This is a genomic window from Ruegeria sp. HKCCD6426 (genome assembly GCF_057221115.1).
In genome coordinates, this window is sequence record NZ_JBWVBF010000001.1 from 113,109 (window position 1) to 169,791 (window position 56,683).

At 57.1% G+C, this 56,683-nt stretch carries 55 protein-coding genes and 1 riboswitch (2 of these 56 only partly in view); of the genes, 34 read left to right on the forward strand and 21 right to left on the reverse strand.

The genetic code is table 11. The features are described 5' to 3' along the window. A protein-coding gene (gene irrA, locus AC2TDA_RS00550; protein WP_480847761.1) for an iron response transcriptional regulator IrrA crosses the window boundary here: on the forward strand, window positions 1-27 show its 3' end. 393 nt of this gene lie to the left of the window's left edge; the window shows 27 of its 420 coding nt (coding positions 394-420); the start codon falls outside the window, past its left edge; the stop codon is at window positions 25-27. Between the two features lie 9 nt (window positions 28-36). Here irrA and AC2TDA_RS00555 read toward each other — a convergent pair whose 3' ends face one another. Continuing rightward, window positions 37-924 (reverse strand): LysR family transcriptional regulator, encoded by an 888-nt coding sequence (locus AC2TDA_RS00555; RefSeq protein WP_480847760.1) that lies wholly within the window; start codon window positions 922-924, stop codon window positions 37-39. 85 nt (window positions 925-1,009) lie between these two features. Here AC2TDA_RS00555 and AC2TDA_RS00560 point away from each other — a divergent pair, with 85 nt between their 5' ends. Beyond that, window positions 1,010-1,807, forward strand: a complete 798-nt coding sequence (locus tag AC2TDA_RS00560; protein WP_480878271.1) for a phytanoyl-CoA dioxygenase family protein — start codon at window positions 1,010-1,012, stop codon at window positions 1,805-1,807. 64 nt (window positions 1,808-1,871) lie between these two features. Here the strand turns inward: AC2TDA_RS00560 and AC2TDA_RS00565 are convergent, their stop codons facing one another. After that, on the reverse strand, window positions 1,872-2,735 hold the full coding sequence (locus tag AC2TDA_RS00565; RefSeq protein WP_480878273.1) for a glycosyltransferase family 2 protein: 864 nt from the start codon (window positions 2,733-2,735) through the stop codon (window positions 1,872-1,874). A gap of 121 nt (window positions 2,736-2,856) precedes the next feature. Between AC2TDA_RS00565 and miaB the strand changes: the two genes are divergently transcribed. The 11 genes from miaB (at window position 2,857) to AC2TDA_RS00620 (ending at window position 14,622) form a co-directional block, all read left to right on the forward strand. After that, entirely contained in the window at window positions 2,857-4,176 is a 1,320-nt protein-coding gene (gene miaB, locus AC2TDA_RS00570) for a tRNA (N6-isopentenyl adenosine(37)-C2)-methylthiotransferase MiaB (RefSeq protein WP_480878275.1), read from the forward strand. 199 nt (window positions 4,177-4,375) lie between these two features. Then, on the forward strand, window positions 4,376-5,107 hold the full coding sequence (locus tag AC2TDA_RS00575) for an outer membrane protein (RefSeq protein ID WP_480847756.1): 732 nt from the start codon (window positions 4,376-4,378) through the stop codon (window positions 5,105-5,107). 159 nt (window positions 5,108-5,266) lie between these two features. Further along, window positions 5,267-6,289, forward strand: a complete 1,023-nt coding sequence (locus AC2TDA_RS00580; RefSeq protein WP_480847755.1) for a PhoH family protein — start codon at window positions 5,267-5,269, stop codon at window positions 6,287-6,289. 41 nt (window positions 6,290-6,330) lie between these two features. Further along, entirely contained in the window at window positions 6,331-6,825 is a 495-nt protein-coding gene (ybeY, locus tag AC2TDA_RS00585) for an rRNA maturation RNase YbeY (RefSeq protein ID WP_480878277.1), read from the forward strand. A 36-nt stretch (window positions 6,826-6,861) separates the two neighbouring features. Then, on the forward strand, window positions 6,862-7,749 hold the full coding sequence (locus AC2TDA_RS00590; RefSeq protein WP_480847753.1) for a hemolysin family protein: 888 nt from the start codon (window positions 6,862-6,864) through the stop codon (window positions 7,747-7,749). Next, a complete protein-coding gene (gene lnt / locus AC2TDA_RS00595) occupies window positions 7,746-9,251 on the forward strand; it encodes an apolipoprotein N-acyltransferase (RefSeq protein ID WP_480878279.1) in 1,506 nt (501 codons plus the stop codon). The genes AC2TDA_RS00590 and lnt overlap by 4 nt, the downstream gene beginning before the upstream one ends. 42 nt (window positions 9,252-9,293) lie before the next feature. Further along, window positions 9,294-9,342: riboswitch (SAM-SAH riboswitch) on the forward strand. A 5-nt stretch (window positions 9,343-9,347) separates the two neighbouring features. After that, the gene (gene metK, locus AC2TDA_RS00600) at window positions 9,348-10,529 is read left to right on the forward strand and encodes a methionine adenosyltransferase (RefSeq protein ID WP_480847751.1); all 1,182 of its coding nucleotides are present in this window, start codon (window positions 9,348-9,350) and stop codon (window positions 10,527-10,529) included. A gap of 137 nt (window positions 10,530-10,666) precedes the next feature. Continuing rightward, entirely contained in the window at window positions 10,667-11,380 is a 714-nt protein-coding gene (gene trmB / locus AC2TDA_RS00605; RefSeq protein WP_480878281.1) for a tRNA (guanosine(46)-N7)-methyltransferase TrmB, read from the forward strand. 89 nt (window positions 11,381-11,469) lie between these two features. After that, window positions 11,470-12,543, forward strand: coding sequence for an amidohydrolase family protein (locus tag AC2TDA_RS00610; RefSeq protein ID WP_480878283.1), 1,074 nt, complete (start codon window positions 11,470-11,472; stop codon window positions 12,541-12,543). Window positions 12,544-12,640: 97 nt separating this feature from the next. After that, window positions 12,641-13,999 carry a 3-phosphoshikimate 1-carboxyvinyltransferase gene (gene aroA / locus AC2TDA_RS00615; RefSeq protein ID WP_480878284.1) on the forward strand — a complete coding sequence of 453 codons (1,359 nt, stop codon included), beginning with the start codon at window positions 12,641-12,643 and terminating at the stop codon, window positions 13,997-13,999. Continuing rightward, the gene (locus AC2TDA_RS00620; RefSeq protein ID WP_480878286.1) at window positions 13,999-14,622 is read left to right on the forward strand and encodes a (d)CMP kinase; all 624 of its coding nucleotides are present in this window, start codon (window positions 13,999-14,001) and stop codon (window positions 14,620-14,622) included. Before aroA ends, AC2TDA_RS00620 begins: the two co-directional genes overlap by 1 nt. A gap of 30 nt (window positions 14,623-14,652) precedes the next feature. Here the strand turns inward: AC2TDA_RS00620 and AC2TDA_RS00625 are convergent, their stop codons facing one another. Further along, window positions 14,653-15,129: a YHS domain-containing (seleno)protein gene (locus AC2TDA_RS00625; protein WP_480878288.1), complete on the reverse strand. Its 477-nt coding sequence runs from the start codon at window positions 15,127-15,129 to the stop codon at window positions 14,653-14,655. Window positions 15,130-15,346: 217 nt separating this feature from the next. Here AC2TDA_RS00625 and AC2TDA_RS00630 point away from each other — a divergent pair, with 217 nt between their 5' ends. From AC2TDA_RS00630 to trpB, 7 genes are all read left to right on the forward strand, one after another. Continuing rightward, window positions 15,347-15,883, forward strand: a complete 537-nt coding sequence (locus AC2TDA_RS00630) for a hypothetical protein (protein ID WP_480878290.1) — start codon at window positions 15,347-15,349, stop codon at window positions 15,881-15,883. A 238-nt stretch (window positions 15,884-16,121) separates the two neighbouring features. Further along, window positions 16,122-17,798, forward strand: coding sequence for a 30S ribosomal protein S1 (gene rpsA / locus AC2TDA_RS00635; protein ID WP_480847744.1), 1,677 nt, complete (start codon window positions 16,122-16,124; stop codon window positions 17,796-17,798). Between the two features lie 270 nt (window positions 17,799-18,068). Beyond that, a complete protein-coding gene (gene ihfB, locus AC2TDA_RS00640; protein WP_480847743.1) occupies window positions 18,069-18,353 on the forward strand; it encodes an integration host factor subunit beta in 285 nt (94 codons plus the stop codon). Between the two features lie 7 nt (window positions 18,354-18,360). Then, complete coding sequence (locus AC2TDA_RS00645) at window positions 18,361-18,711, forward strand: lipopolysaccharide assembly protein LapA domain-containing protein (RefSeq protein ID WP_480847742.1); 351 nt, start codon at window positions 18,361-18,363, stop codon at window positions 18,709-18,711. A gap of 9 nt (window positions 18,712-18,720) precedes the next feature. Beyond that, window positions 18,721-19,365, forward strand: coding sequence for a phosphoribosylanthranilate isomerase (locus AC2TDA_RS00650; protein ID WP_480878293.1), 645 nt, complete (start codon window positions 18,721-18,723; stop codon window positions 19,363-19,365). A gap of 47 nt (window positions 19,366-19,412) precedes the next feature. Beyond that, window positions 19,413-19,748, forward strand: coding sequence for a hypothetical protein (locus AC2TDA_RS00655; protein ID WP_480847740.1), 336 nt, complete (start codon window positions 19,413-19,415; stop codon window positions 19,746-19,748). A 67-nt stretch (window positions 19,749-19,815) separates the two neighbouring features. Beyond that, window positions 19,816-21,063, forward strand: a complete 1,248-nt coding sequence (gene trpB / locus AC2TDA_RS00660) for a tryptophan synthase subunit beta (protein ID WP_480878294.1) — start codon at window positions 19,816-19,818, stop codon at window positions 21,061-21,063. Between the two features lie 307 nt (window positions 21,064-21,370). Here trpB and AC2TDA_RS00665 read toward each other — a convergent pair whose 3' ends face one another. The 8 genes from AC2TDA_RS00665 to AC2TDA_RS00700 form a co-directional block, all read right to left on the reverse strand. Then, entirely contained in the window at window positions 21,371-21,751 is a 381-nt protein-coding gene (locus AC2TDA_RS00665; RefSeq protein ID WP_480847738.1) for a DUF2237 family protein, read from the reverse strand. Between the two features lie 9 nt (window positions 21,752-21,760). Continuing rightward, window positions 21,761-22,924 carry a serine hydrolase domain-containing protein gene (locus tag AC2TDA_RS00670; protein ID WP_480878296.1) on the reverse strand — a complete coding sequence of 388 codons (1,164 nt, stop codon included), beginning with the start codon at window positions 22,922-22,924 and terminating at the stop codon, window positions 21,761-21,763. Between the two features lie 82 nt (window positions 22,925-23,006). Next, complete coding sequence (gene pth / locus AC2TDA_RS00675; protein WP_480847736.1) at window positions 23,007-23,690, reverse strand: aminoacyl-tRNA hydrolase; 684 nt, start codon at window positions 23,688-23,690, stop codon at window positions 23,007-23,009. Between the two features lie 99 nt (window positions 23,691-23,789). Next, entirely contained in the window at window positions 23,790-25,709 is a 1,920-nt protein-coding gene (locus tag AC2TDA_RS00680; protein WP_480878298.1) for a DUF3604 domain-containing protein, read from the reverse strand. Between the two features lie 159 nt (window positions 25,710-25,868). Beyond that, entirely contained in the window at window positions 25,869-26,525 is a 657-nt protein-coding gene (locus AC2TDA_RS00685; RefSeq protein WP_480847734.1) for a 50S ribosomal protein L25/general stress protein Ctc, read from the reverse strand. Window positions 26,526-26,646: 121 nt separating this feature from the next. Continuing rightward, window positions 26,647-27,813: an alpha-hydroxy acid oxidase gene (locus tag AC2TDA_RS00690; RefSeq protein ID WP_480878301.1), complete on the reverse strand. Its 1,167-nt coding sequence runs from the start codon at window positions 27,811-27,813 to the stop codon at window positions 26,647-26,649. Window positions 27,814-27,974: 161 nt separating this feature from the next. Further along, entirely contained in the window at window positions 27,975-28,766 is a 792-nt protein-coding gene (gene trpA / locus AC2TDA_RS00695) for a tryptophan synthase subunit alpha (RefSeq protein ID WP_480847732.1), read from the reverse strand. A 79-nt stretch (window positions 28,767-28,845) separates the two neighbouring features. Continuing rightward, complete coding sequence (locus AC2TDA_RS00700) at window positions 28,846-29,331, reverse strand: acyloxyacyl hydrolase (RefSeq protein ID WP_480847731.1); 486 nt, start codon at window positions 29,329-29,331, stop codon at window positions 28,846-28,848. A gap of 195 nt (window positions 29,332-29,526) precedes the next feature. On the opposite strand from AC2TDA_RS00700, the gene ychF reads away from it, so the two are divergent. Next, window positions 29,527-30,624, forward strand: coding sequence for a redox-regulated ATPase YchF (gene ychF, locus AC2TDA_RS00705; RefSeq protein WP_480847730.1), 1,098 nt, complete (start codon window positions 29,527-29,529; stop codon window positions 30,622-30,624). A 54-nt stretch (window positions 30,625-30,678) separates the two neighbouring features. On the opposite strand, the gene AC2TDA_RS00710 is transcribed toward ychF, so the two are convergent. Next, the gene (locus AC2TDA_RS00710) at window positions 30,679-31,188 is read right to left on the reverse strand and encodes an ester cyclase (RefSeq protein ID WP_480878303.1); all 510 of its coding nucleotides are present in this window, start codon (window positions 31,186-31,188) and stop codon (window positions 30,679-30,681) included. Between the two features lie 165 nt (window positions 31,189-31,353). On the opposite strand from AC2TDA_RS00710, the gene AC2TDA_RS00715 reads away from it, so the two are divergent. The 5 genes from AC2TDA_RS00715 to AC2TDA_RS00735 all read left to right on the forward strand — a co-directional run bounded on the left by AC2TDA_RS00715 (window position 31,354) and on the right by AC2TDA_RS00735 (window position 38,258). Beyond that, entirely contained in the window at window positions 31,354-32,235 is an 882-nt protein-coding gene (locus AC2TDA_RS00715; protein WP_480878305.1) for a LysR family transcriptional regulator, read from the forward strand. An 85-nt stretch (window positions 32,236-32,320) separates the two neighbouring features. After that, complete coding sequence (locus tag AC2TDA_RS00720) at window positions 32,321-34,024, forward strand: NAD(P)H-dependent oxidoreductase subunit E (protein ID WP_480878307.1); 1,704 nt, start codon at window positions 32,321-32,323, stop codon at window positions 34,022-34,024. Window positions 34,025-34,037: 13 nt separating this feature from the next. Continuing rightward, a complete protein-coding gene (gene fdhF / locus AC2TDA_RS00725) occupies window positions 34,038-36,821 on the forward strand; it encodes a formate dehydrogenase subunit alpha (protein ID WP_480878309.1) in 2,784 nt (927 codons plus the stop codon). Between the two features lie 116 nt (window positions 36,822-36,937). Continuing rightward, window positions 36,938-37,753 (forward strand): cyclase family protein, encoded by an 816-nt coding sequence (locus tag AC2TDA_RS00730; RefSeq protein WP_480878311.1) that lies wholly within the window; start codon window positions 36,938-36,940, stop codon window positions 37,751-37,753. Then, a complete protein-coding gene (locus AC2TDA_RS00735) occupies window positions 37,737-38,258 on the forward strand; it encodes a thioesterase family protein (protein WP_480878313.1) in 522 nt (173 codons plus the stop codon). Before AC2TDA_RS00730 ends, AC2TDA_RS00735 begins: the two co-directional genes overlap by 17 nt. A 23-nt stretch (window positions 38,259-38,281) precedes the next feature. On the opposite strand, the gene AC2TDA_RS00740 is transcribed toward AC2TDA_RS00735, so the two are convergent. The 3 genes from AC2TDA_RS00740 to AC2TDA_RS00750 all read right to left on the reverse strand — a co-directional run bounded on the left by AC2TDA_RS00740 (window position 38,282) and on the right by AC2TDA_RS00750 (window position 45,558). Beyond that, a complete protein-coding gene (locus AC2TDA_RS00740; RefSeq protein WP_480878315.1) occupies window positions 38,282-42,370 on the reverse strand; it encodes a translocation/assembly module TamB domain-containing protein in 4,089 nt (1,362 codons plus the stop codon). Further along, window positions 42,370-44,175 carry an autotransporter assembly complex protein TamA gene (locus AC2TDA_RS00745; RefSeq protein WP_480878955.1) on the reverse strand — a complete coding sequence of 602 codons (1,806 nt, stop codon included), beginning with the start codon at window positions 44,173-44,175 and terminating at the stop codon, window positions 42,370-42,372. Before AC2TDA_RS00745 ends, AC2TDA_RS00740 begins: the two co-directional genes overlap by 1 nt. 159 nt (window positions 44,176-44,334) lie before the next feature. Further along, window positions 44,335-45,558 carry a urate hydroxylase PuuD gene (locus tag AC2TDA_RS00750; RefSeq protein ID WP_480878317.1) on the reverse strand — a complete coding sequence of 408 codons (1,224 nt, stop codon included), beginning with the start codon at window positions 45,556-45,558 and terminating at the stop codon, window positions 44,335-44,337. 95 nt (window positions 45,559-45,653) lie between these two features. Here AC2TDA_RS00750 and AC2TDA_RS00755 point away from each other — a divergent pair, with 95 nt between their 5' ends. Then, entirely contained in the window at window positions 45,654-46,577 is a 924-nt protein-coding gene (locus tag AC2TDA_RS00755) for a LysR family transcriptional regulator (protein WP_480878319.1), read from the forward strand. On the opposite strand, the gene uraH is transcribed toward AC2TDA_RS00755, so the two are convergent. Beyond that, the gene (gene uraH / locus AC2TDA_RS00760) at window positions 46,574-46,930 is read right to left on the reverse strand and encodes a hydroxyisourate hydrolase (protein ID WP_480878322.1); all 357 of its coding nucleotides are present in this window, start codon (window positions 46,928-46,930) and stop codon (window positions 46,574-46,576) included. The genes AC2TDA_RS00755 and uraH overlap by 4 nt on opposite strands. A 164-nt stretch (window positions 46,931-47,094) precedes the next feature. Between uraH and puuE the strand changes: the two genes are divergently transcribed. Together puuE and AC2TDA_RS00770 are read left to right on the forward strand one after the other, a co-directional pair. Further along, window positions 47,095-48,513 carry an allantoinase PuuE gene (gene puuE / locus AC2TDA_RS00765; RefSeq protein WP_480878323.1) on the forward strand — a complete coding sequence of 473 codons (1,419 nt, stop codon included), beginning with the start codon at window positions 47,095-47,097 and terminating at the stop codon, window positions 48,511-48,513. Then, window positions 48,510-48,998, forward strand: coding sequence for an ureidoglycolate lyase (locus AC2TDA_RS00770; protein ID WP_480878325.1), 489 nt, complete (start codon window positions 48,510-48,512; stop codon window positions 48,996-48,998). Before puuE ends, AC2TDA_RS00770 begins: the two co-directional genes overlap by 4 nt. A gap of 21 nt (window positions 48,999-49,019) precedes the next feature. Here AC2TDA_RS00770 and AC2TDA_RS00775 read toward each other — a convergent pair whose 3' ends face one another. The 3 genes from AC2TDA_RS00775 to AC2TDA_RS00785 form a co-directional block, all read right to left on the reverse strand. After that, entirely contained in the window at window positions 49,020-50,006 is a 987-nt protein-coding gene (locus AC2TDA_RS00775; RefSeq protein ID WP_480878327.1) for a type I glyceraldehyde-3-phosphate dehydrogenase, read from the reverse strand. A gap of 51 nt (window positions 50,007-50,057) precedes the next feature. Further along, a complete protein-coding gene (locus AC2TDA_RS00780) occupies window positions 50,058-50,384 on the reverse strand; it encodes a hypothetical protein (RefSeq protein WP_480878329.1) in 327 nt (108 codons plus the stop codon). An 80-nt stretch (window positions 50,385-50,464) separates the two neighbouring features. Beyond that, the gene (locus AC2TDA_RS00785) at window positions 50,465-51,298 is read right to left on the reverse strand and encodes a bifunctional allantoicase/(S)-ureidoglycine aminohydrolase (RefSeq protein WP_480847715.1); all 834 of its coding nucleotides are present in this window, start codon (window positions 51,296-51,298) and stop codon (window positions 50,465-50,467) included. 165 nt (window positions 51,299-51,463) lie between these two features. Here AC2TDA_RS00785 and AC2TDA_RS00790 point away from each other — a divergent pair, with 165 nt between their 5' ends. Continuing rightward, window positions 51,464-51,820 carry a hypothetical protein gene (locus AC2TDA_RS00790; RefSeq protein WP_480878330.1) on the forward strand — a complete coding sequence of 119 codons (357 nt, stop codon included), beginning with the start codon at window positions 51,464-51,466 and terminating at the stop codon, window positions 51,818-51,820. Between the two features lie 17 nt (window positions 51,821-51,837). Here the strand turns inward: AC2TDA_RS00790 and AC2TDA_RS00795 are convergent, their stop codons facing one another. Further along, window positions 51,838-52,773, reverse strand: coding sequence for a 2-hydroxyacid dehydrogenase (locus tag AC2TDA_RS00795; protein WP_480878332.1), 936 nt, complete (start codon window positions 52,771-52,773; stop codon window positions 51,838-51,840). 128 nt (window positions 52,774-52,901) lie between these two features. Between AC2TDA_RS00795 and AC2TDA_RS00800 the strand changes: the two genes are divergently transcribed. The 4 genes from AC2TDA_RS00800 to AC2TDA_RS00815 all read left to right on the forward strand — a co-directional run bounded on the left by AC2TDA_RS00800 (window position 52,902) and on the right by AC2TDA_RS00815 (window position 56,591). Next, a complete protein-coding gene (locus AC2TDA_RS00800; RefSeq protein WP_480878334.1) occupies window positions 52,902-54,137 on the forward strand; it encodes an acyl-CoA dehydrogenase family protein in 1,236 nt (411 codons plus the stop codon). A 10-nt stretch (window positions 54,138-54,147) separates the two neighbouring features. Then, on the forward strand, window positions 54,148-54,948 hold the full coding sequence (locus AC2TDA_RS00805; protein WP_480878337.1) for a thioesterase family protein: 801 nt from the start codon (window positions 54,148-54,150) through the stop codon (window positions 54,946-54,948). A 75-nt stretch (window positions 54,949-55,023) separates the two neighbouring features. After that, the gene (locus AC2TDA_RS00810; protein WP_480847710.1) at window positions 55,024-55,671 is read left to right on the forward strand and encodes a DUF1007 family protein; all 648 of its coding nucleotides are present in this window, start codon (window positions 55,024-55,026) and stop codon (window positions 55,669-55,671) included. After that, window positions 55,656-56,591 carry a nickel/cobalt transporter gene (locus AC2TDA_RS00815; RefSeq protein WP_480878339.1) on the forward strand — a complete coding sequence of 312 codons (936 nt, stop codon included), beginning with the start codon at window positions 55,656-55,658 and terminating at the stop codon, window positions 56,589-56,591. The genes AC2TDA_RS00810 and AC2TDA_RS00815 overlap by 16 nt, the downstream gene beginning before the upstream one ends. On the opposite strand, the gene truA is transcribed toward AC2TDA_RS00815, so the two are convergent. Continuing rightward, window positions 56,588-56,683: the final stretch of a tRNA pseudouridine(38-40) synthase TruA gene (gene truA / locus AC2TDA_RS00820; RefSeq protein WP_480847708.1), read on the reverse strand. Its footprint extends 669 nt past the window's final position; only the last 96 of its 765 coding nucleotides appear in the window; its start codon lies beyond the right edge, outside the window; its stop codon occupies window positions 56,588-56,590. The genes AC2TDA_RS00815 and truA overlap by 4 nt on opposite strands.

Below are 56,683 nucleotides of genomic sequence, written 5' to 3' on the forward strand. Positions count from 1 at the left end.
GTGATCCGTCTGCGCAAGAAGCAATAGTCGGAATCCTTACAGACCTTCTTTCAGTACCTTTTGCGCGCCAGCGACAAAAGCACGGGTCGGGCCGGTGCCGTGCAATGCCAAAACGGCGGATTCTGCGGCATCAGGGTCGCTGATTGGAACGCTGACAAGTCGCATCCGGTCATAGCTGATATCACCGGGCGGGTTTGCATAGCTTAGCCCGATTCCTTCTCCATGGGCTGCCAGACTGCGCTGTATCTCCAGCGATGCGGCGCGATGCGAAACGATCGGATGCAATCCTTTGCGCGTAAACAACCCCAAAACATGTTGGGCCGAAAGCCCCTCCTGAGACAGAATCAACGGATGCGGTTCCAGATCCTCGAGTTTGATTTCTTCGGCAACGGCCAAAGGGTGATCCGGTGACATCAATGCGTGCGGCGTACTGTCGAAGAGTTTGTCGCGTGTAAATCCCGCGTCCATTCCCAGATCATAAGTGATTGCCAAATCGATCTGCCCGTCAACAAGACCGGTGATCAATCCTTCGAACCCGTCGACGAGGCTGCTTACCTCAGCATCCGGCAGCTGTTGGCGCAGCATATGAAGGGCAGGGGCCAGAACGAACGGTGCCAGATCCACAAAACACCCCAATCTCAGCCGGTTTGAACCCGTACGGGGCTGTTCCGATCCTTCCAACCGCGCAGCCTCTTTAAGGAGCACCTCCGCCTCTTCGACAAATGTTCGCCCCTGCGGGGTCAATGCCATCGCAGCGCCGCGGCGGCGGACAAACAGTTGATGCCCAAGATGCGATTCGACACGTGTCAGAGCGTTCGACAAAGCGGGTTGCGATACGTTCAGAACCTGAGCCGCGGCTGACAGGCTGCCATACCTTCCGATCGCACAGACATACTCATATTGCCGCAGAGAAATATATAACATGAAGTTAATACTAACTTTGAAAGATATGATTTGAACAGACGTACTTTTCATGCACAGATCAGTCAACTTTTCCACGGAGACCGACATGCCCCATCCCCTCGTTACCCAAGAGATGATCGATATCTATCAGGCAGATGGAGTCGTTCTGATCAAAGGCCTGTTTGCTGATCATGTTGAAACCCTTCGGGATGGGGTGGCAGCAAATATGGCCGAGCCCGGTCCATACGCATCAGAGAACAAGAAAGACGGAGAGACTGGTCGTTTTTTTGACGACTACTGCAACTGGACGCGCATTCCGCAGTTCCGCGAGGTGATAGAAGCGTCTCCGGCTGCTGAGGTGGCCGCAGATTTGATGCAGTCGCGGACCGTTCAGATGTTCCATGATCATGTGCTGGTCAAAGAACCGGGAACATCAATGGCAACGCCGTGGCATCAGGACGGGCCATATTACTTCGTTGAAGGTCAGCAGACGATCAGCTTCTGGTCACCGCTGGATCCGGTGAAACAGGCAACATTGCGCTGTGTTGCCGGATCACATCGGTGGGAAAAAGAGGTTCTGCCCACGCGTTGGGTCTCTGAGGAGGGGTTTTTTGCCGATGAAGGGCAATACATCCCGGTTCCCGATCCGGATGCCGAAGGAATGAAGGTTGTGGAGTTCGAGATGGAGCCCGGCGATGCCGTGGCCTTTAACTATCGTACTCTTCACGGGGCGCGCGGCAATCAGTCCGACAGCCGACGCCGGGCATTCTCTCTGCGTCTTGTTGGAGATGATGCGCGATATGTCGAACGAGCGGGGAGGACTTCTCCGCCGTTCCCAGGTCATGACATGGAGCCGGGGCAGCGCCTGCGCGAAGACTGGTTCCCTCTGCTGTTGAGGCGCTAATCGGGTCTCGGCCGCTGTCGCGGCCAGCAGCCCGCGCATAAGCTATTGGACTGCAGACCGGCGGTCAGAACCACTGCCCGGGCTCCATTAGTCCAAGGTCAAGCAATTGGCGCGAGGACCACTGAAACTCGATCGAATTGCGCCAGCGAAAGCTGGGAATGTCGAACGTTGACCCGGCATTTGTCTTCAGGGCTTTGGCTGCGCGAAACGAGCAGATTGCAGCAGTCAGATTGTGGTGCCACGGGCAGGCGTAGGTGTTGTACTCTGCCACGTTGAATGAGTGATTCAGCCGCAACGACAGACCTTTCTTTGCCTTGAATAGGGCAATGCGATCGATGCGGCGACGCTCATAAGGAATGTGATCCTCGAACCGCCACCGCAGACCGCCGGACATGTCCAGTTGCCGCTCCAGCGGGTGCCCAGTCGTGTCATGGCGGGCGTGTGCGTAATAGCCCTTGCCGTCCAGCATAGCCCCCTCGGCGTTAACCCCATTGGGAAAAGCGGCTAGATCATCAGCATACAGGTCGACGACGTGCGTCAGCATCGCAGCGCGCCGTTCCTCGGTATGAAACGCAAGCATTTCGCTAATCGTGCGCGTTTCACAAAAGGGAAAGAACAGGTACTCGGCGTTGTAACAGTAATACATCCACAGCCCTGGTGCTGCCTGAATGATCCGGTTGATCGTATCGAACACAATATTTCGGGGGGCGCAGGTCAGTGTGACGCGATGAATTTCATCGTTGATATCCGTTTCGATGTCAAAATCCTGCGGCATGAAGGCGATCACCGATTTGAACCCAAGGTTCAGGTGGTGGCGCAGCGTGCCGTTCAGTTCGACGTCGTCTTCGGCGAAAATCAGCGCGACAGGCCCCTTTGCAAGGGCTGCCTGGCCTGATTTCAGAAAATGCTCAGAGGATTCGTAGTGCATTGCCTGTTTCGGTTCCGCTTTGCTGGAATTACAGGCCAAATTCGGGTAATTGCGCCAGCATTGCAAGCGGCGTTCTAAGCATATAAATGACGCCGATCCAGCGACTGCAAAGGCCCGTCTCATGTCCGAACCGAAAAAGCTGTTTATCAAGACCTATGGCTGTCAGATGAATGTCTATGACAGTGAGCGTATGTCAGAGACGCTGGGCGGTCAGGGCTATGTCGAGACCAAGTCTCCTGATGACGCGGACATGATCCTGTTGAACACCTGTCATATCCGGGAGAAGGCGGCCGAGAAGGTTTATTCCGAGCTGGGACGGTTCAAGGGTTTGAAGGCCGAAAAGCCGGACCTGAAGATCGGTGTTGCGGGCTGTGTCGCGCAGGCCGAGGGCGAAGAGATCATGCGCCGTCAGCCGCTGGTCGATTTGGTCGTGGGTCCGCAAAGCTATCACCGTCTGCCCGAGATGGAAGCGAAGACGCGCCAAGGCGAAAAAGCGCTGGATACGGACTTCCCCGAAGAGGACAAGTTCGAGAAGCTAAAAAACCGGCCAAAGGCCAAGCGCGGGCCGACCGCGTTTCTGACGGTACAGGAAGGCTGCGACAAGTTCTGCGCCTTTTGCGTGGTTCCTTACACACGCGGCGCCGAGGTCAGCCGTCCGGCGGATCGTATTTTACGCGAGACACGGGATCTGGTCGAACGTGGCGTGCGTGAAATCACTTTGCTGGGCCAGAACGTCAATGCCTATCACGGTGCAGGGCCGGACGGGGACATGTCTCTGGCAGGTTTGATTTGGGAACTGAACAAAGTTGATGGGTTGGAGCGCATCCGTTTTACCACGTCGCACCCAAATGACATGGGCGATGATCTGATCGAAGCACACGGGACCTGCGACAAGCTGATGCCGTATCTGCACCTGCCGGTTCAATCGGGCTCGGACAAAATTCTGAAACGGATGAATCGCAGCCATACTGCCGAAAGCTATCTGCGCCTGATCGAACGAATTCGCGCGGCACGGCCGGATATTCTGATGTCCGGTGACTTTATCGTCGGTTTCCCTGAGGAAACGGAAGAGGATTTTCAGGCTACGCTGGATTTGGTGGAAGAGGTGAAATACGGCTATGCCTATTCCTTCAAATACTCTACCCGCCCGGGAACGCCTGCGGCAGAACGACCACAGGTCGAGGCCGAAGTGGCGGATGAGCGCCTGCAGCGGCTGCAGGCCATGATCACGCGTCATCAGCGCGATATCCAAGATTCCATGGTCGGTCGCACCGTGAACGTTCTTTTCGAAAAAGCCGGCCGCCTTCCGCAGCAGATGGTCGGAAAATCCGAATACCTTCACGCAGTTCACGTCACAGACGCGGATATTGCGGTTGGAGATTTGCGGCAGGTGAAAATCACTGGATCGGGCGCAAACTCACTGGCTGGTGAACTGATCTGAGTAGATGCGTGAAAGGCATAACTGACGGGTTTTCCAGAAATTAACCCTTGATTTATGACTTGGAACTATGTTCCGAGGTAAGCCAGATTTGTCACGGAGTGCACTCTGCTCTCGTGAGGAAACTGCCAGATCTGCGGTTTTGAGATCTGTGCCATGGAGGGCGCGAGTAGTGAGTCGGACGTGTTTTCAGGGGTCGTGTTTGTCCCGTACCTTCTCTGCGTTGGTGTTTGCGGCGTTCAGTGCCGCGCCGACTTTGGCAGGGGATATTAACGGAACTTTAACTGAACCCGAAATCATCGCTCCACAGCAGTTATCTCGTGATGCCAGCGCGTTTTATTTGGGCGTGAGTGGCGGATATGGATCGGGCGGATCCGATCAATTCGGTCTCAGAACTTCGGGCGGGCTTTTTCCGGTTGGTAATCTTGAGCCCGCGGGTGGCTATGGCGGGTTCCGTGGCGGCTGGCGTGGCATTCTGCCTGCGCGTGGCGGGCGGGATTATGTCTATGGGCTTGAGATCGGTTATGATTTCGGAACCCTCGAAGACAGCGCCTCGACACAGATCGGCGGAACAACGGTCGCGGCCGAGTCTTCGATCTCCGATGTGTTCTCTGTGCGGCTTCGCAACGGCCTGAGCAATCGCAGCCGCACGATCCTCTATTTCGTGACCTTAGGGTATGTCAGCGGCGATATCACAACCTCAAGTGCTTTGACTTCAAGTGGCCCGACCCAACGGTTTCAGGACCAGGAACGGCGCAACGGAATTTCGGCAAGCCTGGGTGCCGAGCACCAGCTGACCGAGCACTGGTCGATCACCGGTGAAATCGAATACATGCAGTTCGATTCGAAGGTCGTGGATCTGGGGTCGGGGTTTTCCACCAAATCGACGCCCAGCTTCCGTGGGATCAGGTTCGGGTTGAACTATACGTTCTGATCGCGCCCTTTTTGCACGCATTTCCCTTCAGCAATTGCAGTGATTTGACCTGACTCGTCGGCGCTTTTGTCATCTGGTCGGGAAAAATTGAATCTGCGCCTTGCGTCGATCCGGATTTGTTGTCACGCTCAGGGTGAAACGCCAAGACAGGAGAACGGATTGGCCATCGGTGCCCTTACCCCACCGCAAGATGACATGCCCCAGCGTGAGGCGCTTGTTGAATTCCCAGACAACCGATTGTTGATTGATCTATGCGGCGAATATGATCGCAATCTCGCTGAGATCGAACAAAAACTAACCGTCCAGATTGTGCGACGGGGCAATCAGATTGTTGTCATGGGCGAAGAGGATGCGCAAAAGCAGGCTGTCGAAGTCTTGCAGGCGCTCTACACGCGTTTGGAAGGCGGGCGTGAGGTGGAAGCCGCGGATGTCGACCGAGAGCTCCGTATGGGCAACTCGGAAGTCGGGACAGGCAGTCGCGATGGCGACCAGCTGGAAATGTTCAAAGGCGGCACGGTTGAAATCAAGACCCGCAAGAAACTGGTTGAGCCGCGCACGGACGCACAAAAAGCATATGTGCAGTCGCTGTTTCAAAATGAACTGGCCTTTGGCATCGGTCCGGCAGGTACCGGCAAGACCTATCTGGCAGTTGCCGCTGGTGTTTCGATGTTCATTGGCGGCCATGTGGATCGTATCATCCTGAGCCGCCCAGCAGTCGAGGCCGGAGAAAAGCTGGGGTACCTGCCGGGCGACATGAAGGACAAGGTCGATCCTTACATGCAGCCGCTGTATGACGCGCTGAACGATTTTCTGCCAGGCAAGCAACTCGCCAAGCTGATCGAGGAAAAGCGAATCGAAATTGCTCCGCTGGCCTTTATGCGTGGCCGCACTTTGGCCAACGCTTTCGTTGTGTTGGACGAGGCGCAAAACGCCACCACCATGCAAATGAAGATGTTCCTGACCCGTCTGGGCGAGGGCAGCCGCATGGTCATTACCGGCGACCGGTCTCAGGTGGACCTGCCACGCGGCGTGCAGTCGGGGCTGAAGGATGCGGAAAGGTTGCTGAAGACGATTCCCAATATCGGCTTCAACTATTTCACGTCAAAAGACGTCGTACGCCATCCGCTTGTCGCCGCCATCATTGAGGCGTATGAGGCCGATGCGGGCCGCGAAACAGGTTGAGTTGCCGAGGTCCCGCGTGTGGGACCTTGGTATTTGACGTCATGAACCTTGAGATAACCATTGAGGATGACCGTTGGCGAGAGCTGACGGTGTTGGCGCGCGCGGCAATAACGGCTGTCGTCGATTATTGCGGTCTGGATGCAGAAATCTGCGAGGTCAGTTTGCTGGGGTGCGATGATGCTCGGATTGCCGAGCTGAATGCCGAGTTTCGGGAAAAGCCCGTTCCCACCAATGTCCTGAGCTGGCCAGCAGTGGACCTGTCTCCGGAAGAAGCCGGTCAAATGCCGGCGCCTGCGGAGCCAGATTTCACGGGCGAGATTGCGCTGGGTGACATAGCGATTTCCTACGACACCTGCGCTCGGGAAGCTGCCGAGGCCGGTAAAACTATGGCTGACCACGTCACTCATCTGATTGTTCACGGAATGTTGCATTTGCTGGGTTACGATCACGTTCGTGACCGGGACGCCACTTTAATGGAGGCCGTAGAGGTCGAGATACTTGGCAAAATGGGTAAAGATGACCCATATAATGCTTAATGTGGGCCATATGGCTCGATCAACTGGAACAGAGTAATGGGCGATATAGACGGCAGTTCTAGGGCGGCGCAGCGCGCGCAACCTCAGGACAGCAGCACTGAAGCAGAAGAAAAAGGCGGATTCTTCTCGCGTATCCTTGATGCGTTTTCCCCGCCGGGAGACGAAGAGCCGAGCTCCGTCAACGGGCACGATACGATCAGTCCGCAATCTCGGGGCATGATCAACTTGCGCCGGATGCGGGTCGAAGACGTGGCGATCCCGACAGCGGAAATCATCTCGGTCCCGTTGACAATCTCCAAGGACGAACTGGCCACTGTGTTTCGTGACAGCGGACTGTCACGGATACCGGTTTTTGACGGAACGCTGGATTCCCCGTTAGGCTTTGTTCATCTCAAAGACTTTGCACTGACCCATGGTTTCAACGGAGACTCGACCGAATTCAAACTGGGTTCGATGCTGCGTACTTTGTTGTTTGTACCGCCGTCGATGCCGATTGGAGTTCTTCTGACCAAGATGCAAACCGAACGTCGCCACATGGCACTTGTGATCGATGAGTACGGCGGCGTCGACGGTTTGCTGACGATTGAGGACCTTATCGAACAGGTCGTAGGTGAAATCGCGGACGAACACGACGCGGACGAGGATCAACTGTGGGTGCAGGAGAAACCGGGTTGCTACGTAGTGCAGGCCCGCGTGCCGCTCGAGGAATTCGAGGCCGAAATTGGTCGATCGCTGACCAGTCACGAGGATGTGGACGAAGAAGAGATCGACACGCTGGGAGGATTGGTCTTCATGCTCTCCGGCCGGGTCCCCGCCCGGGGTGAGGTTGTGCTGCATCCCGAAGGCCCCGAATTTGAAGTGATCGACGCCGATCCGCGCCGTATCAAGCGTCTGCGTGTCATGTTGCCGGATATCGTTACATGAACCCAGCGCAGGGTTGGCCTTTCTGGCTGAGGCTTGTGATTGCAGCGACGCTGGGCGTGCTCGGTGCGTATGGATTGGCGCCTTTCGGCTATTGGGGCGCAACACTGGTGGCGTTTGTTCTGATTGCGCCGTTATTCCTCACTTGTGAAACGCGTCGTCGCGCCGCTTGGCTGGGCTGGGTGTTTGCAACCGGGTATTTTGCAAACGCACTTAGCTGGATTGTCGAACCGTTTTTGGTTGACGCTGAACGCCATGCCTGGATGGCTCCATTTGCGTTGATCTTATTGGCTGGTGGGCTTGCACTGTTCTGGGGGCTGGCGTTCTGGGCCGCCAGAAGGCCAGGTGCCGGACCGGTTCAGCAGGCCGTGTTTCTGGCAGTATGCTTGTCGCTGGCTGAATTTGGTCGGGGATATCTGCTAACCGGGTTTCCTTGGGCCGGAGTCGCTCAAGTTTGGGTCAATTCGCCGGTCGCTCAGATTCTGTCGCTGGTGGGACCATATGGCTTGGGCGCACTGACCTTTGCCGCGACCTTTCCCTTGGGCGCAGCAATCGTTGAACACCGCTCCTTGCGAGGGTTAGCAATGCCAGTGGCTATCACGATTGGCCTGGCCGCCCTTGCAATGGTCCATGGGACTACGCGTCCGATCATTGCTGAGACAGAGCACGTCGTCCGGCTTGTTCAGCCTAACGCACCCCAGCATCAGAAATGGGATCCGGACTACGCGCCGCTGTTCTTCGCCCGCCAGATTGAATTTACTGCGGTCAATCCCCGACCAGATCTGATCGTGTGGCCCGAGACCGCGGTGCCCGCCTGGTTAGGGAATGCGCAGCCTTACCTTACTGCAATTTCCGACGCCGCTCAGGGAACACCGGTTTTCTTGGGCATCCAGCGGGCCGAGGGGGCACAGATTTACAACTCGATGATCTATCTGGACACTCAGGGGCAGCAGGCCGGTCTCTATGACAAGCATCATCTGGCGCCATTTGGGGAATACGTGCCCTTTGGCAACCTGATGGCACGGTTTGGAGTCGCGGGTCTGGCGTCAACCACTGGTAACGGGTTCAGCGCAGGCTCTGGTGCAGCCGTGATGGAAGCGGGCAATCTGGGCACAGCCCTGCCACTGATTTGCTATGAGGCCGTGTTCACGCAAGACGTTCATTCAGCTCCGGCACGCGCCGATTTTCTGCTGCAGATCACAAACGATGCCTGGTTCGGAACACAATCTGGTCCGTATCAGCATTTGGCCCAGGCTCAAATGCGCGCGATTGAGCAGGGACTTCCGATGATGCGGGCGGCCAACACAGGTGTTTCCGCGATGATTGATCCGCTGGGACGGATCACCGATGCACTACCGCTGGGCCAGGCAGGGTACATCGACGCAATTCTACCGCAACCTTTGTCGCCGACTTTTTATTCGCGAATTGGGGATAATCCGACCCTCATCGCGCTATTGGTCTTTTTATTGCTACTTTGGCGCAACGCCCGGCGGGTTCACGCGTAATTTCCAATTGACCCTGTTTTACTGCAGGCGTATCCCCTCGGATGCCTGTCACAACGGCTTCCTGGCGTGACGGGGAAATCTCAATGGAGCACTTTCATGTCCCGACAGAATTATACTTTTACTTCGGAATCCGTTTCCGAGGGGCACCCAGACAAGGTTTGCGACCGAATCTCGGACGCCGTTCTCGACGCCTTTCTGAACGAAGAACCCGAGGCGCGCGTGGCGTGCGAAACATTTGCCACTACCGACCGTGTCGTTATTGGCGGCGAAGTTGGCCTGTCGGATCAGGACAAGTTGCACGACTATATGGGCCGCATTGATGAGATCGCTCGTGCCTGTATCAAGGATATCGGCTACGAGCAGGACAAGTTTCACCACGAGACGGTCGAGGTGACGAACCTGTTGCATGAGCAGTCCGCTCATATTGCGCAGGGCGTGGATGCCGCTGACAACAAGGATGAAGGTGCCGGTGATCAGGGCATCATGTTCGGCTATGCGACGACGGAAACGCCGGCATTGATGCCTGCGCCGATCCAGTATTCACACGCCATCCTGCGGCGCCTGGCCGAAGTCCGCAAGAACGGCACCGAGTCCGTGTTGGGACCGGACGCGAAATCACAGTTGTCGGTGGTCTATCGAGACGGCAAGCCAGTGGGTGTAGATTCGATCGTTTTGTCGACGCAACATCTGGACGAGTCGCTGACTTCGGATGACATTCGTCAGATTGTCGAGCCCTATATCCGTGAAACCCTGCCTGAGGGCTGGCTGTCGGCTGAGACCGAGTGGCACGTAAACCCAACCGGCAAGTTCGTGATCGGCGGGCCGGACGGTGACGCGGGTCTGACCGGACGCAAGATCATTGTGGATACCTACGGAGGTGCCGCGCCTCATGGCGGTGGCGCGTTCTCGGGTAAAGATCCGACCAAAGTGGACCGCTCGGCTGCCTATGCCGCACGTTATTTGGCCAAGAACGTCGTGGCCGCGGGCATGGCTGAACGCTGCACGATTCAGCTGAGCTATGCGATTGGTGTCTCCAAGCCACTTTCGATTTATGCCGAAACCCACGGAACGGGTCAGGTTGCAGATACAGAAATCGAAAAGGCCGTAGCTCAGGTGATGGACCTGACCCCGCGCGGAATCCGGCAGCATCTGGAGTTGAACAAACCCATCTACCAGCGTACTGCGGCCTATGGTCATTTTGGCCGAAACCCCGAGGCTGATGGCGGGTTCAGCTGGGAACGTACAGATCTGACTGACGCGCTGAAGCAGGCAGTCTGACCAGTTGTTATACAAAGGCGCGCCCTCAAAGGCGCGCTTTTTCTATTTGGATGCGCCTCAGCGATTTGGGGGCAGTCTATCAGACCTGCGACAGCCACCTCTTGCAACGATCCAAGCTGCGCAGTATGGGCACCGCCATGAGCACCGAGACCCCACAACGCCCCCGCAGAAACTTCTATGGCCGCTTCAAGGGCAAAACCCTGAAGTCCAGTCAAAAGACTTATCTGTCGGAAGACCTAACCGCTTTGTCGCCCGGCGCGGTCGATTGGGAAACCAATCCCCAACGCACTCCGCTCGATCTGGATGGGCTATTTGGCGGCAAACCGGTCTGGCTTGAGGTTGGTTTTGGCGGCGGCGAGCATCTGGTGCATCAGGCAAAGAATAATCCGGATATTGGTATCATAGGGGCAGAGCCGTATATCAACGGAGTTGCCATGCTGTTGGGCAAGATCCGCCGGGCAGGCGTTGAAAACCTTGCTGTCCATCCCGGTGACGCCCGTGACCTCTTCGACGTTCTGCACGAGGCCAGCATCGCGCGCGCTTTTCTGCTTTACCCCGATCCGTGGCCAAAGACGCGACATCATCGCCGCCGTTTCGTCACACCTGAACATCTTGAACCGCTGGCCAGGTCGCTGAAGCCTGGCGCGATATTCCGGGTGGCGACTGATATACCGGACTATGTTCGCCAAACCCTGGAGGAAGTACCGCGTGCCGGTTTCGAATGGTTGGCCGAAGGTCCTGCCGATTGGCAAGAGCCGTGGGACGACTGGATTTCGACCCGGTACGAACAAAAAGCACTGCGCGAAGGTAGAACGCCCCATTACCTGACCTTCCGCCGGACCGAGAACTGATCCTGACCAGATTTCTGCAATCCTGAATGCTATGCTAGGTTAAGCGCGCCACATGCGCTTTGTTAGTACAAGTATTTTCAGGATCTCACATGTCCGAAATTCAGATCACAAATTGCCACACCCATTTGTTCCACGCGCGCCATGTTCCCGAGGACTATCCTTATCCGGCGCTGAAACCATTCAAGAAAATGCCTTGGCTACTGAAAGCGTTGGCATTTGGCGCGCGCCTGATCGGGCAGCATCCCGTCGCGGAGAAACTGGACCGGCTGTACCGTTTTCAACAGGAGACCGCTGAAGACAATCAGCGGGAAATCCTCGAAAATATGAGGCGGCACTACCCGGGCAATACTCGTTTTGTCGTGCTGCCGATGGAGTTATCGGCGTTTGGATTTGGTGCTCCATCAGTGCCGCTGCGCGCGCAACATGACGAGTTGGCGAAGCTCGCCGGAGATTCAGAGATTGGCAGGTCCGTTATCCCATTTGCAACGATTGACCCTCGGGCGGATCCCGAGGCGAAAGAGCTATGGCGGGCAATTGATGGCCTTAAGTTTCGTGGACTTAAGCTTTACCCGCGACTGGGTTTTGCCCCGGATGATCCTGTACTGATGCAACATGTGTATCCTCGCTTGGCCGAAAAGAATTTGCCTGTGATGTCCCATTGTTCGCGGGGTGGCGTTCAGGGGAGATACCTGTCGGATTACTGGGCGGATCGATACACAGAGCCCGACGCCTTTATCCCTGTCATGCGTGCACATCCCGCGCTTCGGATTTGTCTCGCGCATTTCGGAGGGCAACGCGACTGGGAGGCTTATGCCAACCCGGACCGGCAGAACCCTCTGGACGATGCATTCAACCGAAACTGGCAGGTGGCGATCCGGCGTATTATCGGCAGTGGAGATTACCCAGGGCTGTGGACCGACATCTCTTACACCCTGTTCCAGTTCGAGGATTACGCCCCGTTTCTGAGAATTTTCCTGACCGGTGACGACGAAGAAAGCGCGCGACTGAGGTCTCGGGTTCTGTTTGGGTCGGATTACTATATGACCCGACAGGAAAAGCTGTCGGAAAAAGCTGTGTGCATTCGACTTCGAAACGCGCTGGGCGAAGAAGTGTTCCGGCAGATCGCCGAAGAGAACCCGGCCAAATGGCTGGGAGAGGCCTAACAGACTGCTTCGCGCCCATACACCGCATCATTGTCGCTGGACCAAGTGGTCCCAATTCGCTAATCGGCCTAGGACTGATAGCGCAAAAGGAGCCCCCATGTCCGGACACGGCACGCCCATCCCGATGACCTCGCATCCCTGCGGCCCGCTGAACGGTACGGCTGAGGTGCCCGGCGACAAGTCGATCTCGCACCGTTCACTGATCCTGGGCGCGCTGACCGTGGGCGAAACCAGTATTTCCGGCCTGCTTGAGGGCGAGGACGTTCTGGACACAGCCAAGGCGATGCGCGCCTTTGGGGCCGAGGTCACGGATCACGGCAACGGCGATTGGACAGTGCATGGTGTCGGCGTCGGTGGGTTCGCCGAGCCGGATCAGGTGATAGACTGCGGCAACTCGGGTACCGGCGTGCGGTTGATCATGGGGGCGATGGCGACCTCTCCGATCACGGCGACCTTCACCGGTGATGCGAGCCTGAGCAAACGCCCCATGGCGCGGGTCACCGATCCGCTGGCACTTTTTGGAACGCAATCCATCGGACGCTCGGGAGGGCGCTTGCCGATGACCATAGTAGGTGCCGCTAACCCGGTTCCGGTGCGCTACGAAGTACCGGTACCCTCGGCGCAAGTGAAATCAGCCGTGCTGCTGGCCGGACTGAACGCTCCAGGCAAAACCGTGGTGATCGAGAAAGAGGCCACACGCGATCACACTGAACGGATGCTGGCCGGGTTTGGAGCAGACATCACGGTCGAGGACACCGATGAAGGGCGTGTGATCACGCTGACCGGTCGACCCGAGTTTAAGCCGCAAGTGATTGCGGTGCCACGCGACCCGTCGAGCGCAGCGTTTCCGGTCTGCGCGGCGCTGATCACACCGGGATCGGATGTGTTGGTGCCAGGTATCGGGCTAAACCCAACGCGAGCGGGCCTGTTTACAACGCTGCGCGAAATGGGGGCAGACCTGACCTATGAAAACGAACGCGAAGAGGGAGGCGAACCCGTCGCTGACCTGCGCGCACGATATTCGCCGAACATGAAAGGGATCACCGTGCCGTCGGAACGTGCGGCTTCGATGATCGACGAATACCCCGTCCTGTCAGCGGTGGCGGCAAATGCAATCGGGACAACCATGATGGGCGGCGTCAAAGAACTGCGCGTTAAGGAAAGCGACCGGATCGATGCCATGGCCCGCGGCCTGCGCAGCAATGGCGTGACGGTAAACGAGGGTGAAGAATGGTGGTCGGTCGAGGGGCTAGGCATCGGCAATGTCCCGGGTGGCGGAATCTGCGAGAGCTTTCTGGATCACCGCATTGCAATGTCTTTCATGATTTTGGGTATGGGCGCAAAGAATGCTGTGACCGTGGATGACGCAGGACCTATTGCGACATCCTTCCCGATTTTCGAGCCATTGATGGAGCGGTTGGGGGCTAAGTTGGCTCGCAAGAACCGGCAGATCTAATGGAAGCCCGCAGTTTCACGGTTGCCATTGATGGGCCTGCTGCGGCAGGCAAGGGGACGATTTCCAAGGCGGTCGCCGGGAAATTCGGTTTTGCACATCTCGATACCGGTCTGCTGTATCGCGCGGTTGGACGGCGAATGCTGGGCGGTCTGGATGCTGTGGCGGCGGCACAGGCCCTTACGGCAGAAGAACTGGAGCAGGGTGACCTCCGCACGGCTGAGATAGCGCAAGCGGCATCTAAAGTCGCAGTCATTCCCAAGGTGCGTGCCGCGCTGGTTGATTTCCAAAGGGCCTTTGCTCGGCGTTCTGGTGGAGCGGTTCTGGACGGTCGCGACATCGGAACCGTGATTTGCCCGCAAGCGGATGTGAAGTTGTTCGTCACAGCCAGTGCCGAAGTTCGGGCGGAACGGCGTTTTCTGGAGCTCAGCGCCAAGGGCTCGGACCTTTCCCGGGAACAGGTTCTCGCCGACGTGTGCGAGCGCGATATACGTGATGCAGAACGCAGCACGGCGCCAATGAAGCCTGCCGAAGATGCGGTTGTTCTGGACACGTCTGACCTGAGTATTGACGAGGCTTTGGCGCAGGCTATTGCTGTGATCTCTCAAAAAATGTCTGCGGCGTAGGGCCGCCGCAGACTGTCAATGCCGGTAAAATTACAGCTCGCCAACCGCGATGCTTTTGATATTGGCCCACTGATCGTCGGCGGTTTTGGCTGTTCCGGTCACATCTTCCAGAAAGCTGGCGCGGGTCGCCGCATTCAGGAACAGATACAGCTTTCCATCAGCGACCAGATACTGATCCGGGTCACCATCGAACTTCTTGCCGACGGACACACCGAAGGAGCAGAACCCGCCATGCTGAGGCAGATACGCTGACGGGTTGGTCTCGAACGTCTCGAGGTTTTCGGCGCTGGTGAAGTAGTAGGATGCGCCGTCATAGGTAGCCGAATGGTTGGCAAACCCTTCGACCGGGTTACCGCTGGTGACCAGAGCAACCAGATCCACACCGTGCACCGCCAGCGGGGCGCCGGCGGCGGCGATGCCTTTGGATACGTTAATCTCGTCGACTGCAAAGGCCGGAGCGGTCAGAGCCAGAGTTGCCGCAAGGGCGGTGAAAACAAGGGACTTCATAGTGTTTTTCCTTCCTAGTTTGGAAACGGGCCGACATGGTGTCAACCGATGTGACAAAGCTAGACAGAGTTTCCCGGACGTTTAATCGCAGTTAGGTCAGCAAACATTGCAGATAGTTCGTAAGTACGTACCTTTGATCCAATGTGTTCACACAGCTTTGTTTAGTCAGCCCAGACGTGCAGCCCTATGGTGAAAGAGTGTTTGCAGGAGTGACCTCATGATCCGACTAGCCATTTTTCTGATTTTCACGGCGGGGAGCTTGGCCGCTCAGGAAAGTCAGCCTCAGGCGCATGACAATGAACCGCCAATGACCTATGAGCGTTTGGGCAAGATTGTTTTCGCGCTGGACCCCGAGGCGCAGCCGCGCGGACCAGGGTTTCAACTGACGGTCTCGGATGTTCCGGTTCTGGTGATTACAGACACGAATGCTGACCGGATGCGTGCCATGGTTCCAATCCGCAGTGCATCCGAGCTGTCTCAGGACGATTTGAAAAGAATGATGCAAGCCAATTTCGACACTGCATTAGACGCCAGATATGCAATAGCCAATGGAACGCTTTGGGCAGCTTTTATCCATCCGCTCTCACCACTGGAAAAGGACCAGCTGATCTCTGGGCTTGCTCAGACCGTGAACATCGCCAAGACCTACGGGACGCTGTATTCTGGCGGTGCGGCCCAATTCGGTAGTGGGGACAGCAACGATCTGCAGCGCAAATTGATTGAAGAGCTTTTAAAAAAGGGTGAAGAAATCTGAGTTCGGCAGAATTCTGCAGCGCCGGTTTTCGCCTTGGACTTGCAGCGTCTTGCCTTAGCCGCTATAGAGCGCCCGTCGACAAGGCGATTTGAGCCATAAAACAATGAGACGAGCAGGGTCGGAACCAACCGGCCCTCTTTGTTTTGTGCACTAAGTCAGATCGTCTGACCAATCCATTAAGACCGGCGGAGACAACCGCTCGGCCAGTAAAAACGTATGTAAAGGAAAACACTGCCAGATGGCTGATACAACCATGGAGGAATTCGAAGCCCTCCTGAACGAAAGCTTCGAAATGGACACGCCCGAAGAGGGTTCTGTTGTCAAAGGCAAGGTTCTGGCGATCGAAGCCGGCCAGGCCATCATCGACGTTGGCTACAAAATGGAAGGCCGCGTTGATCTGAAAGAATTCGCAAACCCCGGCGAAGCCCCTGAAATCGCTGTTGGTGACGAGGTAGAAGTCTACCTGCGCGCCGCAGAAAACGCCCGTGGCGAAGCCGTCATCTCGCGCGAGATGGCCCGCCGTGAAGAGGCATGGGATCGTCTGGAAAAAGCATATGCCGACGACCAGCGCGTCGAAGGTGCAATCTTTGGTCGCGTCAAAGGTGGCTTCACCGTCGATCTGGGTGGCGCAGTTGCGTTCCTGCCCGGCTCGCAGGTTGACGTTCGCCCCGTGCGCGACGCTGGCCCGCTGATGGGTCTGAAGCAGCCGTTCCAGATTCTGAAAATGGACCGCCGCCGTGGCAACATCGTTGTTTCGCGTCGCGCCATCCTGGAAGAATCACGTGCCGAACAGCGTGCCGAAGTCATCGGCAACCTGTCCGAAGGTCAAACCGTCGAGGGTGTCGTCAAGAACATCACCGAATACGGTGCATTTGTTGACTTGGGCGGCGTTGACGGCCTGCTGCACGTCACCGACATGGCTTGGCGTCGTGTGAACCACCCGTCCGAGATCCTGACGATCGGCGAAACCATCAAGGTTCAGGTCATCAAGATCAACAAAGAGACCCACCGCATCAGCCTGGGCATGAAGCAGCTGCAGGACGATCCGTGGGATCTGGTTGCTGCCAAGTACCCGCTGGGCTCGGTCCATCAGGGTCGCGTCACCAACATCACCGACTACGGCGCATTCGTCGAGCTGGAAGCCGGTGTCGAAGGTCTGGTGCACGTATCCGAGATGTCTTGGACCAAGAAAAACGTCCACCCCGGCAAGATCGTTTCGACCAGCCAGGAAGTCGACGTCATGGTTCTGGAAATCGACGGCGCCAAGCGCCGCGTGTCTCTGGGCCTGAAACAGACTCAGCGCAACCCGTGGGAAGTGTTTGCAGAAACACACCCCGAGGGCACCGAGGTCGAAGGCGAAGTCAAGAACATCACCGAATTCGGTCTGTTCATTGGCCTCGAAGGCGACATCGACGGCATGGTTCACCTGTCGGACCTTTCCTGGGACGAGCGTGGCGAGGATGCCATCCAGAACTACCACAAGAACGACGTGGTACAGGCTGTCGTCTCTGAAGTGGATGTCGAGAAAGAGCGTATCTCGCTGTCGATCAAAGCCCTGGGCGGTGACAAGTTCGCCGAAGCCGTGGGCGGCGTGAAGCGTGGCTCGGTCATCACCGTTGGAGTCACTGCAATCGAGGATGGCGGCATCGAGGTGGAATACGAAGGCATGAAGTCCTTCATCCGCCGCTCTGACCTGTCGCGTGACCGTGCCGAACAGCGCCCCGAGCGTTTCTCGGTCGGTGACAAGGTCGACGTGCGCGTCACCAACGTCGACAGTAAGACCCGCCGTCTGGGTCTGTCGATCAAAGCCCGCGAGATCGCCGAAGAGAAAGAGGCCGTGGAACAGTACGGTTCTTCCGACTCGGGCGCATCGTTGGGCGATATCCTGGGTGCAGCGCTGAAGTCCGGCGACTGATCCCAGGGGTATCCCGAACGTGATTTGCGGCCTCGCGCGAAAGCGCGGGGCCGTTTTTGTTGCGAATCAATGTGTTCTAATTTCCTGGGTTAATTTTGCTATTGCTCGCGCAATAGGTGTGAATTTCCGCCTGACAAGCGAAAAATCGCGTGAGTTTCCTGCAAAATGAAGCCTTTGCACGCAGAGTATACGTTCCCCCGTTCCGGGTTTTTTCCTATACTGTCCAGAACAATAGGCTTGGTTAACCGGTCACCTGGGAGGGTAACACGCATGATCCGTTCAGAATTGATTCAGAAAATCGCCGACGAAAATCCACATCTATACCAGCGAGATGTCGAACGGATCGTGAATACCGTATTCGAGGAAGTGACCGATGCCATGTCGCGCGGTGACCGTGTCGAGCTGCGCGGGTTCGGGGCGTTTTCCGTCAAAAAGCGCGATGCGCGCGTTGGTCGCAACCCTCGTACAGGAGAGACTGTACAGGTCGATGAAAAATGTGTGCCGTTCTTCAAAACTGGCAAGTTGCTAAGGGACCGTTTGAACGGTAAAGCCTGACCCCATGATGCGTTATCTTCGATATGGTTTTCTGGCGATTCTTGGGATCATTCTGGTGTCGATCTCGCTGGCCAACCGACAGATGGTTGAGCTGAGGCTGATGCCGGATGCTCTGTCCGAATTGCTGAGCTTCAACTTGTCTACCACTTTGCCTTTGTTTGTTGTGGTTCTGGGTGGCGTTGTGGCTGGTCTGGTGATTGGTTTCTTGTGGGAATGGCTGCGTGAGCACAAGCATCGCAGGGACGCCACCGTCAAGAAAAGCGAAGTGCGCAAGCTTGAGCGTGAGGTCAAAAAGCTCAAGCGAAAGCAGAACGAAGGTCAGGACGACGTTCTGGCGCTGCTGGACGAGGCCAGCTGAGGTCATTCGATGTCTACTGATGTAAATGTCAAAATTTGCGGTCTGACCGCGCAAGAAGATGTGCGCGCGGCCGTTGACGCTGGCGCGCGCTATATTGGGTTCAACTTTTTTCCTAAGTCACCGCGCTACGCGTCGATTGCGCAAGCGGCAGCTCTGGCCGGTGAGGTGCCCGCTGGTGTGGCCAAAGTGGCGCTGGCCGTGAATTTTTCAGACGCGCAATTTGATGAAATTGTTGCTGGTGTCCCCTTGGACATGCTGCAACTTCACGGAGCGGAAAGCCCCGAACGGGTTGCCGAGTTGAAGCAGCGCTATGGGCTGCCAGTCATCAAGGCGATCGGGGTGGCCGAAGCCCAGGATTTAGCCGCGATCGACGTATATTCAGAGACCGCTGATCTGCTGCTGATCGATGCCAAGCCCCCGAAAAACTCGGAATTGCCGGGTGGAAACGGATTGCCTTTCGACTGGCGATTGCTGGCGGGGCGTAAGTACTGGCGCACGCCGTGGATGCTGTCGGGCGGGCTTAATCCGGGCAACGTGGCCGAGGCCATTCGGATGACCGGCGCAAACCAAATCGATGTCGCATCCGGGGTCGAAAGTGCGCCGGGCGTCAAGGACCCGAGCCTAATCAAAGCATTTATCGACGCCGCCCGGTGATCTGATCGGGCACTGACCGCGTATCTCTCTTTGTGGAGGACGCGAATATGCTGGCTGCGATTGGTGGAATTACCCTAAAACGCTGGTATCACGCGCCGGAGTTTTTCTGGCGTGCGGGGCAGGCATTGCGTCAGGCTCAGGGCGATCCGTTGTGTTTTCACACTGAAGTTTTCCCGCATCAGGGACTCTATTTCTCGCTCACCGTATGGCACGATGTCGAGGCGATGTTGACCTTTGCCCAATCCGGCCCCCATCGCCGCGTGATGCAAGTGGCGTCCCGGTTGGCAGAAACAAATCATTTCTGCCAATTCACCTGCATCGCCGTTCCGACCCGTGCTCAGGCACTGGACGTTTGGAAGCAGCAATCCCAGGCGGCGGAATAGTACGTTTTGCGATGGCAAATCCCGTCATCACCTCCTATGAACAACGGGTACGACGAGGGAGACATCCATGGCCAACGATCTTTTCAATTCCTTCATGTCCGGCCCCGATGAACAGGGCCGCTTTGGCATTTTTGGCGGGCGATTTGTCAGCGAAACGCTGATGCCGCTGATCCTATCGCTGGCAGAGGAATATGACAGGGCCAAGGACGACCCAACCTTCTGGGCCGAAATGGATGATCTGTGGACAAACTATGTGGGCCGGCCCTCGCCGCTGTATTATGCGGAACGCCTGACCGAGCATTTGGGCGGTGCAAAAATCTATCTAAAGCGCGATGAACTGAACCACACGGGCGCGCACAAAATTAACAACGTGCTGGGTCAGATCATTCTGGCGCGGCGCATGGGTAAAACCCGGATCATCGCGGAAACCGGGGCAGGGCAGCATGGCGTGGCCACGGCCACTGTCTGCGCCAAGTTTGGCCTAAAATGTATCGTCTATATGGGTGCGCATGATGTTCAGCGTCAGGCACCGAACGTGTTTCGTATGCGCCTGCTAGGGGCAGAAGTGATTCCGGTGACCTCGGGCCGCGGCACGCTGAAGGATGCGATGAACGATGCTCTGCGCGATTGGGTGACCAATGTGCGCGACACGTTTTACTGCATCGGCACTGTGGCAGGCCCGCACCCATATCCGGCGATGGTTCGCGACTTCCAGTCGATCATCGGTAAGGAAGCCAAAGAGCAGATGCAAAAGGCAGAAGGCCGCCTGCCGGATACGATTATTGCCGCCATCGGCGGTGGATCGAACGCTATGGGCCTGTTCTATCCGTTCCTTGACGATAAATCCGTCAACATCATCGGTGTCGAGGCCGGGGGCAAAGGCGTAAATGAAAAGATGGAGCATTGCGCTTCGCTGACTGGTGGGCGCCCGGGTGTGCTGCATGGCAACCGGACGTATTTGTTGCAGGACGACGATGGCCAGATCCTGGAAGGATATTCCATATCGGCGGGGCTGGATTATCCCGGAATCGGGCCTGAGCATTCCTGGTTGAATGATGTTGGCCGCGCCCAATACGTCTCGATCACCGACAAAGAGGCACTGGAGGCGTTCCAGCTGTGTTGTGCGACCGAAGGCATCATTCCCGCGTTGGAACCCTGCCACGCACTGGCCCATGTCATGAAAATTGCCCCGGACCTGCCCAAAGATCACCTGATCTGCATGAACATGTGTGGACGCGGCGATAAGGATGTTCAGACCGTCGCAAAGTACCTGAATTTTGACATGTCAGACACCGAAGGCCGCTCAGCCGACTGATCCCTTCGTCTGGCGGGGTTAAGAACCTTGTGTCAGGTTGCCGGGTTTGCGCAACCTGGCCAATTCAGATGACGCCGGACGATTTGGTCGGAAAAACGATGCTGTCGCGCCTAAATGGGCGGACAAGATGTGATTGCCCAGGTATTTTGGCGCCTATCCGGATTTCCTGGCGGCAACCCAAATGGGCCGTTGGGCGTGACTGCGTTGGATACCCGCTGCGGTGCTGGCCCATTTTCCGAGGCCTGATCTGTGGTTCAATCTGCGGATCACCGTTGCACACGGCGCGCGGGTACTGGGTTCCGGCAATCTATGCTTGGTGCCTTGATCGGTGAATGTTCAGAATTTCTAGCGGCACAATGTCCAGAGCCCGCTGATGTGTCGCCTCCAGATTAACCTTGGGTGCACAACCTTCGTCATGAGCCTGTAGAAATCGTGCTGCACACAGGCACCAGCTGTCCCCGGCACTGAGGCCGGGAAAATTGAACTCGGGGTGGGGTGTGCTCAGGTCATTACCAACGTATTTGGAAAACGCGAGAAACTCGGCGGTCATGATTGCACAGACCGTATGGCTGCCTTGGTCTTCTGCGCAGGTGTTGCAGGCCCCGTCGCGAAAGAACCCTGTTAGCGGCTTGCGCGAACAAGGGGCCAAAACTCCGCCAAGCACATTGATGCTATCCTGTTTCTGCATAGGGGCATCTTACAGGTTTTGTGCGATCTTGCGGAACATTTCGACATTCTGGTCACTGACGCCGGGTTCGCGGAATTTTCGGTCGGCCCCGGTGGTGACGATCAGCACGCCGCGTGGCTGGTCAAAATAGATGTATTGGCCATAAATTCCACGCGCGAAGAACTCACCTTCATGTGCGCCGATGGGAATCCACCATTGGTAGCCATACCCGGTTTCGCCGGGTGCGGTAGGGGCGCTGGGCCATGTGGCTTCCGCGATCCAATCTGCCGGGACTATCTGGTTACCGTCTCGTACTCCATTTTGCAGGATCATCTGCCCGAAACGGGCGAAATCGCGGGCGGTAAAGTTCAGGCCCGCCAAAACAAAAGCGACGCCGGCCCCATCGGTGATGTAATATCCGTCGCGTTCCAACCCCAGCGGTTGCACGATCTTTTCAGTCATCAGATCGGCCACGTTCCGCCCGGTTGCGCCTCGGATCACCATTCCGATCACATGCGTGTCGATTGACACGTATTGCCAGACATCTCCCGGAGCGGTGAAACTGTCATGCAGCGAGGCCGCGAAATCGTCCAGCTCCCCGCCCAGTGCAATTGCGCGGCCCATCCGGTTGATGTCCGAGTCGTAGTCCAGATAGTCTTCGTCAAACGTGACACCACTGGCCATGTTCAAAACATTACGGATCGTTGCGGCTTCGTAAGCGCTGCCCGCGAGCTTCGGCGCGTAGTTTATCACCGGATCGTCCAGTGACTCGATCGCGCCCTCGTCCATGAGAATGCCGAACAGGGCGGACAAGTAGCTTTTGGCAACCGACCATGAAATCCGCCGGTCGTCCGGGCCGGTGCCCAGGTAGTATTCTTCGAACCGAATCTGCCCGTCTTGCAACACCAGCAAAGAGGTCACGGCACGTTCGTCAATCCATGCGTCCGTACCCTCTGGCAGGTCAAATCCGGGGCCATAAGGAAGCTCCCAAGTTGGGCCATTGCCACGAGGCAAGTCGACAGTCAGGAACGCGTCATTCATATGCGAAAAGTTGTGAACTATCTTTTCTGCGGTGAACAAAGAGTTCACGGCCATCAAACGGGTAATCTCTTCGCGCTTCCAGACTCCGACGACCACAGCGGCCAGAGCCAAAGCCAGCACGATGCGCAATAGCCATTTGAACACGATTTTCATCCGTCGCCTCCCTTTAGCCTGCTTCATTGGAGCGCGGCGCGATCTGGTTCGCAATCAAAACGTTACGGCATCCGACTGAGAACTACCTGAATTTGTCCAGCAACTTTTGCATCGCCGAACGTTCGTCGGTTGCGAGTTCCGGTGTCTCTGCGGGTTTGGGTTTCGCGTCGGAGGGCAAAGGAGTCTTCGAAGACCGGGCCGGTGCCGTGCGCAGTGCGACGGCGTTCATGAACTTGCCACTTTCATCTTCAGCCAGATATTTGGCGCCATCCGAGACACCGCGCAGGACGTCCTCCAACCAATCAGCGTCGGCTTTGGCAAAATCGCTCAGCACGTAGGGAGAGACCATCTCTTTGCGGCCCGGATGCCCGATCCCCAAACGCACCCGGTCATAGGCGGCACCGATATGATCGTGGATCGAACGCAAACCGTTATGGCCCGCATGTCCGCCGCCAGCCTTAGCACGCACTTTTCCGGGAGCGAGATCCAATTCGTCGTGGAACACCGTCACGTCCGTTGAATCCAGCTTGTAGAACCGCATAGCTTCGCCGACGGACTGGCCCGAGCGGTTCATGAAGGTCTGGGGTTTCATCAGAAGGATCTTCTGTGAACCCAGGCGGCCTTCGGTAATCTCGGCCTGAAACTTGGATCGCCAAGGGCCAAAGTCATGATCTTCGGCAATCCTATCTACAGCCATGAAGCCAATGTTATGTCGGTTCCGGGCGTATTTCTGCCCCGGATTACCCAATCCGACAAAAAGTTTCATAGCAGCGCTCCGCGTGTCTTTATTCGCCTCGCCCTGTCATGCCCGGAAATGGATGGGAAATCCAGTCGAGCCCTACAACAATTGCTCCGCCGAAAGAAGTCAGTTCTCCGGCGTGTACCAGATAGGTGAGGTGTAGGCCCGCTCGGTCGTCGTCATTGGCACCTCTGCGTCCATTTGAACACCGAATCTCCTGGCCTCATATGCGGTCCAGCGAGGTGTCGGGATTTCGATCACCCGGACATAATAGAATGCCCTTAGAGACGGATCGAAATCAGGATCCTGCCAATAGGTGATCAATTCCGGTGCGCCGATCGTGTTCGTCCAGGTCGCATTCTCAACATCCACTGTGTTGCCGACAGGCGGTACCTTGCCATCCGACCCGGGTGTTCGGTCGCCGCCCCATGCAACGTCGTAAACTTTTTCACCTCGCGTGCCGTCTGCATTCAGCCAACCTTTGATGACCTGCACTCGGTCTAGGTTTCCGCTATATGGATCTTTCAATGCGGCGATCAGGAAGTTTGGGGCGCCGTCACCGGTTCTGGCGGGCAGGTCTGCTCCCATCGGGACGCCTTTGGCATAGCCGATATCGGCTGGCAGTCGTGAAAGAGCATCCTCTTCCGCGAAACCCCACCCTCCGAAAAATCGCACCATCATGCGAGAACCAGTCGTGCCGTAGACCTCACGCCGTTCCAGCGCGTCGAAGATCGCCTGGCGTGTGTTTTCGATCGCCCAAGCAGCGGCATACCCACCAGAGGCCTGTTTCCAGCCGTAGATAGAAAACTCCGGCTCAGGAGCTTCGATCACTATGTGTTCCCAACGGTGCGGTTCGGGTTCTACACCAGAATGTTTGCCAAAAAAGTTATCCTCTTCCACTGCTGTCATGCCGGTGTGGCCATCGGTTGAACCGATTTGGCCAAACTTGTATGGGTTGATACCCAGTTGCTCTTCAAGCATCAGACCGGTTTTGTAGGCCTCGCGGGAATACTCGTATTGCAGCATGTCTTCAGTCTTGGCTTCGGTCCCATTCAGGTTCGACGCATCCCACGTATCGAAATCGGCAAACTCGTCATCCGGGCTTAGAAACGGGTGCGCTTCGCTGTCGCCTTTGATCTGCGTCGTCTCAATGACTGGCTCGAACCGGGCGCGTAGTTGCGCGTTTTCTTCGGTCAGAGGGGTGCCATCGAAATTTGAGATCGAAAAAAGACGTCCGTTGGAAAGGTTCCCATTATGCGGAATCGCCAATACGTCGCCACCAGTCCGGTCTTCGTATTCGGCCAGATGTGCCCAAAGGTCTTCGGGATTTTTGCTGTCGAATTGAGAAAACGGCAGCACTTGATTGGCCATATCCGAACCGTCACGAAAGATGACATTGCGATGGATATTGTCGCCGCCTTCGGACGTCCACTCGTATCCGATTAGAGCAGTAAAAACCCCCGGCTCGTTGTATCTATCTGCAAGAGCAGTGTATTCTTGCCAAGCGTCCTTAATGGCCTTGGGGTTATCAATTGGGGGTTCGTCGTCAGACAGCGATGCGACGATTTCCATCGCCGTCGCAAAGACCAGATCGTTGTCGTTACTGGTCAGTGCATCGTACCAAACCTTGCCCTGCGGTGAGGACAGAACGTTCTGATCGCCGCCGAGAAGTTGAGGCATCAACCCGTACATTTCGGCATGGTCTGAGATGACCAGCCAATCCAATGGTCGGGACAGTTTCGCCTGCAGTCCATGGGTCGTTGTGACCTCATGGCCGCGCGCGAACAAGTAAGCGTCTTCCTGGCTCAAACGTGTCATCGTACCAGCATCGACAGAGACTTCGGTATGCAGGTGCGTGTCGCCCCAAAGCGGCTGAGTTGGAAAGTTGCGCCCCGCATAGGGCGAAAAATGATCAGAAGTAAACCGATCGGCCACATCGTCTTTGCTTGGCAGCGTGTCCTGTACCTGCGCGAACGCCGCGCATCCGCAAACAACTCCGCCGATCGTTGAAATCAAAGTTGCTGTGAACTTGAATCGATTTGTCATGATCGCAGGCTCCAAAGAAATGATTGGTGGAAAAGTGGCTAAAAAACAGGGCCACTATCGGCGAGCCTAACACAGTATGGGATCAAATTCCAAAATTCGAAAATGAAAACGGGGCTCCAATGGAACCCCGTTTCTAAATCCGGATGAATTGAACCGGTTTTATTCTTCTTCTTCCTTGCCGACGACTTCAACCTCGTCAGCGGCCACTTCGGCCTCGTCGCCTTCGTCTTCGTCATCCGTTGCCAATCCGGTCGGAGCCGAGATGTTCGCAATAACGAAATCACGATCGATAGTCGGCTTGGTGCCGGCCGGCAGATCAACAGACGAAATCGTCGCAACGTCGTTGATGTTCATGCCGGTCAGATCAACGGTGATCTTCTCAGGAATGTCACCCGCGGTGCAGACCAGTTCAACTTCCGGACGGACAACGGTCAGAACGCCACCCTTCTTGATGCCGGGTGCTTCTTCTTCGTTGACAAACTCAACCGGGATGAACAGCGCGATCTTGGTGGTCCGGCGCAGGCGCATCAGGTCCAGGTGGGTCGGCAGGTCTTTGACCACATCACGCTGAACGTCGCGGCAGATGACGCGGACGTCTTCCTGGCCTTCAACCTTCAGGTTCCACAGGGTCGACTTGAACCGGCCAGCTTTCAGGCGTTTGAACAGTTCGTTGAACGGGATCTGGATTGCCAGCGGGTCTTTGTCGCCGCCAAACACAACGCCCGGAACCATGCCTTCGCGGCGTGCTTTACGAGCGGCGCCCTTGCCTGTCCCCGTCCGTTCCAGAGCTACGAGATCAGGAATCTCACCAGCCATGATATATCTCCAATGTTAGGGCGGGCATCCTCCAAGGCTGTATACCCGCGTGAAGCCGCGTCCTTAGCTTGTTTCAGCGCAATTGGAAAGGGGTTTTTATACCCTTGAAATGGAACGCGTATCAATCCTGCCAGCGGCCGCCAAAATCCTCGGGCACAAGCAGATTATGCCGCCCCAAAGCGGCAACATTCTTTTCGCCGCACAGCGCCATAGTTGTGTCGAGTTCCTTCTGAATGACCTCAAGTGCAGATGTTACGCCTTTCTGCCCCATAGCACCCAGACCATAGATGTAGGCGCGGCCGATAAAGGTGCCCTTGGCGCCCAGAGCCAGAGCCTTGAGAACGTCTTGCCCGGACCGGATACCGCTGTCCAGATGCACTTCGACGTCACTTCCAACAGCGTCCATAATTTCCGGCAACACGCGGATAGAACTGAGCGCGCCATCCAGCTGGCGCCCCCCGTGGTTTGAGACGACGATGGCATCGGCCCCCAGTTTTGCAGCCATTTTGGCGTCGTCGGCATCCAGAATGCCCTTGAGGATCACTTTGCCGCCCCATTGCTCCATCAGTTTTTCGACCTTCTTCCAGTCCAGGCTGGGGTCGAACTGTTCCGCGGTCCAGGTGCCCAGTGAAGAAGTGTCTGTAATGGTATCAACATGGCCAACGATATTGCCGAACTCGCGTCGTTTTGCCCCCAGCATTTCTATGCCCCAGGACCATTTAGTCATCAGGTTTGCAATTGTCTTGGCGGTCAGTTTTGGCGGCGCCGACAAGCCGTTCTTGAGGTCCTTGTGCCGTTGACCCAATATTTGCAGATCCAACGTGATCACCAGCGCGGAACACTTCGCGTCTTTGGCGCGTTGGATCAGGCGGCCCACGTAGTCCTCATCCTTCATGGTATACAGCTGGAACCAAAATGGCTTGGTCGTGGCTTCTGCAACATCTTCGATGGAGTTGATCGACATGGTCGACAGTGTGAACGGCACACCGAATTCTTCGGCCGCTTTGGCGGCTTTGATCTCGCCGTCAGCATGCTGCATTCCGGTCAATCCAACCGGTGCAAGCGCCACTGGCATAGCGACATCCTGTTCGATCATCTGTGACGCAGTTGTACGCCCTGACATATCCACCGCAACCCGCTGGCGCAGGCGGATATCCTCGAAATCAGAGGTGTTTTCCCGAAACGTTTGCTCGGTCCAGCTGCCACTTTCGGCATAGTCGAAGAACATCCGGGGCACTCGGCGTTCGTAAATCCGTTTGAGGTCTTGAATATTGGTGATGACGGGCATGAGTCGCGGCCTTCTCAGGATTGGTTAAGTTTCTTTACCAATTTTTTCGACCAACCGCAACTTAGCGCAGATGCGGTCGGTTGCCGCGTTAATGCGAACACAAAAAAGCGGCTGACCAAGGCCAGCCGCGATGATCCAGTTCCCCCGGACTTCAGCGATGATCAGGCTGCGTGGGCCCCGTCCGCCAGTGTTTTGACAAAATCGAGAACCTCACTCACAGGTTTGCCGGCGCCGATCTGACTAACGATGGCCGAGCCTACCACGGCACCATCCGCGACACTGGCGATGGTCCGGGACTTTTCGGGCGTGTTTATGCCAAATCCGACAATTACGGGTAAATCGGTGGCGGCCTTGATCCGCGAAACTTCGGGGCCGACATCCGTCGCCTGAGCCTCGGCAGCGCCGGTGATACCGGTGATCGAGACATAGTAGACAAAGCCTGATGTGTTCTGCAGCACGCGGGGCAGGCGGTTATCGTCCGTAGTGGGCGTGGCCAGCCGAATGAAGTTTAATCCAGCGGCCTGTGCTGGCAAGCACAGTTCGTCATCTTCTTCGGGGGGAAGGTCGACCACGATCAAACCATCGATCCCGGCCTCCTTGGCATCGACAAGGAATTTATCGACGCCCCGGCTATAAATGGGATTGTAATACCCCATTAGAACAATTGGCGTTGTGTTGTCTGTTTCGCGGAACGCGCGCGCCAGGTCCAGAGTGCGTTGCAGTGTCATGCCCGAGTCCAGTGCCCGTTGTCCCGCGGCCTGAATGGTCGGTCCATCGGCCATGGGATCGGTAAACGGCAAACCCAGCTCGATCACGTCGACACCGGCCTCTGGCAGGCCCTTTACGACTTCAAGCGAAGTTTCGAAATCGGGATCTCCGGCCATGATATAGGCGACAAAGGCCTTTTTGCCCTCATTCTTAAGGGCGGCGAACTTGGCGTCGATACGGGTCATCAGATGTCCTTGCACTCGGGTTTGGACCTGATGTGCAGAAACTTTGCGTGAAAATCAATCCCACAGCATAGGCGAAGGTTTAGAATGCGAAGTGATATCTCAAGAGCAATGAGTTTACGCCTGGATTTTCTTCCTGCGTGCTGGCATTGGATTTATGAGTGACGGCCATGGAGATTTTGTTGCCGTTGTTTAGTGTATAACCTAGGCCTAAAAGGCTGCGGATCTGAAAGCTGCCGCCCAGATCGTTCAGTTCGTCGGCCTCGCTGAAATATCCGGGCATGACGCTGCCCTCGATAAACCAGCGGTTGGAAAACGCGTAGATCCCGATCAGGCCGGCTCCGATGTGGGTGTCGCCTTCCGTGTCCACGGACAGGGCAGCCCCCCATGTTGCGCTGAATCTGGTGGCCTCATGAAACGGCTTATGCTGGTATTCCAGTGAAAAGATCGCCTGATCGTCGGATTGGCTGTCAGAAAAGTCGGCGTAACCCGCACCAAAAACCAGAGATTGAGCATGCGCGGATGTGGAGGCCGCCACAAGTGCAGCCGTAACGATGAGAGATTTCATTTTCTTCACTACTTAATTGCTCTTAACCTTTACGTGGGAAGCTTAGGGTGCAGTTTACAATCCGCGCAAGTTCACGAGATTCCAACATTTTTGTGATGTTGCAAAAATGGACATCCCCGATGTTCCTTCTGTCTTGCTTGCGTATCAACGCGGACCTGCATAGAAGCAGCGCTCGAATGGTATCAGGAGGCCGTCATGGGCTTTAAAATGGGAATCGTGGGTTTGCCGAATGTGGGCAAATCGACCCTCTTCAATGCGCTGACCAAAACCGCGGCTGCGCAGGCGGCAAATTTTCCGTTCTGCACGATCGAACCCAATGTGGGTGATGTCGCGGTTCCTGATGACCGGCTAGACAAACTGGCGGCGATTGCCAGCTCGAAACAGATCATCCCGACACGCATGACCTTTGTAGATATCGCTGGTCTGGTGAAGGGTGCATCTAAAGGTGAAGGGCTGGGCAACCAGTTTCTGGCCAATATCCGTGAGACCGATGCCATCGCCCATGTGCTGCGTTGTTTCGAAGACGGTGATGTGACCCACGTGGACGGTCGCGTCGATCCCGTTGCCGACGCCGATACCATCGAGACCGAGCTGATGCTGGCCGATTTGGAAAGCATCGAAAAGCGCCGTGCCAATCTGGTGCGCAAGCTCAAGGGCAATGATAAAGAGGCGCAGCAGCAGGAACGCCTTTTGGCAACTGCACAGGCTATGCTTGAAAATGGCAAGCCCGCACGTCTGGTTGAGGTGTCGGACGAAGACGCCAAGGCATGGAAGATGTTGCAACTGCTGACCACAAAGCCGGTTCTCTACGTCTGCAACGTGTCCGAGGAAGAAGCCGCCGAAGGCAACGAATATTCCGCCCGCGTGGCCGAAATGGCCGCGGCTCAGGGTAATGCTCATGTGATCATCAGCGCTAAGATCGAAGAAGAGATCAGCCTGCTGGAAGATGACGAGGCGCAGATGTTCCTCGAAGAGATGGGGCTGGAAGAGCCCGGCCTCGACCGTCTGATCCGCGCTGGATACGACCTGCTCAAGCTGGAAACCTACTTCACCGTCGGCCCGAAAGAGGCCCGTGCGTGGACCATCCGGACAGGCACCGCCGCGCCACAGGCCGCAGGTGTGATTCATGGCGATTTCGAAAAGGGATTCATCCGGGCCGAAACCATCGCCTATGCCGATTTCATCGCCGCTAATGGTGAACAGGGGGCGAAAGAGGCAGGCAAGATGCGGGCTGAGGGCAAGGGGTACATCGTCAAGGATGGCGATGTGCTGCACTTTCTGTTCAATACCTGAGAAATGCGGGAGTGCCCGGTTTATTCGGGATCGGGCACAACAAACCCGGTGGCTCTAGTTGCCGATCCCAAGCTGCTGTCGCAGTGTGAAGAAATCCCAGACGACCCAGCTTTCCGCTATCTTACCATTGGCGATCCGGTCAATCTGAACCCCGGTCCAATCAACCGAACGGCCAGAAGCGGGCAGTCCAAGATAAGAACCGTTTTGGGTCCCGAAAAAACGCCAGTGGGTGGACACGCGGTCGCCTTCGGCGGTCTGCCCAAAAATCTCGACCTTGAGGTCGGAGAAAGCCCTATGATTGTCCTCAACGATGCCGACCCAAGTGGTCAGGTTTATGCTCCCTGTGTCGCCGTTCGCCAAAGGTGCTTGATGGTTCTGATAGCCATCGGCGAAAATTGACTCGTTAATGGCGGTACCCGCAGCCCACATTTCAACAGCCTGCCGGGAAAGGTTCTTAGCTACAGAAATTTCATTCTCTTGTGCCACGGCACCTCCTCCTGACGAAAAAGCAAACAACGCCAGCACGCTGATACGTACAACCAAGCCGAAACGTTCACTGACCATTGACGTCCTCCGCCCATCATGTCGACTCCGGTTCACGATAGCGCGCTCTAAGTAAAAGAAGAAAGTGCAATTCAAGACTCAGCGCGATAACCGGGCCACAACTAGCCTTTCACCGCGACGCAAACGCGCTACTGTGCGTCGGGCCAGACTTTGGGACACCGCCGCATGATCGAAATCCGCGACCTGCAACTGCTCAGCGCCTTGGCGCGGCATCGTCATTTTGCCAAGGCCGCCGAGGAATGCGGGATTTCTCAGCCCGCGTTCTCCATGCGCATTCGGAATCTTGAAGACAGGTTGGGGGTCTCTATCGTCCGTCGGGCCAACCGGTTTCAAGGGTTGACCGAAGAAGGCGAGATGATGGTCCGCCGTGCCCGTCGTATCCTTGATGATGCCAAGGCGTTGGAGCAGCAGGTCCTCGCGGCGCGAGGCGAGATTACGGGAACATTGATTTTGGGTGTTATCCCAACCGCGATTGCCTTTACCGGGCGGCTGATCAAACACTTGCAGCAAGCCCATCCGCGTATTCTGACACGTATCGAAACGATGTCGGCATCGGCCATTCAGCACCGGTTGGATGAAGGCAGCCTGGATGCGGGTATTACCTACGGAGACAGCATCGGCACGGACTTGCGGCTGGTGCAGCCGCTATATGAAGAGGCATACGTGCTGCTCATCCCGTCTCATATGACAGACAAAACCGGATCGATACCCTGGGCTCGCGTAGCCGAGTTTCCTCTCAGCTTGCTTGAGCCACAGATGCAGAACCGGCGCATCTTGGACAGGATATTCGCCGAACAGGGCCTGCACCCGCACGTCGTGGCCGAAACAAGCGGCTTTACCGCCTCGATGGTCATGGCGCGCGAGGGGTTGGCGGCTACAGTCGTTCCCCGCGTTCTGGTGCGGGCGCTGGGTGACCTCAAGGGGACGAAGGTGCTGCCTCTGGTTGATCCCGTTGTCAGTAAGCCGATTTGTTTGGCGACTTTGTTGCGTGATCCGGAATTGCCCACTGTCGAAGCGTTGCGGGCTGTTGTGACGTCTTTGCGGTGATAAGTTGTCGTTATCGTGCGATTGGATTTGGCGATTTGACGATATGATACTCTGATGAGACACGGAGCCTCAATCGGAGGGCATCATGGCACCATTAGACACCAAGCCATCAGGCGCACCCAAGGGCGTCTGGAAGTCAGGTAAAGGCAAAGGGCGGCACACGCCCAAAGGCCGTCAGTTCACGGATGAGGCGCAGGCTGAGATTCATCGCCTGCTGGGCGACCGCCCGCGCCGCCGCGACCTGCTGATCGAATTCCTGCATTTGATTCAGGACGAACACGGCCATATCAGCGCCGACCATATTGCCGCGCTGGCGGTCGAGATGCGGATCGGACAGGCCGAGATTTATGAAACAGCGACCTTCTATGCCCATTTCGATGTGGTGAAAGAAGGCGAGACGCCTCCGCCCGCGCTGACCATCCGTGTCTGTGATTCCCTGTCCTGCGAAATGGCCGGTGCCCAGCAGTTGCAGAAGGCGCTGGAAGACGGTCTGGACCCGGCTGAGGTCCGCGTTGTCCGCGCGCCCTGTATGGGCCGCTGTGACACCGCTCCGGTACTTGAGATTGGCCACAACCATATCGACCACGCGACCCCTGAAAAGGTGCAGGCCGCGATTGCTGCCGATGACACCCATGCACATCTGCCTGATTACGAAGCCTTCGCGGCCTATGAGGCAAACGGTGGCTACGCCAAGCTGAAAGAGCTGCGCGGCGGCGGCGATTGGGAGAAGGTGCAGGAAGATGTCCTGTCCTCAGGTTTGCGTGGTCTGGGCGGGGCAGGCTTCCCGTCCGGCAAGAAATGGGGCTTTGTTCGGATGAACGAAGGTCCGCGCTACTTGGCCGTAAACGGGGATGAAGGCGAACCCGGCACGTTCAAGGACCGCTATTACCTGGAGCGCACGCCGCATGTCTTCCTCGAAGGCATGCTGATTGCCGCATGGGCGGTCGAGGCCGAGACCTGCTTCATCTACATGCGTGACGAATACCCGGCGGTTCTGGAAATCCTGGCGACAGAGATTGCTGCGCTGGAAGACGCCGGAATCGTCGAGAAAGGTTATATCGACCTGCGCAGGGGTGCCGGTGCTTACATCTGCGGTGAAGAATCCGCGATGATCGAGTCGATTGAGGGCAAGAAGGGCCTGCCGCGCCACCGTCCTCCGTTCGTGGCGCAGGTTGGGGTCTTTAACCGCCCGACTTTGGTGCACAATGTCGAGACGCTCTATTGGGTCACCAAAGTCTGCCGCGAGGGGCCAGAGTGCCTCAACAGCACCGAAAAGAACGGCCGTAAGGGTCTGCGCAGCTATTCGGTCTCGGGCCGTGTGGCGAAGCCGGGCGTCTATCTGCTGCCCGCTGGCTCGACCATTCTAGACGTGATCGAAGCGGCTGGTGGCATGGCCGAAGGCCAGATCTTCAAGGCCTATCAGCCGGGCGGTCCATCCTCGGGCCTGCTGCCTGCGTCGATGGATGACATCCCGCTGGATTTCGACACGTTGCAACCGCATGGCACCTTTATCGGCTCTGCCGCCGTGGTGGTTCTGTCCGATCAGGACACCGCCCGCGACGCGGCGCTGAACATGCTGCGCTTCTTCGAGGACGAAAGCTGTGGTCAGTGCACGCCGTGCCGTGCGGGTTGCGAAAAGGCGGTCAAACTGATGCAGGCCGACAAGTGGGATCAGGACCTGCTGGAAGATCTGTGTCAGGTCATGGGCGACGCGTCGATTTGCGGTCTGGGGCAGGCGGCCCCGAACCCGATCCGTTTGGTCATGAAACATTTCGCTGACGAAATCTGAGGGAGACAGAGCCATGCTTGATGCAAGCCCAACCAAGACCGTCACCTTCAACCTGAACGGCGATGACGTCACCGTGCCCGAAGGCACCACGATCTGGGACGCGGCCAATGGCCAGGGCCTGATCATCCCACACCTGTGCCACAAACCGGCGCCGGGTTACACACCGGACGGCAACTGCCGCGCCTGTATGGTCGAAGTGGATGGCGAGCGCGCATTGGTCGCCTCCTGCGTCCGTCCAGCGGCGGAAGGTATGGTGGTCAAGACCGACACCGACCGGGCCGAGAAATCCCGCGCCATGGTGATGGAGCTGCTGGTCGCGGACCAACCCGAAGTAGCACACGACAAATCCAGCCATTTCTGGGACATGGCCAAGCTGAACGATGTCAGCGGCAGCCGCTTCCCTGCGAAAGAGGCCGAGAAAATCCCGCTGCTGGATGACAGCCACATAGCGATGCGCGTAAACCTTGACGCCTGCATCAACTGCAACCTCTGCGTCCGGGCCTGCCGGGATGTGCAGGTGAACGATGTGATTGGCATGGCCGGCCGCGGGCATACTGCGCAAGTGGTGTTTGATCAGAACGATCCGATGGGCGATTCAACCTGTGTGGCCTGTGGTGAATGTGTTCAGGCGTGCCCAACGGGCGCGCTGATGCCTGCCACAGTGCTGGACGACAAGCAACAGGGCGACAGCAAGGACTATGACAGCGAAACCGAAAGCGTCTGCCCGTTCTGCGGTGTTGGGTGTAAAGTCACGCTCAAGGTCAAGGACGGCAAGGTCAAGTATGTCGAGGGCATCAACGGCCCCGCCAACGAAGGCCGCCTGTGCGTCAAAGGCCGCTTTGGTTTCGACTACATCCACCACCCGCACCGCCTGACCAAGCCGCTGATCCGGCGCGAAGATGCACCTGCCAAGGGGCTGAACGTCGATCCCGGCAACATCAGCACCCATTTCCGCGAAGCGACCTGGGAAGAGGCGATGGATCTGGCCGCCACGAAACTGAAGGCGCTGCGCAGGGATGACCCACGCAATGTTGCAGGCTTTGGCTCGGCCAAATGCACCAACGAAGAAGCCTATCTGTTCCAGAAGTTCATCCGTCAGGGCTTCAAGCACAACAACGTCGACCACTGCACCCGCCTGTGTCATGCGTCGTCGGTGGCTGCGCTGATCGAGAACGTGGGCTCGGGCGCCGTGACCGCGACTTTCAACGAGATCGAAAATGCGGATGTGGCGATCATCATCGGCTCGAACCCGATCGAGAACCACCCCGTTGCAGCGACCTATTTCAAGCAGTTCACCAAGCGTGGTGGCAAACTGATCGTGATGGATCCGCGTGGCGTTGGCATGCGCAAGTTTGCCGATGAAATGCTGCAATTCCGTCCGGGTGCCGACGTTTCGATGCTCAACGCGATCATGAACGTGATCGTCGAGGAAGAGCTGTATGACAGCCAGTATATCCATCGGTGGACCGAGAACTGGGAAGCCGAGAAAGAGCACCTGCGCGCTTTCACACCCGAGAAGATGTCCGAGATTTGCGGCATTGAACCGGATCAGCTACGCCGCGTAGCCCGCACCTTTGCGCAAGCCAAGGCCGGTTTGATCTTCTGGGGCATGGGCGTGTCGCAGCACATCCACGGCACCGACAACTCGCGCTGCCTGATCTCGCTGGCTCTGATGACCGGTAATGTGGGCAAACCGGGCGCAGGTCTGCACCCGTTGCGGGGCCAGAACAACGTTCAGGGCGCGTCTGACGCGGGCCTCATCCCGATGTTCCTGCCGGATTATCAGTCGGTGACCGATGACGGCATCCGTGCGAAGTTCAACGACGTGTGGGATTCCGAGGACTTCTCGAACGAGAAGGGCCTGACGGTTACTGAAATCATTGATCAGGCCTACGCCGGCAATATCAAGGGCATGTACATCCAGGGTGAGAACCCGGCCATGTCCGACCCGGACGTTGGCCATGCGCGCGAAGCGCTGGCCAAGCTGGAACTGATGATCGTGCAGGACATCTTCCTGACCGAGACGGCGAACTATGCCGACATCATCCTGCCGGCCTCGGCGCTGTATGAAAAGAACGGTACGGTGTCGAACACCAACCGTCAGGTACAGCGTGTGCGGCCAGCCGTGACCCCTCCAGGGGAGGCGCGTGAGGACTGGAAGATCACCGTTGAACTGGCGCAGCGGATCGGGCTGAACTGGGATTACACAGATGTGTCTCAGATCTTTAACGAAATGAAGCTGACGATGAACTCGCTCAACAACATCACGTGGGAGCGTCTGGAGACCGAGACAATCACCTACCCGTCGCTAAGCGAAACCGACCCCGGTCAGGCGATCGTGTTTGGCGATGGATTCCCGCGTGCTGATGGCAGGGCCAGGTTCACCCCAGCCAGCGTCATCCCGCCGGATGAAGCGCCGGATGACGAATACCCGATGATCGCTACAACGGGGCGTCAGCTGGAACATTGGCACACTGGGTCAATGACCCGCCGGTCCAACGTTCTGGACGCGGTGGAACCCGAGGCCAACTGCTCGATGAACCCTCGTACGCTTAAGCTGATGGGGATCGAACCGGGTGAGATGATCCGTCTGACCACCCGCCGCGGGACCATCGAGATCATGGTACGGGCCGACCGGGCCATCGCCGAGGATATGGTGTTCATCCCATTTGCCTACGTCGAAGCGGCGGCGAATATCCTGACCAACTCGGCCATCGACCCCTACGGTAAAATCCCCGAGTTCAAATTCTCAGCGATCCGGGTCGAAAAAATCGAGGGCGCCGTCGCGGCGGAATAATTGTACTACCACTCACACAGCAGGATTAGGCGGCCCAGAAGGGTCGCCTTTTTCAATTCTTGACAGCGGGTTGCGTGCGGCCAACCCTAAGGCGGTTGCTAAGCACGGAGGTGTTCATGGCGCGCCGTTTTGTCGATTTATCCGTTCCGTTGGAAACCGGCATCGTGTCGGATCCGCCGATCATGCTGCCCGAAATCGAATATCTTACCCACGATCAGACCGCCGAGCAGGTTATGGCCTTCTTTCCCGGTTTGAAGAAAGAAGACCTGCCCGGTGGCGAAGGCTGGGCTATCGAACGGCTGCAGATTGCAACGCATAACGGCACCCATCTAGATGCGCCATACCACCATCATTCCACAATGAACAAAGGCGAACGGGCGATTACAATCGACGAGGTACCTCTGGAATGGTGCATGAACCCCGGCGTTAAACTGGATTTCCGTCATTTCGAAGATGGGTATGTTGTCACCGCGGCGGATCTCGAGGCCGAATTCAAACGCATCGGTCATGAGTTGCGGCCGCTCGACATCGTCGTGGTCAATACCGCTGCTGGAACGCGTTACGGTGAGCCCGACTATTTGATGAAGGGATGCGGGATCGGGCGTGAGGCGACGCTGTATCTCACGGAACGCGGAGTTCGCGTGACCGGTACGGACGCCTGGAGCTGGGATGCTCCGTTTCCCCTGACAGCACAGGAATATGCCGAGACGCGCGATCCGTCGATCATCTGGGAAGGGCACCGTGCCTCGATGGACATCGGCTACTGCCATATCGAGAAGCTAACAAATCTTGAAATCCTGCCACCCACCGGATTCGAGATTTCCTGCTTCCCATTCAAGATCAAGGGTGCATCTGCTGGCTTCGTTCGGGCCGTTGCGATTTTCGATGATCAAAACGAACCAATAGGGACAAAGGATGCAGGACAATTCTAAGCCCATTGGAGGTCATGATGGCCCGTACGCCGCACCGGTTGAGGTCAGAGGTTTCACGGTGCAGCCAGAATGGATCGATTATAACGGCCACATGAATGTTGGATTTTATGGTGTCGTTTTCGATATGGCCTTCGAGAAGGTATTGGCCGATCAACTGGGTCTGGGGGAAGCGCAGGTGCAGGCATTGGGGCAGGGGCCGTATGTCCTACAGTCGCATCTGCATTTTTTAAATGAGATCAGGGCTGACGGAGATTTTCATTTCCACTTCCGCATGTTGGACGCTGATCAAAAGCGCGGCCACTATTTCGCACAGTTGCTTTCCTCCGCGAGTAATCAAGTATGCGCGACGCAGGAAGTAATCTTCATGAATGTCAGCCATGCCACCGGGCGTTCAACCGCTTATTCCGGATGGGCGGTCGAGCGTTTGGCGCAAATGGTCGAGGATCATAAATACCTGGAAGCTGCACCCCAGATCGGCCAAACAATCGGTATTCGACGAAAGTAAGAACCGTCGCGCTGTTCCGACGCTTAATAGTCTCGCTCGAAAAACAGGCCGATACCGGTTTCCCCGCGGCCATCCACTGTGCCCTTAACGGTGAAATTGTCGGTAACATCCAGATTTAGGTTCACCTCGGTATCACCTTCCGTGTTGACGGTGAAATCCGTATAGAGGTTATCGCTCAGGTAAGCGCCCGCGCCCAACCGGCCCGCTCCGCCTTCCGAGGTGCCGATGTCGACGTTGTCCAGCCCGGTGGCCTCGCGTACGCCCTTGGTTGAATCGCCGCCTGCGCCGCTTAGCTGCGCCAGCGATGCCGCCATCTGGGCTATGACAAAGGGCGACAGCTCGGAAAAGCGGTTGCCGAACAGGAGTATGGCCAGAGCTTCTTCGGTTGGGCGTTCAGGTTCGGAAAAAACTTCAACTTTGGGCGAATCCAGCGGTCCGGCGATTTCAATCGTTGCTGTTCCATCTGATGTACTGGTTGAGGATTCGAACTCGATATAGGGCGTCAGGTCCCCTTGTAGCGTCACCAGTCCTTTGGTCAGCGCCAAGCGACGACCAAGTATGTCGATGTTACCGCGAATAAGCTCGATCTGGCCGGACGGAACAACCGAAGCCGTTGTTCCGCCTATCTGGATACGGCCGCCCAGTTCCGCATTCACACCGCGCCCTCTCACAAAGACCGCCTTGGGTGCTAGCAGTCCGATGTCCAGCGAGATGCGCGAGTTGTTTTTGCTTTTCTCTTCGGTTTCGACCAGTTGCGCACGCTCGCGGGTTACAAAGCTGGCGTTGCTTTCGTTCACATGCACAATCGGCGGAATAGGCGCCGCGCCAACAGCCCCCCCCGCCGCGGCGAGATTGATATTAGTCTCTCCGAAATTGATCTGACCGGCCAACGCGCTGTTGCCTGCGAGCGCTCCGCTCAGCGCGATCTGGCCATTTAACGTTGTATCATAAAGCAGGTCATCGGTTAGGACGAGGTCGTTGAGCGCAGTGGTGATCTGGGCATTGAACGGTGGTGTCAGGTCGACCGGTCCACTGACAGTGAAACCACCCCCTGCGCGTAGCCCGCCCTTCAATGAAATCGTGGCCCGGCTTTGTGCGATGTTGACCGATCCTTCGATCCCTTTGATTGTCTGTGTCACGCTGGGTACCGCTACGGTCGTGCCCGAGGTTGAAATGGTACCACTCAGCGCGTCAAGAGACGGGGCGCCCTTCAGGACAAGGTCGAATTTCGCTGTGCCGTCGATATTGTTGGGCGAAATGAAAGCGTTGATGATCCCGATATTCACGCCACCTTGCATGGTCAGGTCCGCTGTGCTGCTACCTTCGTCGAATGTTCCGGCTACGGTGGTATTGATCTGGGCCGGACCATCCGCTTTTGCATCAATTGTCCAGACGCCTGCATCTCTGCGGGCGGAACCGTTGGCTGATACTGTGCCGGGGAACTCGGGCACGAACCGCTCAATTCGGTTAAAACGGCCTTCGAAATCCAAATCTGCCGACCCGTTGGATTCGACTGTGCCGGTCAGATTGGCATAAGAACTGTCGGGGCCTTGCAGACGAGCAGAGCCTTCCAATCCCGACCCAGTTGGCGCGACATTCCCATCGAGCTTCATCGCGCCGGAGAGAGTAGGAGAAAGGCGCCCCAAATTGTCCAGTTCGGCCGAAAAATCCAACCCGCCTGCGTCGCGGTCCAGTTGACCTGACGCCGTGGCAGTCAGCGCAGTGCCGTTCAGGCGGAACGTGCGGATGTTCAGACCCTGATCGTCGTTCACCGCATCAACGGCCAGAGTCGTGCGTCCTTGGATTAGCTCGTCCACCAGTTCAATGCCAGTTGCGATGTCGTCGGCAGAGACATTGCCCTTTATATCGAAGAGCTTGCTTCCTTGAGCAGCTTTTCCGGTCACGTTTGCGGTGACGGACCCGGCCAGATCGCGCTGTGCAATTCCCGAAAACAGCGACAGGTCAGGTGCGTTCGCTCGGGCCTGACCGTCGACGCTCAGGTCGCCGGTCAGATCGTCGATAGTCGCTGCAACCTGTGCGTTCAGGGCGTTGCCGTTCACCGTGGCGTTGCGGATGGTGATTTGATCACCGGTTCGGGCACCGTCAAGTTCAATTGCGACGCGGCCTGCCAGCAACGGATCGAATTTGGCCAGCCCGGTCTGGATATTGTCCCCGGTGACACTGGCAGTGCCATCGAATTCCAGCGATTGGACCGATCCTTTGCCTTTCAATTGTGCCTGAACTGCCCCGCTTAGGTTCTGTTGGGCCAGACCTGAAAAAATCGACAGGTCACGCGCATCGACACTGGCCTGACCGTCTATGGTCAGGTTGCCGCTAGGGGTCGTAACGTCACCGCTTGCCTGTGCGGTAAGCTCTTCGGACGTGATCGAAAAATCGCGGATTGTGATGCCGTCCGAGTCGCGCTTGCCGTCCAACGAGATTTCGGTTTCACCGTCGATCACCGGGTCGATGTCATTGCGACCCGTCGAGAGGTTGCTACCGTTCACCACCGCTTTCCCGTCGAAACTACCTTCGAGCGGCGAACCGGAGCCTTGAATACTGACCGAAGCCTTGCCACCCAGATCTAGCTTGGCCAATTCCGAAAACCGCGAGAGTTCCGAGGCCTGGAGCGAAGCCGACCCGTCAACCTTCAATCCGGTGGCCAGGCCGTTGATCAGTGCATCAGCAGCAAGCGTGTAATCGCTGCCAACCAGCTCAAAGCCGGAAAGTTGCAGCGATTGGTCAGCCCCGTAGTCGAATTGACCGTCCAGCGTCACACGGTCCCCTATTGCGGCATTCAGTGCCGGGTCGGACATATCTATGCCGTCCAGCGCAGCTTGCAGATCTCCGTCGATGTTCAGGCCACTGCTTTGGTCCAGTGTGCCCTGACCGGTGATCCGCGCGTGGTTCAGGTTCAATTGCTCGGCCACGACGCTGTTGGCCGTCAGGCTTAGGTCCCACAGGTTGCCGTTCTTGGCGTCGAACAACGCAGAGATCTGTGCCGCGCCGATGGAAGTCTCGCCACCACTGACCGGTAGAACGACGCTGTCGCCATCCGGGGGTGTGATACGGCCTTGCAGAGCCATTAGTTGCAGTTTTCCGCCCGGCGCGAGGCTGAGCTGGCTTTCCAACTTCAGCGCTTGAGAGGTGATTTCGATGTCGGAGATGTCCAATCCGCCATCGGAATGCGTCTGTCCGTCAACGAACAGCTTTGTATCCGTACCAAAGAACATATCCATGCTCTCGGCCAAAAACGGTGTCAGATCGCCGCCGAGATCTGCAGTGAACGCGATGCCGTCGCTTGCGCTGGCAGCTGCCGTCGGGGCGGCCCGCAACCGAATCTGACCTGTCACACGCGGCTGATCATCACTGCTCAGCCCGATATCGGCAGTGAAATCCGTGATGGGACCGGATCCTTTTGCCGCCAATCCGATTGGGGGGGCGTCGGGGATGTTCAGGGCCGTCGCAATCAGCCCGCCAGAAGCTTCGGCCACGGTCAGGTCGAGGTCGATCTGGCGACTTTCGTTGTTGAATCCGGCGGTCAAATCAATTGTGTCTCCCGCGCGGTCCAGCCTGTCGATATCCAGTGTTGTTTCCAGCGCTCCGTCGGCAAGGGACAGGTTTCCGTTTACCTGTAACTCGGCAGCGACACCGATAAGAGGTTCGCCCAGCGATAGATCGTCGATACGGAGCTCGCCGATCTCGATCGCGACCGGCAGTTCAGGCAACTGAAAGGGCTGCGTTTCAGCGGAAGGCGGCGGCGTGTCCTTGGTTGTCGTTCCCGGCGTGCGCGCGATGTCGATTTCCTGAGCCGTGAGGGCGTTGACCGAGAACCGTCCGCGGATCAGGGCCAGCCTGTTCCAGTCCAGTTCCGCATTCTTGATGGTCAGCCAAATGCCCTCGTCATCTGCAACGGTGATCTCTTGAATTGTGGCGCGTGAACTCAGTGCGCCCTGCAGGCCAATGACACGGACATTCTGATCGTCACCCGACAGGGTATCCTGCAGGAAACGTTCGATCATGCTGCCACCGTCTTCGTCCTGCGCCACAAGCGGTACAGGTACGGCGATTGCCACCGAAGTGAGCAACAAAGGATATACAGCGCGACGCATCAAAAGGCCTGTCCGATACCGATATAGAACTGTAACCCATCACCGGTACTACCTTGAACCGGGAAAGCCAGATCAAACCGCAAGGGGCCAAAACCACCCAGATCATAGCGGATGCCCACACCGGCCCCCGCGTGATATTCGGCCCCGCTGCCGATAAATGACGATGTGTCTACAGTTCCGTAATCATAAAATCCCACAAGAGAAATCGCATCGGTAACGCGGCCACGGACTTCGCCAGACAAGCCAATAAACGACTTGCCGCCCGCCACACCGGTTCCGACCGGAATGCCGAGGCTTTCAAAGGGTTGACCACGTACTGTACCAGCGCCGCCCGAGAAAAACAGAAAGTCCGGTGTGACGCTATCGGCTGGAGGCCCGATGACCGAGCCAACTTGCGCCCGGCCTGCCAGAACCAGTCGACCACCGGTACCCAGATCGTTGTAAACCCGACCGTCAACAAACAACCGGATGCCGGTGTCAGTCCCGGAAAGCCCGACGAACGGCATCGCTTGGGAATCCAGATAAAACCCTCGTGTGGCGCTTATTTTGCTGTCACGTTCATCCCATTCCGAACGCAACGGGATAATAAAATACCTGAACTTTCGTCCAGAGCCATAGGCGTCATCAGCGTCCGAATACTGAAAACCCGCTGAAGCCTCGGCATAGAGCCGGTCAGAGAATGTGCGCCGGGCACCATAAGCAAGCGACGCCACACTTACATTGTAGTTTTCGGTGTTGCGCCGTTCCAGCAAGGCGTTCCAGAACGTGCTGTCATCCGGGCCCAGCCTGTCGGGTTGATCAAGACGTAACCCGATGCGGCCATCAAGGTCCTCGGACCCGCCAATATTGCGGAGGGCGGCCTCGAATCGCAATCGCTCGGCCCGACGGAAAACATTTCGATGCGTCCATGTGGCGGTCACATCCACCCCATCGCGCGAGGCAATCTCGACGCCGAAAGTCAGGCGACGTGGGGGCAAATCTTCGAAGGTCGCGTCGAAGTCCAGTGTTCCGTCAGGGTTTGGTGTCTCCCGTTCCCGGATCGAGACAGTGCTGAATGTGCCCGTACGTCGCAGCCGCGTGCCTACCTTTTGCAGCTCCTGCGGGGAGTAGACTTCTCCAGACGGGAAGCCTGCGATCTTTTCAATGGACCGGTGGCGCACTTTGCTGTCGCCCTGAATGATCATCTTGCCAAATGTCAGACGTGGGCCCGGAGCCAGATCGATTTCGGCATCAAGCCGAGCTTGCGCATGGCGGGCAATGATCTTTTGGTCTTCGACTTCCGCCTTGGCATGGCCGAAATCTTTCCATCCCTGCACCCCGGCAGAGGTGGCTTGTTGAACCGCGCCTGTGGTTGCCAGTTTGCCGGTGGCGAACTCTTCCGGCAATTCAGTGCCCGGCGCCAGCGGTTGCACGACGGCTGTCCCAAAGCGGTAGGTTGGTCCGGGTGTAATGGAAATTACCGCACTTTTGAACTGAGTCGGAGCGTCGAGCGAACTGATTTTTGCGGCTTCTTGCCCGTCCAGCTTGATGCTGACGACCGGACTGAAATAGCCCTCGTCATACATGATCTGTACGATAGTCCGATAATCGGAAAGCGCTGCGGACAATATTTCGAGTGAGGTATCAAGCCCACGCGAGTCTGCGGTGTAGACCGACGAAGTTTCCTCTAACCGGTCAACCAATTCCGTCGAGGCGCCAGGGGCCGAAAGTGTGATTTCCAGTGCAGTGGCAACATTCGGGACAAATGTGACTGCTGCTCCAAGCAGCCAGTATCCCAGAACACCTCGCGGCCTGTTCCCTGTCATCGCGTAGTCCCAACTGCCCCAAGTCGAAATCTTTTTTGCCGCAATGAACTTGGTAGCGGCGTGTTTCATTCATCTTAGAACATCTGTTGGCATTCAGGGGAAGTACTTATCGGTCAGAGCAAAGTGATTTGTCTGCTATGTGATCCGCTGGGTCCGGTTTTACAGGCCGACACCCTGGACCCAGCGAATGATGGCTTCGCGGTCCTCTGGTTCCATATAGGTCACATTTGCAGGTGGCATGGCGTGCGTGACGCCTGCCTGAAGGTAGATTTGCTTGGCGTTGCGGGCGATATCGCCTTTGGTTTCCAGCAGAACGCCCTTGGGCGCCCAGAGAATTCCTTCCCAAACCGGTTCACGCGCGTGGCACATGGAGCAGCGGCCCAAGACAATGTCATGTGCTTCTTCAAACCCGTCCGCGGCCGCAAATTTCTGTTCGTAAGGTGTAAGGGGCTGAAGCTCGGCCTCTTCCAAGGGCTTGTACATTGGGGCAGTCGACAACCACATGATAGCAATGAACAGCAGGGCAGTGACCAGCCAGGTCCAGGTCGGGTTGCCTGCACGGGCGTGGCGCGTGTTGAAATAGTGCCGGATGGTCACGCCCATCAGGAATACAAGCGCCGCGATGATCCAGTTGTATTCGGTCGCAAAGGCCAGTGGGTAGTGGTTCGAAAGCATCAGGAACACGACCGGTAAGGTCAGATAGTTGTTGTGGGTCGAGCGCAGCTTGGCGATCTTGCCGTATTTTGGATCGGGCGTGCGCCCGGCCTTGAGGTCATCCACAACGATGCGCTGGTTCGGCATGATGATGAAGAACACATTTGCCGTCATGATCGTGGCCGTGAATGCGCCCAGATGCAGCATCATCGCGCGGCCGGTGAATATTTGGTTATAGCCCCAGCCCATGATCACCAGAAGCACGAATAGCAGCACCATCAGCAGGGTCGGGCGCTCACCCAAACCGGATTTGCACAGGAAATCGTAAACCAGCCAGCCGATGGTCAACGACGCAGCCGAAATCAGAATGCCCTGCCACAGCGCCAGATCGGCTTTCTGCGCGTCGATCAGATACAGCTCTCCGCCGACCCAATAGACGATCATCAGCAACGCAGCGCCGCTGAGCCAAGTGGCATAACTTTCCCATTTGAACCAGGTCAGATGGTCCGGCATCCGCTCAGGGGCCACCAGGTATTTCTGGATGTGATAGAAGCCTCCGCCGTGTACCTGCCACTCTTCGCCGTCGGCAGGGCCGGGGATGTCGCGGTTCAAACCAAGGTCCAACGCGATGAAATAAAAGGATGATCCAATCCAGGCGATAGCTGTGATCACGTGCAGCCAACGCACGGCAAATGCCATCCAATCCCAGAACACGGCGAAGTCGTACATAGAAAGCTCTCCGATTGCTTGCCGTCACACTAGGCAAACGGGCTTTTCTTCGGTATTCCCGTATATTGTCAAACTGTATCAAAAAAAACGATAAGATGTCCTATCTCGACAATATCCGCACCTTCGTCAGAGTTTACGATCTGGGCAGCATGTCCGCCGCAGGTCGGGATCTGCGCATCTCGCCCGCGGTGACGTCGGCGCGGATTTCTCAGCTCGAGGATCATCTGGGCGTGCGCCTGTTTCAGCGCACGACTCGAAACCTGAGCCCGACGGAACAGGGCCGGGCTTTCTATCCCGGTGCAGTTTCGGTGCTGGATGCGGTGGATGAAGCCGAGGCGAAAGTCATACACTTGACCGAAGCACCGCGTGGGTCGCTATTTGTCGCTGCACCGCTAGGGGTGGGGCGTCGATTGCTTGCCCCGCATGTGCCTGATTTTCTGTCGGAATACCCCGAAATCGATGTACGCTTGCGGTTGACCGATCGGTCTGTCGACCTCACGACCGAGGGGTTGGATCTGGCGTTTTTCATCGGCCAACCTGAAGACAGCACCCTGCGCATCCGTAAAATCGCAGATTGCCAGCGAGTGCTCTGTGCTGCGCCCGATTATGTGAAAAAGCATGGGATGCCGGAAACCGGTGCAGACCTGATCTCGGCTGGGCATGAATGCCTGAATTTGCGTTTTCCGGGTGCAACCGAGTTTCAGTGGCAGTTGGAAACGCCCGAGGGCCCCAAGCGTTTCGCTGTGTCGGGGCGGTTTGAATGTGACGATGGCGATGTGCTGACCGATTGGGCCTTGTCCGGCCAAGGCATCGCCATGAAGCCCATGTTCGAGGTGTCCGAGCATCTGAAAACAGGAAAACTTGTTGCGGTAGCAACGGAATCCCCGCCGGTTTCAGTGCAAATGGCATGCCTCTACACCCACCGCCGCCATCAGGACCCCAAGGTGCGTTTGTTCATGGACTTCATGATTTCGCGCATCAGCAAAGTTGTGAAAAGCGTCGAAGCCAAAGCTGGTTAGCTGCCGCGATACGTTGAATACCCATAGGGGGATAACAGCAGCGGCACATGATAGTGGGCGTCAGGGTCGGACATACCAAACCGGATCGGTACCTCGTCCAGGAAGAGTGGATCGTCCCCGTCCTGACCGGTTGCGCGCAGATAGTCCCCGGCAAAGAAGATCAACTCGTACGTGCCGGTTTTGAAGACTTCCAGCGGCAAGATCGGGCTGTCAGTGCGACCGTCAGCGTTGGTCTCCATCTCTATCAGCTTCCGGTGAGAATCTCCGGACACCTCATATAGCACGATTTTCAGCCCCTGGGCCGGACAGCCGCGCGCCGTATCCAGAACATGGGTCGTCAGATAGCCTGCCACGGTCATCTCCTTTGATTTGCTTTTTTGGTTTGCCACAGTCTGGAACAAACATCAAAACAGAGGAAATGCCGAAAGAACCGGAAACACCGTTCGGATTGATTTGATAATCAAACGTGTGTTTCTAATGTAAGGCTGTCGAAACCCAAACCGGAATGGAAGACAACATGCAGCCCTCTCGATATCCTCGTGACATGATCGGATACGGCGCCAACCCGCCCGACGCACAATGGCCGGGGGGCGCAAAGCTGGCCGTTCAGATTGTGCTGAACTACGAAGAGGGGGGCGAAAACTGCGTTCTTCATGGTGATGCCGCATCCGAAGCATTCTTGTCTGAAATCGTGGGCGTGGCGCAATGGCCCGGCCAGCGCCATTGGAACATGGAATCGATCTATGAATATGGCTCACGCGCCGGGTTCTGGCGGTTGCACCGGCTGATGAAAGACCTTCCGGTCACCGTTTATGGTGTTGCAACGGCTTTGGCGCGCTCACCGGATCAGGTGGCCGCGATGAAATCCGCCGGGTGGGAGATCGCCAGCCACGGTCTGAAATGGGTCGAATACAAGGACATGCCCGAAGAGGAAGAGCGCGCCCAGATCGACGAAGCGGTTCGCCTGCATACCGAGGTTGTGGGCGAACGGCCCCGAGGTTGGTATACGGGGCGCTGTTCGGAAAACACGGTCCGACTGGTGGCTGAGGAAGGGGGGTTCTCCTACGTCGCTGACACTTATGCCGACGATTTACCCTATTGGATGCGGATCGGCGCGCGGGATCAGCTGATTGTTCCATATACATTGGATTGCAATGACATGCGCTTTGCCACGCCTCAGGGGTTCAATTCCGGCGACCAGTTCTTTGCGTATCTGAAAGATAGTTTCGATGCGCTTTATGCGGAAGGCGAGGCTGGAGCCCCCAAAATGCTATCTATCGGTCTGCACTGCCGTTTGATCGGGCGACCGGGCCGCGTGATGGCTCTGAAGCGTTTTCTGGACTATGCGCAAGGGTTCTCCGACGTCTGGTTTGCCACGCGATTGGAAATCGCCCAGCACTGGGCAGCAACGCATCCCGCCGCGACACGGGCAAGACCATCGCAAATGGATAAGGATGCCTTTGTTTCTACCTATGGCGGGGTTTTCGAACATTCGGCCTGGATTGCCGAGCGTGCATTCAACCTTGAGTTAGGACCGGCGCATGATACTGCCGGCGGGCTTCACAATGCCCTAACCCGAATGTTCCGCACTGCGTCCGAGGACGAGCGGTTGGGCGTACTGACCGCACACCCCGACCTTGCCGGCAAGTTGGCGCAAGCTAAACGGTTGACGCAGGAAAGCACGTCCGAGCAGGCTTCGGCCGGTCTGGATGCTCTGACAGATGACGAAAGAGAGACGTTCACGAAACTGAATACGCAATATGTGGAAAAATTTGGTTTCCCTTTCATTATCGCCGTTCGGGACCATGACAAAGCTTCGATCCTGCAAGCCTTTGAACGACGGATTGATCAGGATCGTGAGACGGAATTCGCCGAGGCCTGCCGCCAGGTCGAACGTATTGCTGAGTTTCGGTTGAGAGACTTGTTGCCGTCATGACGCGGCGGGTCGTGATTGAGCTGATTTCCGCGGAAGCATTTGCGCCATTTGGGGATCTTGTCGAGGTGTCTGGCGCGCCGGACAAGATTATCAATCAAGGGTTATGCGGGCGGTATCATGACCGGGCTACGCTGGATTTTGGCGATGGTCGCGCCGGGATCAGCCTGTTCGATGCCAACCCTCGCGCGCTACCCTATCACCTCGACATGGTCGAGCGACACCCGGACGGCAGCCAAGCCTTTATCCCGATGACGCATCAGGCGTTTCTTGTCATTGTTGCGCCGGATGACGGAGGGAAGCCGGGTCAGCCACGCGCCTTTGTGACCCAACCGGGGCAGGCAGTGAATTATCATCGTGGAACATGGCATGGTGTCCTGACGCCGCTGCATGGACCAGGGTTGTTTGCGGTTGTTGATCGGATCGGTGGCGGCGCCAATCTGGAGGAGCATTGGTTTGATGTGCCTTACGAGGTCGTTGCGAGCTGAGGCTAGGTTTCTCCCGGTCGGTCAGCTATTGGCCATCAGCTGGGCAACATCCAGCATGCGAGCAGAGAAGCCCCACTCATTGTCGTACCACCCAAAGATTCGAACTTGATTCTCTCCGACCATGCGTGTTTCGGGGCCGGCGATGACAAGGGATTCCGGACGTGTGCGCAGATCAGAGGATACCAGCGGCAGATCGGTCCATCCCAGAACAGGTGATTGGTCGATGGTTTTGCGTAGGGCTGACAGCAAGGCCGCAGGCGCCATACTGCGTTCAAGCGTCACCACGAGATCCACCGCCGAAACGCTGGCTGTAGGGACACGGACAGCCGCACCCGAGATGCGCCCTGCAAGGTGGGGCAGGATCTCGTCAATCAGATGCGTGGCGCTGGAGGTCGTGGGCACCATAGACAGTGCACCGGCCCGCGAACGGGCCAGATCACCGCGTGGTGCGTCGACCATCGGTTGGCTGTTGGTATAGCAATGGATGGTCGTCATGTGGGCGGTGGCGACGCCGCCGATCTGGTCCAGAACCGAGACCAGCGAAGCCAATCCGTTGGTGGTGCAGGATGCGTTTGATACGATCCGTGCATTGCCCAGTTTATCTTCGTTTGCGCCCAGAACGACAGTGACTTCGGCCGCTGGGGACGGGCCTGAAATCAGGATTTTGCCAGCGCCAGCCGTCAGCCCCTGACTGGCCACATCCGATGTTCGCGCGATTCCAGTGCAATCCAACAGGACGTCAACATCTGAAAGATCAACACGCGTCAAATCCTGACTGTGAGTCATTGGAAAGCTGCGCTCGCCGACCTCCAACGCCTCGTTTCCCTGCACTACATCACCGGGGTAGGGGCCAAAGGTGCTGTCGTATTTGAAAAGATAGGCGCAGGTCTCCAGCGGCGCGATATCGTTGATCAGCACCACTTCGATATCCGTGTCCTGAGGCAAGGCCAGAACCTGCCGAAGGATCGTGCGGCCTATACGGCCGAATCCGTTGATCGCGAGTTTCATGTGCAAGCTATGGCAGGCTGCACCGCTGACCTCAATGCCAGTTGACCAGACTTATGAACCGCAGCTGACTTGCGAGAAAAACTGGCCGGAAATGTTCTGGTACATGCTGGAAAAGATCACTTTGCACCCGGTTGCTTTCTGAATCGCAGCGATAGCCTGCACGGTGCGCAAGCGCGGCGGTGGACCAAACGGGTTCAGGTTGTTGTTATCACGCGTCGCCCTGTACACGACCGGTTCGTCCGATACCTGAGTTATCGCCCAGGTGCGGCTGAGGACGTTGACGGTTTTGGTTTCTTCCTTGGCTACAACGGGTGCCGCGACAATGGCTGTCAGACCAATCGCGGTTGCCAGAGCCAGAGGTGCTAAGCGCAGTCGCATCAAAAATCTCCAGTGCTGAAAATCTGATCTGATTTCAACAGATTCAGCCGCTTCTGTGAAGCCCTGATGCGACTTACCCCTTAACGCCCCGAAAGTGACAGCGGCATGTGGCGGTTCACATCCTTGTACAGAAGGTAGCGGAATCGTTCGGGTCCTCCTGCATAGCACGCCTGCGGGCAGAAGGCGCGTAGCCACATGTAATCGCCGGCCTCAACTTCGACCCAGTCCTGATTGAGACGGTAGACAGCCTTCCCTTCGAGTACGTAAAGGCCATGTTCCATCACGTGGGTCTCGGCAAACGGGATCACACCGCCGGGTTCGAACGTGACTATGTTCACGTGCATGTCGTGGCGAAGGTCCTGCGGATCGGCAAATCGGGTGGTGGCCCAGCGTCCTTCTGTACCCGGCATCGGCGTCGGGGCGATATCGCGTTCGTTTGTGATGATGGGGTCAGGTACTGACAGGCCGGGGACAGCTTCGTAGGCCTTTCGGACCCAATGAAAACGGGTGACTGCATCGGCACGGTTACGCAGGGTCCAATCACTGCCCGGCGGGATGTAGGCATACCCGCCCTCTGCCATAATGTGCTCTTCGCCGTTCAATGTCAGCGTGACGACACCTTCGACTACAAAGATAACGCCCTGCGCCTTTGGGTCGGTCTCCGGCGTGTTGCTGCCACCGCCGGGCTGAACTTCCATGATGTACTGGGAAAAAGTCTCAGCAAATCCACTGAGCGGACGGGACAGAACCCAGAGCCGTGTGCCTTCCCAAAAGGGCAGGAGGCTGGTGACGATGTCGCGCATCGTGCCTTTGGGGATGACCGCGTAGGCTTCGGTAAACATGGCGCGGTCGGTCAAAAGCTGGGTTTGATCAGGGTGTCCGCCGCTGGGCGCATAATAAGTGGGGTGTACCATCATAGCCTCGGAATTCTGTTTCGGGCACTATGGAGGGATCGCGGCGCCGGGCCTAGCATCGGCATCACGATAGGTTTGTTCGGGATTATTTGAAGGTGGGCTTGGCCCCCCTCGTCGCGCGGTATATCCTTGGTTGCAAATTGATTTCTGAATAGCGAGGCAAAGATGAAGGCCCGGAACATTATTACAATGGCGACACTGGCGGTGTTTGCAGCCGCGGGTACGGTTCAAGCTAAGTCGCTTTCGCGAATCATCGCGGAAATGGGGTTGAGCCCGGCAGATTTCGAAGTGGTAAACGCGACTTCGAACGCTATGCTTTCGAGCGGCACCCCAAGCGTTGGAAAAGAGCGTAGCTGGGTCAACGAGGATACCGGCTCGAAAGGAACGATCCGAGTGCAGAATGTGCAGAACAATTGCGTTATTCTGCAGCATTTCGTTCAACCTGCCGGGGCTGATGCGTCCCGCGAGATCAGAACGCGGCGCTGTAAGGATGCAAGTGGTAACTGGTTGTTGGCCCCGTAACCGCGCCAGAGTCCTGATCAGTACCCGCGCGCCCTGTCCACTTCGTGCAGCAAAGGGGCGCCGGCCATCAGGTTCTGAAAGTTGTGGGCAACGTCTGACAGAGCATCACCGAGATACCAGCCGGACACGTGGGGCGTGATCGTGACGCCCGGATGGAGCCAGAGAGGACTGTTTGAGGGTAAGGGCTCCTGACTGGTTACATCCAGAACTGCATGACCGGGGGTACCAATGTCCAGCGCCGCAACAAGCGCACCTTCGTCAATCAGATCTCCGCGCCCAGCATTCAGCAGCTGGCTACCAGGTTTCATCCCCGCCAGCATGTCAGAGTCAAACATTCCGATCGTGTCCGGCGTCGAAGGCAGTATTGCACAGACATGATCGCATTCGCCTAATATTTCCGGCAGGGCATCCAAGCCGTGGAGACACGTGACTCCGTCTATCTGTTTTGGCGAACGGCTCCACCCCAGAACCTTGAAGCCCACGGCGTGCATCATACGAGCCGTACGACCACCGATGTGGCCCAAGCCTAGGACACCGACAACGGTTTCAGGCGAAAATATAGGCGCTTTGGGTGCCCATTCAGCCCGTTTTTGAGCGGCTTCATGAAACGTCATTTGGCGTTGGGTGCGCAGGACATAAGCAAGGAACCACTCGGCGATGCCTTGCGCTGGTGCATCGGGCTTCAGGCGGGTGATGCGCATGTTGTCGGGCAGAGCAGGGTTGCCGAGAATTGTCTCGACGCCGGCACCCAGCTTCTGCACAAGTTTCAGATTGGGAAGCTTCGTCAGGTGATCGTCACGCAGACCAACAACCGCGACCATTGTGATCTCATCGGCATTGCCAATTGTATCGGCCGTCCGCACGTCCAGATCGGGGGCCGTTTTGCGAATATCACGGGCGATGTCTGCATCGCTCATCCAGTCGGACAATCCGGCGTCAATCAACAAAGCCATCTTTTGGCTCCTTCTTTTCAAAATGGGCAGAGTGACGTTCCGTCACCCAACTGGACAGTGTGCGGGCAGCTAAGCCATCCTTTTGCCAAAGGTAAAGCCCACCAAGGGCCTCCGAGGAGGATTTCGCGATGACCATGACATTCGGACTGCGCGAGGAAAACCGCGCTTTGCTGCAACGCGTGGCGGATATGATCCGTGCAGAGATCATGCCTTTGGAGCAGGAATACCAGGCCGAGGTCAACAAGGGTGACCGCTGGCAGTACACTCAGCGGCAGACCGAGATCCTCGAAGGGCTCAAGTCCAAGGCCAAGACCGCCGGGCTTTGGAACTTTTGGCTGACGGACAGCGATAAAGGATACGGCCTGTCCACAGTCGAATACGCCTACTTCGCCGAAGAGATGGGCAAGACACCCTTAGGCGCCGAAGTCTTCAATTGCTCAGCTCCGGATACCGGCAACATGGAGGTGTTCGAACGTTTCGGAACCGAGAAGATGAAAGAGCAATGGCTTCGCCCTTTGCTCGACGGTCAGATCAGGTCGGCCTACCTGATGACTGAACCCGACGTCGCTTCTTCAGATGCGACCAATATAGCGATGAGTTGTGTGAGGGACGGCGGCGAATATGTGCTAAACGGCGAGAAATGGTGGGCGTCCGGGGCCGGTGATCCGCGGTGCAAGGTCTATATCGTGATGGTCAGAACCGCCGGGGACGAACAACCGAAACACAAGCGTCAGTCGATGATCGTGGTACCTGCTGACTCGCTGGGGATTGAGGTTTTACGCCCAATGGAAGTCTACGGCCACGACGATGCGCCCCATGGGCATATGCATATCCGGTTCACTGATGTCCGGGTACCCGCCGAGAATATATTGCTGGGCGAGGGGCGCGGCTTCGAGATCGCGCAGGGCCGCTTGGGGCCTGGGCGCATTCACCACTGCATGCGGGCTATCGGACAGGCAGAGATCGCGCTGGAACAGATGTGCAAGCGGTCGCTGCAGCGTGAGGCATTCGGCAAGAAACTGGCGCATCTGGGTGCCAATTTCGACATCATCGCGGAATGTCGAATGGAAATCGAAATGGCGCGTCTGTTGTGTCTCAAGGCGGCTTGGTACATGGGTCAGGGCGATGCGCGCGCTGCGGCCCCCTGGATCAGCCAGATCAAGGTCATCGCACCGCGTGTCGCCCTGAAGGTGATCGACGAGGCCGTTCAGATGTTCGGAGCACAAGGGATAAGTCAGGATACGCCTCTGGCCAACGCCTGGACCCATGTCCGTACGCTGCGGTTGGCCGATGGGCCGGACGCGGTCCATCGCCGGCAGGTGGCCCGGGCCGAATTGAAGAAACACACGCAGGAAAAGGTCTAAAGCGAAGACAATGCAGGACGATCCGAACAAGATGCCCTATTTTCAGCTGCGCGATGACGGCGCCTTTGTCGGCAATGATCCGGCGCGGGGCCCATGGTCGGCCAACCATTGCCATGCGGGGCCCGTCAGCGGGCTGATTGTGCGCGCAGCGGAAATCGAAGTGGGGCCGGACAAGATGTTGACCCGCTTGACGGTAGATCTGTTGCGGCCACTGCCGCTGGCTGGATTGCGCGTCGCTGCGGAAACCACGCGGCATACCAAAACGCTGGCTACGACCCGTGTGACCGTGCACGATCTGGATGACACGCTATGCGCCACTGCGACCACAATGCACGTTGTGCGCAGGGATCTGGGTTCGGTTCCAAATCCGCAGACGTCTCATCCGGACATGAATGCGGTTGTCGAAGGCCCGTTCCCGCTAAACCAATTACGCCATGACTTGTCCGGGTTTGCCCATTTTGCCGATGTACTTTACCCAAAAGGTGGCAACCAGGGCGCGGGTCCAAAGACGATCTGGATGCGTACTCCGCAATTGTTGCAGGGCGAAATGCAGTCTCCTATCCAATCGCTCTGTGCGCTGGCGGATTGCGGCAATGGGATTTCCTGGAACGCGCAGCCAACCGAAATGGGATTCATGAACACGGACCTGACGGTGAACATCCACCGCGAACCTGTTTCGGACTGGATGGCCTCTGAGTCGATTTCTCATTGGCAACCGACAGGAGTCGGTATGTCTCAGGCAGTCCTGTATGACACTCAGGGACCAATCGGAACAGCCCTGCAGACTTTGGTACTGTTCCCGCCAGGTTGAAGTAAACCGGCTGGAAACTGCGCTTTTGTTTGGAAACGCGTTGCCGGGATCAGTGGCAGGCCCTATCTTTCCGCCATGCGTTGGATGATACCGTTCCTGACTTGCTGTGTTCCTCTGCCCGTTTTGGCCCATCCGCATGTCTTCATAGACACCGGACTGGAATTTATCGTGGATGAGGCCGGTCACTTGACACATGTCCGTGTGACTTGGGCCTATGATGACTTTTACTCGCTGCTGGTTCTGGAAGACATGAAGCTGGATCAGGATGGTGATGGTCAGCTGACACCGGCAGAGCGGCAACTTCTGGCCGGGTTCGATACCCAGTGGGTTGAAGGGTACAACGGAGATCTGGTTGTGTTTTCAGATGGCCAGCCTGTTGTGTTGTCCGGCCCTATGGAGCCATCAGCCACGACTGAAGATGGCCGCATTGTGTCAAGCCATCTGCGTGCAGTCAGTGACGGCCCAGTCCAGACGTCTGCCCTTTCAGCCAAAGCTTTTGACGAAAGCTTTTACACTGCCTACGAAATCACGCGCCCGGTTACAGTTTCGGGTTCGGTTTCCTGTACGATTGACCGGTTTGAACCGGACATTGATGGACAACTGGCGCAGATGCAGGCGTTCCTGCTTACGCTAGATGCGGATTACGACCTTGAAGAGAACGATATCCCTCTGGTCGGTGAAAGCTTTGCAACAGAGATCCGCGTTTCATGTCCAGATACCTGATTGTTCCGGTCGCCATCGCCTGCGGCCTGCTCCTCTGGTTCTGGGGTAGCGGTGGGTTTGACAGCCTCGCAGCCTGGGCTGCCGGAGAGCAGCGCGATTTTCAGAACGAGATTGCGCGATCCCTCAGAGCCGCCCGCGCCGAACAGCCGGAAGCTGTCGCAACTCTGCTGAGCGTCTGTTTTGCCTACGGATTCTTTCACGCCATCGGCCCCGGCCACGGCAAGGTCCTGATCGGGGGGTATGGGCTGGGCCGTCGCGTCGCCTTCTGGCGCTTGTCCGCGATCAGCGTTTTGTCCAGTCTCGGTCAGGCCGTCACCGCAGTCGTTCTGGTCTACGCCGGCATATTGGTCTTTCAGATGTCCCGACAGAGCCTTGTCGGCGCGACCGAGCAGGTGATGGCCCCGATCAGCTACGCAGCCATTGCGGCGATTGGCCTTTGGCTGGTTTTTCGTGCGGTTCGAGGCTTTGCAAGGCGACACCGCACTGAAACTGTCCACGCGCATCAGGATCATCATCACCATGATCACGACCACCATCATCATGACGACGATGTTTGTTCGGATTGCGGTCACCGCCACGGTCCCAGCCCCGAAGAAGTCGCCAATGTTGGCAGCCTGCGCGAAGCCCTTATTCTGATCGCAGGTATCGCCGCGCGGCCTTGCACGGGGGCCTTGTTCGTTCTTATACTGACCTGGCAAATGGGCATCGCGATGGTGGGTATTGCCGGAGCCTTCGCGATGGCCCTGGGTACGGCAACAGTCACGACTCTGGTCGGCTGGACCTCGTTCGGGTTGCGCGGCGGGTTGCTGGCCTCGGCATCTGCGACGCGATTTGCGTCCGTGCTGGCTCCGACAATTGAATTGGTGGCGGGACTGCTGATCGCCGTGATTGCCGGTGGATTGCTGCTGCGAACGCTCTAGAACACTGGTTCCGGATATCCCACCCGCGCCAGGTACAAGCCTTGCGGTGGACAAACAGGCCCGCAGGCCGCGCGGTCAGTTGCTTCCAGTGC

Bases quoted from the DNA above. Each gene is read 5' to 3' on its own strand.
- AC2TDA_RS00555 (WP_480847760.1), bottom strand. From the start codon at position 924: ATGTTATATATTTCTCTGCGGCAATATGAGTATGTCTGTGCGATCGGA.
- AC2TDA_RS00560 (WP_480878271.1), top strand. From the start codon at position 1,010: ATGCCCCATCCCCTCGTTACCCAAGAGATGATCGATATCTATCAGGCA.
- AC2TDA_RS00565 (WP_480878273.1), bottom strand. From the start codon at position 2,735: ATGCACTACGAATCCTCTGAGCATTTTCTGAAATCAGGCCAGGCAGCC.
- miaB (WP_480878275.1), top strand. From the start codon at position 2,857: ATGTCCGAACCGAAAAAGCTGTTTATCAAGACCTATGGCTGTCAGATG.
- ybeY (WP_480878277.1), top strand. From the start codon at position 6,331: ATGAACCTTGAGATAACCATTGAGGATGACCGTTGGCGAGAGCTGACG.
- AC2TDA_RS00590 (WP_480847753.1), top strand. From the start codon at position 6,862: ATGGGCGATATAGACGGCAGTTCTAGGGCGGCGCAGCGCGCGCAACCT.
- lnt (WP_480878279.1), top strand. From the start codon at position 7,746: ATGAACCCAGCGCAGGGTTGGCCTTTCTGGCTGAGGCTTGTGATTGCA.
- metK (WP_480847751.1), top strand. From the start codon at position 9,348: ATGTCCCGACAGAATTATACTTTTACTTCGGAATCCGTTTCCGAGGGG.
- trmB (WP_480878281.1), top strand. From the start codon at position 10,667: ATGAGCACCGAGACCCCACAACGCCCCCGCAGAAACTTCTATGGCCGC.
- AC2TDA_RS00610 (WP_480878283.1), top strand. From the start codon at position 11,470: ATGTCCGAAATTCAGATCACAAATTGCCACACCCATTTGTTCCACGCG.
- aroA (WP_480878284.1), top strand. From the start codon at position 12,641: ATGTCCGGACACGGCACGCCCATCCCGATGACCTCGCATCCCTGCGGC.
- AC2TDA_RS00620 (WP_480878286.1), top strand. From the start codon at position 13,999: ATGGAAGCCCGCAGTTTCACGGTTGCCATTGATGGGCCTGCTGCGGCA.
- AC2TDA_RS00625 (WP_480878288.1), bottom strand. From the start codon at position 15,129: ATGAAGTCCCTTGTTTTCACCGCCCTTGCGGCAACTCTGGCTCTGACC.
- AC2TDA_RS00630 (WP_480878290.1), top strand. From the start codon at position 15,347: ATGATCCGACTAGCCATTTTTCTGATTTTCACGGCGGGGAGCTTGGCC.
- rpsA (WP_480847744.1), top strand. From the start codon at position 16,122: ATGGCTGATACAACCATGGAGGAATTCGAAGCCCTCCTGAACGAAAGC.
- ihfB (WP_480847743.1), top strand. From the start codon at position 18,069: ATGATCCGTTCAGAATTGATTCAGAAAATCGCCGACGAAAATCCACAT.
- AC2TDA_RS00645 (WP_480847742.1), top strand. From the start codon at position 18,361: ATGCGTTATCTTCGATATGGTTTTCTGGCGATTCTTGGGATCATTCTG.
- AC2TDA_RS00650 (WP_480878293.1), top strand. From the start codon at position 18,721: ATGTCTACTGATGTAAATGTCAAAATTTGCGGTCTGACCGCGCAAGAA.
- AC2TDA_RS00655 (WP_480847740.1), top strand. From the start codon at position 19,413: ATGCTGGCTGCGATTGGTGGAATTACCCTAAAACGCTGGTATCACGCG.
- trpB (WP_480878294.1), top strand. From the start codon at position 19,816: ATGGCCAACGATCTTTTCAATTCCTTCATGTCCGGCCCCGATGAACAG.
- AC2TDA_RS00665 (WP_480847738.1), bottom strand. From the start codon at position 21,751: ATGCAGAAACAGGATAGCATCAATGTGCTTGGCGGAGTTTTGGCCCCT.
- AC2TDA_RS00670 (WP_480878296.1), bottom strand. From the start codon at position 22,924: ATGAAAATCGTGTTCAAATGGCTATTGCGCATCGTGCTGGCTTTGGCT.
- pth (WP_480847736.1), bottom strand. From the start codon at position 23,690: ATGAAACTTTTTGTCGGATTGGGTAATCCGGGGCAGAAATACGCCCGG.
- AC2TDA_RS00680 (WP_480878298.1), bottom strand. From the start codon at position 25,709: ATGACAAATCGATTCAAGTTCACAGCAACTTTGATTTCAACGATCGGC.
- AC2TDA_RS00685 (WP_480847734.1), bottom strand. From the start codon at position 26,525: ATGGCTGGTGAGATTCCTGATCTCGTAGCTCTGGAACGGACGGGGACA.
- AC2TDA_RS00690 (WP_480878301.1), bottom strand. From the start codon at position 27,813: ATGCCCGTCATCACCAATATTCAAGACCTCAAACGGATTTACGAACGC.
- trpA (WP_480847732.1), bottom strand. From the start codon at position 28,766: ATGACCCGTATCGACGCCAAGTTCGCCGCCCTTAAGAATGAGGGCAAA.
- AC2TDA_RS00700 (WP_480847731.1), bottom strand. From the start codon at position 29,331: ATGAAATCTCTCATCGTTACGGCTGCACTTGTGGCGGCCTCCACATCC.
- ychF (WP_480847730.1), top strand. From the start codon at position 29,527: ATGGGCTTTAAAATGGGAATCGTGGGTTTGCCGAATGTGGGCAAATCG.
- AC2TDA_RS00710 (WP_480878303.1), bottom strand. From the start codon at position 31,188: ATGGTCAGTGAACGTTTCGGCTTGGTTGTACGTATCAGCGTGCTGGCG.
- AC2TDA_RS00715 (WP_480878305.1), top strand. From the start codon at position 31,354: ATGATCGAAATCCGCGACCTGCAACTGCTCAGCGCCTTGGCGCGGCAT.
- AC2TDA_RS00720 (WP_480878307.1), top strand. From the start codon at position 32,321: ATGGCACCATTAGACACCAAGCCATCAGGCGCACCCAAGGGCGTCTGG.
- fdhF (WP_480878309.1), top strand. From the start codon at position 34,038: ATGCTTGATGCAAGCCCAACCAAGACCGTCACCTTCAACCTGAACGGC.
- AC2TDA_RS00730 (WP_480878311.1), top strand. From the start codon at position 36,938: ATGGCGCGCCGTTTTGTCGATTTATCCGTTCCGTTGGAAACCGGCATC.
- AC2TDA_RS00735 (WP_480878313.1), top strand. From the start codon at position 37,737: ATGCAGGACAATTCTAAGCCCATTGGAGGTCATGATGGCCCGTACGCC.
- AC2TDA_RS00740 (WP_480878315.1), bottom strand. From the start codon at position 42,370: ATGCGTCGCGCTGTATATCCTTTGTTGCTCACTTCGGTGGCAATCGCC.
- AC2TDA_RS00745 (WP_480878955.1), bottom strand. From the start codon at position 44,175: ATGACAGGGAACAGGCCGCGAGGTGTTCTGGGATACTGGCTGCTTGGA.
- AC2TDA_RS00750 (WP_480878317.1), bottom strand. From the start codon at position 45,558: ATGTACGACTTCGCCGTGTTCTGGGATTGGATGGCATTTGCCGTGCGT.
- AC2TDA_RS00755 (WP_480878319.1), top strand. From the start codon at position 45,654: ATGTCCTATCTCGACAATATCCGCACCTTCGTCAGAGTTTACGATCTG.
- puuE (WP_480878323.1), top strand. From the start codon at position 47,095: ATGCAGCCCTCTCGATATCCTCGTGACATGATCGGATACGGCGCCAAC.
- AC2TDA_RS00770 (WP_480878325.1), top strand. From the start codon at position 48,510: ATGACGCGGCGGGTCGTGATTGAGCTGATTTCCGCGGAAGCATTTGCG.
- AC2TDA_RS00775 (WP_480878327.1), bottom strand. From the start codon at position 50,006: ATGAAACTCGCGATCAACGGATTCGGCCGTATAGGCCGCACGATCCTT.
- AC2TDA_RS00780 (WP_480878329.1), bottom strand. From the start codon at position 50,384: ATGCGACTGCGCTTAGCACCTCTGGCTCTGGCAACCGCGATTGGTCTG.
- AC2TDA_RS00785 (WP_480847715.1), bottom strand. From the start codon at position 51,298: ATGGTACACCCCACTTATTATGCGCCCAGCGGCGGACACCCTGATCAA.
- AC2TDA_RS00790 (WP_480878330.1), top strand. From the start codon at position 51,464: ATGAAGGCCCGGAACATTATTACAATGGCGACACTGGCGGTGTTTGCA.
- AC2TDA_RS00795 (WP_480878332.1), bottom strand. From the start codon at position 52,773: ATGGCTTTGTTGATTGACGCCGGATTGTCCGACTGGATGAGCGATGCA.
- AC2TDA_RS00800 (WP_480878334.1), top strand. From the start codon at position 52,902: ATGACCATGACATTCGGACTGCGCGAGGAAAACCGCGCTTTGCTGCAA.
- AC2TDA_RS00805 (WP_480878337.1), top strand. From the start codon at position 54,148: ATGCAGGACGATCCGAACAAGATGCCCTATTTTCAGCTGCGCGATGAC.
- AC2TDA_RS00810 (WP_480847710.1), top strand. From the start codon at position 55,024: ATGCGTTGGATGATACCGTTCCTGACTTGCTGTGTTCCTCTGCCCGTT.
- AC2TDA_RS00815 (WP_480878339.1), top strand. From the start codon at position 55,656: ATGTCCAGATACCTGATTGTTCCGGTCGCCATCGCCTGCGGCCTGCTC.